A 57,671-nucleotide genomic window follows, 5' to 3' on the forward strand; every position below is an offset into this window, starting at 1 on the left:
GGTGTATCCGGCGGCGGGTAACCTGGGCGGGGGTGGCTTCATGACCCTGCAAATGGCCGATGGCCGCAAGACGTTCCTGGATTTCCGCGAAAAAGCGCCCCTGGCCGCCACGGCCAACATGTACCTGGACAAGGATGGCAACGTCGTCCCCGACCTCAGCACCCGCGGACACCTGGCCGTGGGCGTGCCCGGCACCGTCTCCGGCATGGAGTTGGCATTGAAGAAATACGGCAGTAAACCGCGGGCGGAATTGATCGCCCCGGCCATCAAGTTCGCCGAGGAAGGCTTTGCCCTGGAGCAGGGCGATGTCGATCTGCTGGAAACCGCCACCGATGTGTTCAAGAAGGACATGCGTGACTCCGGGGCGATCTTCCTGCACAACGGCGAGCCCATGCAGGTCGGCCAGAAACTGGTGCAAAAAGACCTCGCCAAGACCCTGCGGGAAATCTCCGCCAAGGGTGCCGACGGTTTCTACAAAGGCTGGGTCGCCGATGCCATGGTCACCTCCAGCCAGGCCAACAAAGGCATCATCACCCAGGCCGACCTGGACAAATACAAGACCCGCGAGCTGGCCCCGGTGGAGTGTGACTACCGCGGCTATCACATCATCTCGGCGCCGCCGCCCAGTTCCGGCGGGGTGGTGCTGTGCCAGATCATGAACATCCTCGACGGTTATCCGATGAAGGACCTGGGGTTCCATTCGGCCCAGGGCATGCACTATCAGATCGAAGCCATGCGCCACGCCTACGTGGACCGCAACAGTTATCTGGGGGACCCGGACTTCGTGAAGAACCCCATCGACCATCTGCTGGATAAAAACTACGCCGCCAAGCTGCGGGCCGCGATCGAACCGCAAAAGGCCGGCGACTCGCAGAAGATCAAGCCCGGCGTGGCGCCCCATGAGGGCAGCAACACCACCCATTACTCCATCGTCGACCAGTGGGGCAATGCCGTTTCGGTCACCTACACCCTGAACGACTGGTTCGGTGCCGGTGTCATGGCAAGCAAGACCGGGGTGATTCTCAACGATGAAATGGACGACTTCACCGCCAAGGTCGGCGTGCCCAACATGTATGGCCTGGTACAGGGCGAAGCCAACGCCATCGCGCCGGGCAAGGCGCCGTTGTCATCCATGAGCCCGACCATTGTCACCAAGGACGGCAAGACGGTCATGGTGGTCGGCACCCCGGGCGGCAGCCGGATCATCACCGCGACGTTGCTGACGATCCTCAATGTGATCGACTACGGCATGAACCTCCAGGAGGCTGTCGACGCCCCACGTTTCCACCAACAGTGGATGCCGGAGGAAACCAACCTGGAGACTTTTGCGGCCAGCCCGGATACCCGCAAGCTGCTGGAGAGCTGGGGGCACAAGTTTGCCGGCCCGCAGGACCCCAACCACATTGCCGCGATCCTGGTCGGTGCGCCGTCATTGGGTGGCAAACCGGTGGGCAAGAACCGCTTCTATGGCGCCAACGACCCCCGTCGCAACACTGGGTTGTCGCTGGGGTATTGAGTTATCGCGCGGCTGCGATATTGTTTGAAGAGGGAAGGTCATGAACACCGCATTGCTGATCATCGATGTCCAGAACGCGCTGTGCTCAGGCGAAGAGGAATGCTTCGACAGCCAGCGCATCATCCGGACCATCAACGAACTGGCGGCCAAAACCCGGGCCCTGGGCTTGACGGTGATCCTGATCCAGCACGAAGAGTTGGAAGGCTCGCTGACGTATGGTTCTGCCGCCTGGCAACTGGCCGACGACCTGCTGACCGCTGCCGATGACCTGCGGGTGCGCAAGACCACCCCCGATGCCTTCTACCAGACCGACCTGCAACCGTTGTTGCAGGCCCGAGGCATCGACCGCCTGGTGGTCTGCGGGTTGCAAACCGACTATTGCGTCAACGCTACCGTGCGCCAAGCCCATGCCCTGGGGTACGACGTGGTTTTGGCGGCCGATGCCCACTCCACGGTGGACAACGGCAGCATGGCGGCTGAGCAGATCATCGCCAATCACAACAACCGATTGGGGCGGCTGAGCAGTGCGGTATCGCGGATCGATGTGGTAGCGGCGGCTGACATTCGCTTGTAGCCGATACCCATTGCTTGGATTGGGCTGTAGGAGCTGGCGAAGCCTGCGATCTTTTGATCTTATCTTTCGCTCTCGACTCAATGAGCGCTGGAAAGATCGCAGCCTCGTTACACTCGTCAGCTCCTACAGCGTCCAGCGGGAGCAAGCTCCCTCGCCACCCAGGTCATCGTTCATGGATTACGAGGTCACCACGGCAGCGCGCGCACTGGCAGCGGGGGACCCCGTCGCCGCGCTCAATCGCATTGCCTTGCGCAACGATGCCCCGGCCCTAGCGCTTCGCGGCATCGCCATGGCGCAACTGGGCGATCTGGCCAAGGCCAGGGCCCTGATGCGTCGGGCGGGCGCGGCCTTCGGGCCCAAGGAGACCGTGGCACGGGCGCGTTGTGTGGTCGCCGAAGGCGAAATCGCCCTGGCGTCCCGTGACCTGGCTTGGCCGATGAAGCGCCTCGACGCCGCGCGGGCGGTGCTCGAAACCCACGACGACCGGGCGAACGTTGCGCACGCCCACACGATCGAAATCCGGCGGCTGCTGTTGATCGGTCGGCTCGACGAGGCCGAACGCAGGCTCGTTGACCTGGAGCTTGCCTGCCTGCCCTTGGCATCACGGGCGGCTTGCGAGTTAGTGGCTGCGGGAATCGCCATGCGACGGTTGCAAACACAGGCCGCCCGCGCCGCCCTCGAACGGGCCGGGCAAGCCGCAGGGCAAGCGGGAATCGGCGCGCTGAGCGCCGAAATTGAAAGCGCCTGGCGGCTACTGCGCACACCCGCCGCGCGGCTGATCGCCCGAGGCCAGGAGCGCTTGCTCCTGCTGGAAGAAGTGCAAGCGCTGTTGGCCGGGCCGGCGTTGGTGGTGGACGCGTGCCGCTATGGGATCAGCGGCGCCGGCATTCAGGTCAGCCTTGCCCGGCGTCCGGTATTGTTCGCCTTGGCGCGAGGGCTGGCTCAAGCCTGGCCTGGCGACGTGCCAAGGGAAACGCTCATGACCCAGGCCTTCGGCTTGAAACTGACGGATGAATCCCATCGCGCCCGGCTGCGGGTCGAGATGGGGCGGTTGCGTGCCACGCTTCGTCCGTTGGCTGACGTGAGGGCAACCCAGCGCGGTTTTACCCTGGTGCCGCGACATGCCGACGAGGTCGTGGTGCTGGCGCGAGTCGTCGAGGAGCCCTACGCAGCGGTGCTGGCATTGCTGGCCGACGGTGAAGCCTGGTCCAGTTCAGCCCTGGCGCTGGCGCTGGACATCAGTCAGCGTAGCGTGCAACGGGCCTTGGAGACACTGGCCGCCGCCGGTAAGGCGCAGTCGTTCGGGCGCGCCAGGGCCCGTCGCTGGTTGGCGCCACCGATGCCTGGATTCGCGACGGTATTGTTACTCACTGCGCTGCCATCGGAGGATTAGGCTGCAGTCACACCCCACTGATGAGGCGAGTGAGATGAAACGTTCAGAGGCACAGATCCTGCGTGAATACGGTCCTTTCCCGGGCGTCGATTGCGTGCATGGCGTGAGCCATGACGGCGAGCGCGTCTGGTTAGCTTCAGGCGACAAGTTGCATGCCCTCGATCCCGCCAGTGGCCAGACCGTGCATTCGCTCGATGTCCCGGCGAATGCGGGCACGGCGTTCGACGGTGAGTATTTATTCCAGATTGCCGGCGACAGCATCCGCAAGATCGATCCACGCACCGGTCAGGTATTGGCGACGATTCCGGCCCCCAACAGCGGTGATGATTCCGGCCTGGCGTGGGCCGAAGGATCGCTCTGGGTCGGTCAGTACAAGGCGCGCAAGATACTGCAGATCGATCCCGCCGACGGAAGGGTCCTGCGCACCATCGAATCCAACCGCTTTGTCACGGGCGTGACCTGGGTCGATGGAGAGCTTTGGCACGGCACCTGGGAAAACGACGAGAGCGACCTGCGACGTATCGATCCGCAAACGGCGCAAGTGCTGGAAAGCGTGACGATGCCACCCGGGACCGGTGTGTCGGGGCTGGAGTCCGACGGGGCCGACCGGTTTTTCTGTGGCGGCGGTAGCAGTGGCAAGGTGAGGGCGGTTCGTCGGCCGGCGTGAGAGGCGGCAGATTTGCCATAGCTCCCTGGCCACAAAGGTGTCCGTCACATCACGGCGCACCAAGCACCATCGTCCAGTACACCCCCGCATCACTGCGTGAGTCGCTGGCGGAAGCTGCGCCCATCTGGGTGAACATCGGGTTCATCAGGTTGGCGCAGTGCCCCGGGCTGTCCAGCCAGTCTTGCATGGCCTGGCTCGGCGAGCGTTGACCAGCGGCGATGTTCTCGCCCAGTTTATGTCCGCGAAAGCCGGCGCTCTTGGCGCGATCGGAAGAGGAGCGACCGTCCGGATCGCGATGGGCGAAATAGTTCTCGCGGGCCATCGACCGGCTGTGGCCTTGGGCGGCGGTTCCCAACGCGGCGTTCCAGCTCAGCGGCCGGGCCGCCGCAAAGCGCTGGCGCCCGCACATCCGTGGCTTGGCCCTGGCGGCGTTGACCTGGGCCAGCAGCGACTTGTCCGACGCACCCGCGTCGCTCATCCGTGTGCCAGCCATGGGCTGCGCCAGCACCACGCGCCATTCATCACCGACCCGATTGACACCGATGTCGGCGTACTGGTTGTCCAGCAGCGCTGCGCAATGTTCGTCGGCCAACATGTCGAAGGCTTCTTCGGCGTCCCGCGCATCGGTCAGGCGGATGCTGCGCACAGCCCGGGCTTGATAGCCGACGTCTTTCAAGGTTTCCCGCAGGCCACCGCGAAAGCCCATCGGCAAGCCCAGGCTCGAACGCAGTACCAGTGGCTGGGTGGCACGCACCGTGCGCCATTCACAGCGGCGCGACTGGCTGCGGAAATCGTTGATGGCGTCCACCAGCTGCCTTTCGCTGCGGGCATGGGCGGGGCTGGTAAATAAGGGAAACAGGGCAAGCAAGCACAGCGAAACGAAACGGCAAGAGCGAACAGGGTGGCGCATGGGGCGAACGGCTCAAGAAGGGGGAGGTGCTTTAGCGCCAGGCTTGGCGCCGATCAGCTGGAAAACCCGTCGCTGCAGATCGGCGGGGTTTTCACGGCTGGGGTAGGACTGTCGGTTTTGAAACAAGTTTCAGGAAGGCGAAGAGTATCTGCGGGCTGGCACAACTGTGTTCAGTGGGTTCAATTCGCCGTTTCAGCCACAGGCACCTTGACCCGTTCGACCTTGCGATAGGTCAGCAGCACGATGCCCGTCACCACAATCGCGCCACCCATCACCTGGCCCGGGTTGAGCATCTGGTCCAGCACCAGCCAGCCGATCAGCAGCGTGGCCAGCGGTTCGATGTTCATCACCGGGGCGTTGCGCGGCATGTCCAGGCGGGGCACGGAAATGAACAGCACAGTGAAGCCGGTGCCGTAGAGCACCACCAGGGTCGCCAGGGCGAACCAACCGGTGCTGCTGGCTGGCAGGTCGAAACCGCCGGGCAGGGCACCGGTCAGGCCGGCGAGGTTGACGCTGCTGAAGACGATGAAGATCGTCAGCAGGCTGCGAACCGAGCCGCGTACCTGGGACAACTTGTGATCGGTGATCCACAGTGCGCAGGCAAAGGCGCAAGCAGCGCAAAAGGCCAAACCCACCCCCAGCAGCCATTGCGGGCCGACGCCTTGCCCAGACGATAACCGCGCCGGCACTTCCAGCACGAACACCAGCCCCACCAGGATCATGCCCATCAACGCGGCGGTGCGCGCCGTCGGGCGTGGCCCGCCCAGGGCCCAGGTCAGCAAAGCCAGCAGGATCGGAAACACGTTGCCCACCAACAGCGCCAACGCCACCGGAACCCGCGCCACGGCGGAGTACAGGCACAGGCTCTGGGCGCCGATCAACAGCCCCAGTGCCAATTGCCAGCGCCACGCATCGGGCGGCAGGCGCAGGCTCTGTCGTTGCCAGAGCACCATCGCAGCCAGCACCAGCAGCGTCCCGCCCGAGCGCAGCAAGATCGCCAGCAGCACACCGGCACCGTCATCGAACGCGGCCCGCGCGGCGACGTGGTTCCCGGCGAAGGCACAGCCCATGCATAGCAGGACGAGCACCGCGAGGTGGCGGGGTAACGGCGTGGGGGTGTCAGGTGCAGCGATGGGGCGAGTCATGGCAGGTGTCTCTATGGCGGCCGCCAAGGCAAAAGGTCCTGGATCGGCTGTTTTTAGTTATAGGTTGTCGTACGACTGTAAGGTTTTTACCTCGTGGGGTGCAAGGGACAAGGTCGGCAGGGCTGTACGCTCGGTATTTAGTTGCTTTGGCGTGTATATCCGTTTCTGCGGTAACGGCTACTTAGGGTTCCGCCTTTACGGCGGGTCACTTTCGAAAAAGCCGGGAGCCCGTCGAAAGTGACCCGCCGTAAGGGCGGAACCGCCAGCCGCCGTTACCGCAGAAACGGATATACACCCCCCAAAAAAAACACAGCGGAATATCAAAATGAACAGCATTACGCACATTATCCGGTGCTTTGCTGTACAACAAACCTGGCCGCTGTGTCGTTTACAGCATCGCCCTTCTTGCGGAAAAACTCATGCGCCTGGCCGATTTCATTCTCGACAATATCGAGCCGATTCTTCAGGCGTGGGAAGACTTCGCCAAAACCATCACCCCCGCATCCATTGGCATGGATTCCGTGGCCCTGCGCGACCATGCCGAGCAGATGCTGCGCACCATCGCCGCTGACCTGCGCACCTCGCAAACGCGCAAGGAGGCAATTGCCAAGTCCCACGGGGAGGCCCCGACGGCGGATGCCGAAACCGCCGCCGAAACCCATGCGGTCATCCGCCAGTCCTCGGGTTTCACCGTGGAACAAATGGTCTCCGAATACCGGGCCCTGCGCACCAGCGTGCTCATGCTCTGGATGCCGCACACGCAGTTGGATCACAAACAGGTCATGGACGATCTGATTCGATTCAACGAGGCCGTGGACCAGGCCTTGGCCGAGTCCGTCGTCAGTTACTCGGGGGCGGTGGATGCGTCGCGCAACATCTTTCTCGGGATTCTGGGGCATGACCTGCGCAGCCCCTTGGGCGCGATCCTGCTGAGTTCCGAAGTGCTGCTGCGGGCGGGGGACCTGCCCGCCAAGGCCACCAAGATCACTTCGCGTATCTACACCAGCGTCAAGCGGGCCAACAAAATCGTCGGCGATCTGCTGGATTTCACCCGTACCCAACTCGGCTCGGGCATTCCGGTGCAGCGTTTCAACGGCGATCTGGTGGCCGCCTGCGAAGGCATGGTGGAGGAGGCGCGGGCCTATCACCCGGAAAGCGAAATCCGCTTTGAAACGACCGGTGCCCTGGAGGCGCGGTTTGATCCCGCCCGCATGGAGCAAGTATTTGCCAACCTGATTGGCAACGCCGTCCAGCATGGTGCCGAAGGCACGCCGGTGACTGTTTCGTTGAGCGTGGAAAAGGATATGGCCGTGATTGCGATCAACAACCAGGGCAAGCCTATCGAGAAAGAGGCCATTGCCAACATCTTCAACCCAATGGTCCGAAGTCTGTGCAGCGGTGAAATGCAGTACGGTTCCACGGCTGGGCTCGGACTTGGCCTGCACATCGCTTCGGCGATCGTATCGGCCCATCAGGGCACCATCAAGGTCCACTCGGAGGCGCAAGTCGGCACGACATTTACCGTTCGTATACCGCTGAACCCGGCCTGATCGACTGTCCGCAAGAGCAGATTCACATACTTGTACGATGTCTTATCACGTAGTAAAACTGTCGTCCCGTCCAATAATAATTAACGGAGACGCACCGATGGATGCTTCGCAATCTGCAACCGCCGCCGATCAGGGCCGCCGGGTATTCCTGAAAAAATCCCTGGTGGTCTCGGCCGCTGCCGCCGCCCTTGGCAATCTGCCAGGGCTCGCCCAGGCCGAACCCTTGAGCCAGCGTTACCCGGACCCGCTGATCAATATCCTTGACCCCAGCTTCATGGACTTGCGCATCTTCAACGCCAGCGTGGAGAAACTCGCCACCGGTCTGCGTTGGGCAGAAGGGCCGGTGTGGGTCGGTGACGGTCGTTACCTGCTGGTCAGCGACATTCCCAACAACCGCATCGTGCGCTGGGATGAAATCACCGGCAGCCTGTCGGTGTACCGCGAGAATTCCAACTTCTCCAACGGCATGTGCCGCGATCGCCAGGGCCGGCTGCTGGTGTGCGAAGGCTCCACCACCGCCAGCGAAGGCCGACGCATCACTCGCACCGAGCACAACGGCACTATCACCGTGCTGGCGGACAGTTTCGAAGGCAAGCCGCTGAACTCGCCCAACGACATCGTGTGCAAGCGTGATGGCTCGGTCTGGTTCACCGACCCGCCGTTCCAGACCGGCAACAACTACGAGGGACACAAAGTCACCCCCGCCCAGCCCCACGCGGTGTATCGCATCGACGGCGGAACCGGCAAGGTCAGCCGGGTGATCGACGACCTGGCGGGGCCGAACGGGTTGTGTTTTTCCCCGGACGAGAAAATCCTCTACGTGGTCGAAGGCCGGGCCAAGCCCAACCGCTTGATCTGGGCAATCACGGTCAAGGACGATGGCACGCTGGGGGAGCGGCGCAAGCACATCGAAGGCCTGGATTACGCGGCGATCGATGGAATCAAGTGCGACGAGAGCGGCAACCTCTGGTGCGGTTGGGGCGGCAATGGCGACCCCAAGGCCGACCTGGAAAAACTCGACGGTGTGCGAGTGTTCAACCCTGAAGGCAAAGCCATCGGGCACATCTCCCTGCCGGAGCGCTGCCCCAACGTCTGCTTCGGAGGGCGGGAAGGCAATCGGTTGTTCATGGCCGGCAGCCATTCGCTGTATTCGCTGTTCGTGAATACACGGGGGGCGACGTTTGCCTGATTGAGCGGTTCTCCATTGTGGCGAGGATACTGTGGGAGCAAAGCTTGCTCGCGATACAGGCGATGCGGTCTTTCAGAAATCGAGTCGCCTGTATCGCGGGCAAGCCTTGCTCCCACGGCCTAGTCACAAGGGTGTGTTCAGTGAGTATCCTCTGATGGGTTCAGGATTGTCCGCAACTCCATAGCTCCACGGTCGGCTGGCCCTCTGTCGGCGGCCCCAACCAATGGCTCATCGGCCGGCAAGTGCCATCGAAGCACACTTGATAATCGCCGGCCTGCGGCGTACGGCCCAGCCTCAGCGGTTGCAGCGGCGGCATCTGGCGTTGGTAGTGCCAACTGCCATTTTCCAGTCGGGCGTTTTCGGGAATCTCCATGCCCGCGCCATTGCCTCTGACCCTGGCTTCACCCAGGACCAACCCTTGTGCGGTCACGCGATAATCTTCCTCCCAGCGGATCTTTTCGATGGTGTGGTTCCATGCCAGCGTGAAATCGGCAACGGGAAGCTGGGCCCAGACCACGCCGGACAGGCCCAGACACAGCCCGATCACGCCAAGGCCCGTCCGGCACGCCGCGAGCGCCAGATGTGCTGGAAAATCAGCAGCCCACCCAGCACGAAGCCAATCTCGTCGGTCAGCGGCAGGGCCACCACCAGCAACGCGCCAGCCGCAAAACACAACAGGCGCTCCCAGACCGGCATCTTCTGTTGCAGATAGCCGGTGGACGCCATGCCCCAAAGCCCGACGGCCAACAACGTCTTGATCAGCATGTACGCGGTCATCCACAGGTTGTCGCCCTGGAGCATCAGTGCCGGGTTATAGACCGCCATGAACGGAATGACGAAACCGGCGAGGGCGATGCGCACCGCCCAGAAGCTGATCTTCAGGCCACTTTCCCGGGCAATGGGCGCGGCGGCGAAACAGGCCAGCGCCACCGGTGGGGTCAGGTCGGCGAGGATGCCGAAATAGAACACGAACATGTGCGATACGATCAGCGGCACGCCCAGTTCCAGCAGGGCGGGCGCGGCGATCGAGCTGGTGATGATGTAGTTGGGAATGGTCGGGATGCCCATGCCCAGCACCAGGCAAGTGAGCATGGTGAGGATCAGCGACAGCAACAGGTTGTCCCTGCCGATGGCGAGGATGTAGCCGGCAAAAGTGGAGGCCACGCCGGTCAGCGAGACCACGGCGATGATGCTGCCTACCAAGGCGCAGGCGATCCCCACTGGAACGGCATGACGCGCGCCATCTACCAACGCGTGCAGGCAGATGACCAGGGTTTCCCGCGTGCCTTGCATGAACCAGCAGACCACCACCAACACGCCGATCACCGCGAACACGACACCGATGCCCAACCGGAAAAAACCGACGCACAGCAGCCCCAAGGCGATCCAGAAGGCACAGCGCAAAGCATAGTTCGAGACCTTGAGAATGATCGCCGAGCCGAGAATCACGATGGCTGTCAAAGCCAGGCCCACCATGCCGGAAAACAGCGGTGTGCGTCCGGAAAACAGCAGGTAGACCAACACCCCGAGCGGGATCAGCAAGTACCAGTTTTCCTTGACCGCGCCCCAGGCGCTGGGGCATTGGTCCTTGGGCAGGCCCTTGAGGTCGGAGCGTTTGGCTTCCAGGTGAACCATCCAGAACACCGAGCCGAAGTACAAGCACGCGGGTATCAATGCGGCCTTGGCGATTTCCACGAACGGCACATTGATGGTTTCGGCCATGATGAAGGCCACCGCGCCCATTACCGGCGGCATGATCTGGCTGCCCATGCTGGAAGTCGCTTCCACACCGCCAGCAAACGCGGCCTTGTAGCCGAATCGCTTCATCAACGGGATGGTGAATTGCCCGGTGGTGACCACGTTGGCGATGCCTGAGCCGGTGATGGTGCCCATCAGCGCCGATGACACCACCGCCACTTTCGCCGGCCCGCCCAGTTTGTGGCCGAACAGGCCCATGGCGAAATCGGTGAACAGCTTTATCATGCCGGCCTTTTCCAGGAAGGCGCCAAACAGGATGAACAGGAAGATATAGGTGGCCGACACGTAGGTCGGCGTGCCGTACAAGCCTTCGGTGCCGAATGACAGTTGGTTGATGATTTGATCGACGCCATAGCCGCGATGGGCCAAATCCCCCGGCAGGTATTCGCCGAACAGGCCATAGGCCAGGAACAGGCCGCAGATGATCGGCAGCGCGATGCCCATCACCCGCCGGGCGGCTTCGAAGACCAGCACGATCAGGATCACGCCGATGATCATGTCGGCGGTGGTCAGGTCGCCAGAGCGCTGGATCAGGTCGGCTTCGAACACCCATTGATAGAGCGCCGTCGCCACGCTCCCCAGGCTCAGGACCCAGGCCAGGGGTTGCCAGGGACGCTGCTTGCCATAGGCCGGGTAGCTGAGGAACACCACCCACAGCAGGAAGCCGACATGCACCGCCCGCAGCACGATGCTGGAGACTGGAGAAAACGCGGCGGTGACGATCTGGAACACTGAAAACAGCAAGGCCACGTAAAACAGTGTCTTGGGCCAGTCCCGCGGGTCCGTGGCGATGCCGTGCTGGTCTTCACTCATGAGGTGCCTGCCTTCTGTTCACATTCAAGGGGCGAAAACACGATGCATCAACGGCGACGGGCGCCGTTGATGCGTAGGGTGTTACAGCGCGCCCACTTCCTTGTAGTAGCGCTCGGCACCGGGGTGGAGTGCGATCGGCAGGTTTTTCGCGGCGTTTTTCAAGGTGATGTCCTTGGCCGCCGAATGGGAAGTGCCCAGGCGAGTGAGGTTCTCGAAGAGCAGCTTGGTCATCTGGTACACCACCTCATCCGGCACGTCCTCGCGGGTGACCAGGATGTTGGTGATGGCCACGGTCGGTACGGCGTCGGTCTGGCCGTCGTAGGTGTTGGCCGGAATCATTGCGCTTTGATAGGCCGGGTTAGCGATTTTCTCCACCACATCGGTGGGCACCGATACATAGCTCAGCGCCATGGTCGAGGCCAGGTCACGAATGGCCGCCATCCCCAGGCCGGAGGACTGCAGTGTGGCATCCAGTTGGCGGTTCTTGATCAAGTCCACCGACTCGGCGAACGGCAAGTACTGGACCTTCATGTCTTGGTAGGTCAGCCCTGCGGCCTTGAAGATCGCCCGGGCATTGAGTTCGGTGCCGGATTTTGCCGCGCCGACGGAAACGGTCTTGCCCTTGAGGTCGGCCAATGTCTTGATGCCGGACTCCTGGCTGGCGACGATCTGGATGTAATTGGGATAGGCGCCAGCGATGGCGCGCAGTTTGGTCAACGGTGCCTTGAAACCGGCGTCTTCCACACCGTTCCTGGCATCCGCCACCGAGTCGCCCAGGGCCAGGGCCAGCTCGCCACGACCGGCTTGCAGCAGGTTGAGGTTTTCCACCGAGGCCTTGGTGGCTTGCACCGATGTCTTGGCGTCCTGGATACCACTGCTGTAGATCTGCGACAGCCCGACCCCGATCGGGTAATAAACCCCACTGGTGCCCCCCGTCAGGATGTTGATATACACCGGGGCTGCCTGGGCCGTGGTGCTGACCACCAGGGCTGCCGCGGCGGCCAGGAGGGTGAAGCGCTTGTTGACTCGCATGGGGACCTCTCCGTCTTGTTATGGCTGTATGCAGAGTCTTTCCACTGTAGTTCAAACGGGGCGGTGGCGAGTCGAGCCGTGGTCAGGAGGTTTTTGTGGTTATGCCAGGGGCGCCGTACTGCCTCGCACCGTCAACTCAAACGGCAACACCACATGCCGTTCGGCAATCGGCTTTTTCTCGATCAGGGCAATCAGCATCTCTACCGCTTTTTGACCAAACGCTTCGGCAGGTTGCGCAATGGTGGTCAGGGGCGGGTCGCAATAGGCGGCGAACGGGATGTCGTCAAACCCCACCAGGGAAATATCCTCGGGCACCCGCAGGCCCATTTGCTTGATGCGCCTGAGCGCGCCGATGGCCATCTCGTCGTTTTCACAGAACAGCGCGCTGGGCCGGTCGGCCAGCGCCAGCATCGCGCCGGCCCCGTCATCACCGGCCTTCAACGTGAAGTCGCCATGGCAGATCAGGCTTGGGTCGACGGCGATATCGGCCTGGTTCAGGGCATCCTGGTAACCGGCCACGCGGTCCAGGGTCAAGGGGCTGCTGCGTGGCCCCTTGATGATGCCGATGCGGCGATGGCCGAGGCCGATCAGGTGCTCGGTCATGGCCTGGGCGGCGGCGCGGTTGTCGAGGCTGATGGTCGGGTAGGGGGCGTGCTTGACCACTTCGCAGGCGTTGACCAGCGGCAGGCTTTCAGCGCCTGCGGGCATCGATTCGAAAGGATCGCTGGCGCGCAACTGGATCACCCCGTCGGCCTGGTGGGCGTAGACCAGCGCGGCGAATTCCCGCTCGATCTGCGCGCGGCCCTGGGTGTCGCACAGCAGCAATCGATAACCCGCCGCCTGCGCGGCCTGCTGCGCGCCGCTGATGACCCGGGCGAAAAACGTGTTGGCGATGGTCGGCACCAGGATCACCAGGTTGCCGGTGCGCCGGGAGCGAAATTGCACCGCCATCAGGTTGGGTCGATAGCCGGCCTGTTCCACCGCCGCGTTGACCTTGTCCCGCGTCTCGGGAAGCACCCGTTCGGGCGATTTCAGGGTTCTGGACACCGTGGCCACCGACACACCGGCCAGCCGGGCCACTTCACGAATGTTGGACAAAATCACCTCGGGGGGCAGGGGCTACGGTTGGGGAGCTTACCGCAGGTTGAGCGCCTCACAAATGTTCATGCGTGACCTCGTGGGGTTTGACACGCAGGAAAACTGAGCCTAGATTTCCGCCATGATGTAACCGGTTACATCATCATCCTCACAGGAAGACAATCGCGATGAATCCTGTAGCACCGAAAATAAGAATGGGCTTCGTCGGCGGTGGAGAGGGCGCGTTCATCGGCCAGGCCCACCGTCAGGCCGCGGGCCTGGACGGCGGTTTCGAACTGGTCTGCGGCGCATTCAGCCGCGATCCTCACAACACTCGGCAGACCGGCGCGGCCCTGGGCCTGCCAGCGTCCCGTTGCTACCACGACTGGCAGCAGATGCTCGACACCGAAGCGCTGCTGCCTCTGGATCAGCGCATGGAACTGCTGGTGATCGTCACGCCCAATCACCTCCATGCGCCTATCGCCAGCCAGGCCTTGAAAGCCGGTTTCCATGTGTTCAGCGAGAAACCCGCCGCGCTGGACCTCAACGAGTTGCTGGCCCTCAGGGACGTGCTGCAAGGCAGCCGTTGCCTCTACGGCCTGGCCCACACCTACCTGGGCTATCCCATGGTTTGGCAGGCCCGGGAGATGGTGCGTTCGGGCGAGATCGGTCAGGTGCGCAAAGTGCTGGTCGAGTACCCCCAAGGCTGGCTCAGCCAGGATGTCGCCGCTCAGGGCAATAAACAGGCGGAGTGGCGTGACGACCCCGGGCAGTCAGGCCTGGGCGGATGCATCGGCGACATCGGCACCCACGCGTTTTCCCTGGCCGAGTTCGTCGCAGACCAGCCTATCCAACAGCTATGCGCCGTCTTGGGTACGCACATCCCGGGCCGACAATTGGATGACGACGCCGCGATGCTGTTCAAGATGGCGAGCGGTGCCAGCGGCGCGTTGATCGCAAGCCAGGTCTGCACCGGTGAAGAGAACCCGCTGAAGATTCGCGTCTACGGCGACAAGGGCGCCTTGGAGTGGCGCCAGGAAGAACCGGCGAGCCTGATCCATCGCGCCTTTGACCAACCCCTGCGCATCTTGCGTAGCGGTGTCGGCCAGCCGTGGTTGTGCGCGGCGGCCACGCGGCGCATGCGCCTGCCGGCCGGGCATCCCGAGGGCTACCTGGAGGCCATGGCCAACCTCTACGGCGATTTCGCCCAGGCCATTCGCAACCATGTCGAAGGCCCTGACGTCCCTGGCGTACCCGGCATCGAGACCGGTTTGCGTGGCATGGCATTCATCGAGGCCGCCATCCTCAATCACCGTGGCGAGGCGAAATGGACCGCCGTGCAGACCGGAGCATCCCTGTTGTGAATACCCTCGACAAGACACCGAGCGGCCTGCGTGGCCCAGGCATTTTCCTGGCGCAATTCATGTCCGCCGAAGCGCCGTTCGACACCCTGGCCAACATCGCCCAGTGGGCGGCGTCGCAAGGCTACAAGGCCATTCAACTACCGACGTCGGGCCCGCAATACATCGACCTGGCCCGGGCCGCCGAGAGCCAGGATTATTGCGACGAGCTCAAGGCCACCTGTGCCCAGGCCGGTGTCGAGATCAGCGAGTTATCGACGCACCTGCAAGGCCAGTTGGTGGCGGTGCACCCGGCGTTCGACGCGCTGTTCGACGACTTCGCCCCGGCCCATCTGCGCGGCCAGCCCCAGGCACGTACCGAGTGGGCGATCGAACAACTCAAGCTGGCCGCCCGCGCCAGCCAGCGGTTGGGGCTGAAGGCTCATGCAACGTTTTCCGGCGCGCTGCTGTGGCCGTATCTCTACCCATGGCCGCAACGTCCGACAGGCCTGGTGGAGCAAGGGTTCGCCGAACTGGCCCGGCGCTGGTTGCCGATTCTCGACTGCTTCGACGCGGCGGGGGTGGACCTGTGCTACGAAATCCACCCCGGCGAAGACCTCCACGACGGGGCCTCGTTCGAGCGCTTCCTGGAGGCCGTCGATCATCACCCGCGGGCGGCGATCCTCTATGACCCCAGCCATCTGCTGCTGCAACAGATGGACTACCTGGGTTTCATCGATCGCTACCACGCGCGCATCCGCATGTTCCACGTCAAGGACGCCGAGTTCCGCCCCGACGCCCGTTCCGGGGTGTACGGCGGTTACCAGGGCTGGGTCGATCGGCCCGGGCGGTTCCGTTCGTTGGGCGATGGCCAGATCGATTTCAAATCGATCTTCAGCAAATTGACCCAATACGATTTCAGCGGTTGGGCGGTCTTGGAATGGGAGTGTTGCCTGAAGGATTCGCAACAGGGCGCCGCAGAAGGCGCTGCGTTCATCCAGCGGCACATGATCAGCAAGACGCGCAAGGCTTTCGACGATTTTGCTGGTGTAACGGCGGATGAAGACTCCAACCGGCGGTTGCTGGGCCTGTTGAGGTAGCCGGCCCAACCCAAAAACCTGTGGCGAGGAAACCCGGTGTGGGAGCAAGGCTTGCCCGCGATGAACGAAAACGCGGTTCAACGGTTAGACCGTGGCGCGGCCATCGCGGGCAAGCCTTGCTCCCACAGTGGAGGTAAATCCCTTTGCAACAAAAGCGGTGCGTTTTTTCTTTCTTCACAAGAACAACAATAAAACGGTGACTGTCATGACCACGATGAACGCACGCCTCAGCGTGATGATGTTCCTGCAGTTCTTTATCTGGGGGGGCTGGTTCGTCACCCTGGGGACTTTTCTCTCCAGCACGCTGGGCGCCAGCGGCGGGCAGATCGGCATGGCGTTTTCCACTCAGTCGTGGGGGGCGATCATTGCGCCGTTTGTCATCGGCCTGATCGCCGACCGCTACTTCAATGCCGAACGGATCCTGGCGGTGTTGCACCTGCTGGGCGCGGCGTTGCTGTATCAGCTGTATTCGGCGGCGGACTTCAGCGTGTTCTACCCGTATGTGCTGGCGTACATGGTGGTCTACATGCCGACGCTGGCCCTGGTCAATTCCGTGGCGTTCCGGCAAATGCGCGACCCGGCGCTGGAGTTCTCGCGCATCCGGGTGTGGGGCACGATTGGCTGGATCGTCGCGGGCGTGGTGATCAGTTTTGTGTTCGCCTGGGATTCGCGTGAAGCGATCTCTGCAGGCGGTTTGCGCAATACCTTCCTGATGGCGGCCATCGCTTCCCTGGTCCTGGGGCTCTACAGTTTCACGCTGCCGGCCACGGCGCCGTTCCAAGAGCAGGCGAGCGGTGGCGGCATCAAGCAGTTGTTGGGCTTGGATGCATTGGGTCTGTTGAAGGACCGCAGCTACCTGGTGTTCTTCATCGCCTCGATCCTGATCTGCATTCCCTTGGCCTTTTATTACCAGAATGCCAACCCGTTCCTGGCCGAAACCGGCATGACCAACCCGACGGCGAAGATGGCCATCGGGCAGGTCTCGGAAGTGTTGTTCATGTTGCTGTTGCCGCTGTTCATCCAACGCTTCGGCATCAAGCTGGCGCTGTTGGTGGGCATGTTGGCGTGGGCGCTGCGCTACCTGTTGTTCGCCTACGGCAATAACGGCGACCTGGCGTTCATGCTGTTCACCGGCATTGCCCTGCACGGCATCTGTTATGACTTCTTTTTTGTCTCGGGGCAGATCTACACCGATGCCAAGGCGCCGAAGCATTTGCGCAGTTCGGCCCAGGGCCTGATTACCCTGGCGACCTATGGTGTGGGGATGCTGATCGGCTTCTGGGTCGCGGGGCAGGTGACCGATCACTTTGTCCTGGAGGGCGGCCACGATTGGAAAAGCATCTGGCTGTTCCCGGCCGGTTTCGCGTTGCTGGTGTTCGCCTGTTTCCTGTTTTCCTTCAGCGGCCGGCAGGCGGTTAGCGCGCCATCAAAGGCCTGAAGCACAAGCAGGGCTGGGCGTCAGTCATTTGTGGCTGACGTCCAGTTTGGTGTAGGTCACTTTTCCGCCTTCGTTGGAATAGCCTTTGTTGTCCAAGGTGTAGACGCCGGCCTTGAAATAGAAGTCGTAGCCTTGCCAGGACTTGTCCAGCTTCACCTGTTTGCCACTGTTGCCGATCAGCACCGAGAGCTGGCCTTGCTTGTCCATTTGCAGCGTGTACGAGAAGGATTTGTTCAACGGCACCTTGGGCACGGTGTAGATCACCGGGCTCTTCTTGTCCTTGGGCTTGATCCGGTATTCCACGTCGATATTGCCGGTACCCTTTTCGTAGCGATATACCAGCTTCAACAACGGCGTCGGCGCGTCCTTGGCGTGAATCTGTGCCACTACCACGCGGCCTTCGGAAGGCACCTGGTTCACCGACAGCTCGCCCTTGAGGGTGTTGGTGCCGCTGTTGTAGCGCCAGTTGCGCAGCTTTCCGTCTTTGCCGGTTTCCCGCAGTTCCGAGCGCGGGTATTCGCTTTTACCGGTATGGGAGCCAGTGACCGGCGCCCAGAAGACGATCCGCTGGCCGTTGTTGTCGAAGTACTTGTTTTTCAGGGTCGGCATGGCTTTGGTCGCCACGACCTGCGCCGGCGTTTGCACGGGCAGGGTAATGTTCCAGACAGTCAGGTCAATCATGATAAAACCCTCCAACGGGACCGGCCGTTACCTATCGGCCGTCAAGGCAAGAACTGCCTTCCGTGGCGCAGTTTTCATGTTATCGACGAGGGCCTGCTTCGCTGGAGGCGCAACTGACGGATGGCTCTGCGATGAGCCTTCCAGGCGCTGAATAGGGCGGATTATCGTATGTCAATTTGTTGCTGATCGGTTAGAGTACGCGCCGCCCGAGAGACGGATCCCGGGCGTTTTCTCATGGAGTATTCAATGAATCACATCAGCAAAGTTGTCGCCTGCGCACTGTTCGGCCTGGCCCTGGCGGGTTGCACCGGCACCCCGATGAAAACCCAGCAATACGACAGCAGCCAATACACCGTTGTCGGCCACAGCGAAGCCAAGGCCACCGGCCTGCTGCTGTTCGGCGTGATCCCGATTCGCCAGAACAACCGTTTCGTACGTGCCCAGGACGCGGCGATCAAGGCCAAGGGCGGCGACGCCATGATCAACACCCAAGTCCAGGAAAACTGGTTCTGGGCCTGGGTCCTGACCGGCTACACCACCTCGGTGTCTGGTGATGTGGTCAAGCTGAAAAACGTTCAGTAACACCGTTGTTTTGATCGTTCCCACGCGGGAGCCTGGGAACGATCAATATTCCTGTTAGCGTCCTCCCACCACCATATGACTGAACGGCGCCACATACGCCTGCAACGTCACCAGCCCGCCCACCAGAATCGCTAGCACCACCGAGTGGAAAAACACGTAGCGCAGGATCTCGCCTTCGTGACCGTACCAACGGGTGGCGGTGGAGGCGACCACGATCGACTGGGCGTCGACCATCTTGCCCATGACCCCGCCGGAACTGTTGGCCGCAGCCATCAACACCGGGCTGATCCCCAACTGTTCCGCTGTCACCCGTTGCAAACCACCGAACAGCACATTGGACGCCGTGTCCGAACCGGTCAGCGCCACACCGAGCCAGCCCAGCAAGGTGCCGAACATGGGGTAGAAAATGCCCGTAGCGGCGAAGGCCAGGCCCATGGTCGCGTCCAGGCCTGAGTAGCGCGTGAGAAACCCCAGGGCCAACATCGCCACGATGGTAATCAGCGAATAGCGCACCACCCAGAGCGTTCGCAGGTAGTGGTGCAGCAGTTGCGGGATGGAATAGCCCATCAGCAAGCCACCGAGAATCGCCGCCAGGAAGATGCCGCTGCCGGTGGCGGTGAACCAGTTGAACTTGTAGACCGCTTCCTCGGTTTTAGGCTGGGGCACCACGGGCGGGACTTTTTCGATCTGCTGGTGGATGGTGCCGAAGGTCACCAGGGGCGAGAAGATCGGGTTGGCCTCACGCATCGGCTTGCCTTGGGGGTCGAGCTTGGCCGATTGGGTCTGCGGGTCCAGCGCCGGGCGGGTATCGAACAGGTTCTTGAAACTCTGGGTGCCCCAGGCGAACACGAAGACTGTAAGGATGATCCATGGCATCCAGGCCCGCAGCACAGCCGGTCGCGCATCACTGGAAAAGGTGGCGCTGGCCTGCGGTTTTTCATCTTCGCTGGCGTCGATTTTCGAATCATCGACCCGTCCCGACAACGCTGCGGACGTGTGCACCGTGGCCGGTTTCCAGACCTTTAGAAAACCGGTGAGGCAGGCCATGGAAATCAGCGCGGCAATCACATCCACCAGCATCGGCCCGTGGTAGTTCGACACCAGGAACTGCGGGATGGCGAAGCTGACACCGGCCACCAGAATCGCCGGCCAGATCTCCAGCATCTTGCGCCACCCGGCAAACGCCCAGATCAACCAGAACGGCACGATCACCGAAAAAAACGGTAACTGCCGACCGACCATCATCGACAACTCCATTTCATCCAGCCCGGTAACCTTGGCCAGGGTGATGATCGGCGTACCCAGGGCGCCGAACGCCACGGGCGCGGTGTTGGCGATCAGCGCCAGGCCCGAGGCGGCCAAGGGGGAGAAGCCCAGCCCGATCAGGATCGCCCCGGTCACCGCCACCGGCGTGCCGAAACCCGCCGCGCCTTCGAAGAACGCACCGAAGCAAAACGCGATCAGCAGCAATTGCAGGCGTCGGTCGTCGGTAATGCGTGCGAGGGAATCCTGCAAGACCTTGAACGAGCCATTCTCGGTGGTCAGCCGGTGCAGGAAAATGATGTTGAGGACGATCCAGCCAATGGGCAGCAGCCCGTTGGCCGCGCCGTAAAGTGCCGCCGAACCGGCCATGCCGGCGGGCATGCCGAAGGCGAAGATCGCGATCAGCAAGGCCGAGGCCAGGGCCATCAACGCCGCCAGGTGTGCCTTGACATGAAAGAACGCCAGGGACGCCAGCATCACCACCACGGGAACCGCCGCCAGGAGCGTCGACAGCACCGCATTACCGAAGGGATCGTAGACTTGTTGCCAGACCATGTTCCACCTCTGCTTTTTATTGTTGGAAGTGCAGGCCCCGGGGGGGATTGGCAAAGAAGTATAGGCGGGGATTGGGGGAGGGGATTGGTCCAGGGAATAGCCAGGCATACTCCAGTCGATCGTTCCCACGCTCCGCGTGGGAATGCCGCCAGGGACGCTCCGCGTTCCGATTCTGGGATGTGACGCAGAGCGTCACGGGATGCATTTCCACGCGGAGCGTGGGAACGATCAGGTTGCGGGAGCTGCGGAAGATCGTTCCTCACGCTCCGCGTTCCGCTTCTAGGCAGTGGGCTCGCTCAGCCCTTCGCCGCCATCGCTGTCACTTCCACTTTCATTCCTTCAACCGCCAGCGCCGCCACGCCCACGGCGGCGCGAACCGGCCAGGGTTTGGCGAAGAAGCGTTTGTAGACCTCGTTGAAAGCGGCGCGGTCAGCCATGTCGGTCAGGTAGATGGTCAGGTGCAGGACCCGATCCATGGAGCTGCCGGCTCCCTCCAGGGCGGTCTTGAGGGCTTGCAGCGTGCATTCGCTCTGCCGGGTGATGTCGCCCAGTTCCAGGCTGCCGTCGGCGTGGGTGGGGATTTGCGTGGAAACCAGCAGGCCGCCGAAACCGGCGACGTCGGAGGAAATGGAGTCCGCATCCGGATCTGGAATAAACGTAATGTCTGGGTTGCTCATGCAAAGCCTCATGCTGGAAAAGAAAAAGACCGCCGCAGTTTACCGTCCATTGCTGCGCCGTTCCTGCATTCCTTTATCCGTGCGCTCCCAGCCCGTTGTTTTGCACCAGCGCCTGGATGTAGGCCTCAAGCGTCGTGGTGCCGTGCAAGGCGTCGTCGCCCACGTCGAAGCCGCTGTCGAGGCTGACGGCGCTCATGCGCGCATAGGATTGCGCCGCAGCGAGGCTGAAGCCGAGGCTTTGGAAGGTGCTTTCCCATTGGTCCCTGGGTATCACGTGCACCTCGACCGGCCGGCCGAGCGCCTGGGAAAATGCCTGCGCCACATCGTTGGGCGAGTACAGGCGAGGTCCCTGCACGTTACGCACGCCAATGTCATCAACCGACGATAGCAACCGCGCGGCCGCCATTTCGCCCAGGTCCCGGGGCGCAACCATGGGGAAGGCCAGGTCGGCTGGAAACAGCGTGGGCAGCTTGCCGGTCTCGCGCACTGTATCGAGCAGGCTGTCCCAGTTGCTCATGTAATAAGCCCCGCGATTGATCGCCGCCGGGATCGACTGGCTGCTCAGCCCTTCTTCCAATTCCCACAAGACGCTGAGATCGCCGATACGCTCGCCAGGCTGGGCGCCGGCGGTGGATTGCACGACGATTTTCTCAAGGCCCGATCCGTCGAGGGCAGCCAGGATGTTGGCGACCGTGCGCCGTTCCACCGCATCGGTATCGGTACTGGGAGCCGCCGGCGGGTTGAGAATGAACGCCCTGCGCCCGAGCCGAAAGGCGGCGCGCAACGACTCGACGTTTTCGGCGTCCGCTTCGACGATTTGAGCGCCCCTGGCGTGCCATTCGGTGGCGTGGGTGGCGTTGCGGGTCAAGATAGTCACGGCATGCCCTGGCGCCAGCAAGGCTCGGGCCGTGGCCGAACCAACGTGGCCTGTGGCGCCCATGATCACGTACATGGCTTTATCTCCCAAAGTCAAAGTCCGCCCTGGGCCGGACGCTGGGTTGTCATTTCCGCTTCAAGGTGCGGTTGCGCGCTGTTCAGGCGTGCGGCCAACTGTTGTGCCTGTTCCCATCCCAGCGCGGGCTCCAGCCAGTCGAGCGCATCGTCGGCGCTGAAGGCCAGGACCCGCTGCTGCTGGTTGACGATGTCGCCATACGTCACCAGGGCCAGCCCGTCACAGCCAAACGGGGTCTCGCTGGCCTGGGCCAGGGCGGCCAGGAAGATTGGCGCCGATTGCCGCGAAGTGGTGTAGGTGAGGCGTTGCGCCTGGGAGGGCGAGGAGGGGGCTTGCGACTCATACCAACCCTCCACGGCGACCAGTACGCGGCCCTCGTGCTTGATGGGATCGAAGACCTTGGAGCGCATCACCAGATGCAAGGGCAGATGGGTCAGCGGCGGCATCGTTCCGACCGACCAGATCGGCGACCACCCCCAGCGAACCTTGATGCACTCCAGGTGCCCACCGCGACGACGAATGGCGCTGACCTGCATGTCTGGCTTGATCAGGCTCTGGCGGTCCTGGGCCTTGGGCGGCGTTGTCACGTGCAGGTCCAGGGGCGTCACGCTTGCATCGAAACGGCTGCCTGGCGTGTCTCGCTGGGCGAAATACGCCAGGGAGTCTTTTGAAGAAACGTGTTGAACAAGACTGTCACACATAACGAAAACTCCCGGCAGTGAAACGCAAAGCATTCCCGATGTGCCCGCCGTTCAGGCCGTGACGGTGGAAGCGCGTCATCGTGGCTTTCAGCGGTGTCATGTAGGTCCGAGCCGTGGCGAATGGCTTGGTTCGAAAATCCTTGCGGCGGGGAGACGAGCGGGCAAAGGGGTGAATGCATGACCGCCATCGCGAGCAGGCTCGCTCCCACAATGGATTTGTGGTGGGGCAGGATTTTTAGCTACGCAGCCGAACCCCTGTGGGAGCGAGCTTGCTCGCGATAGCGGTGTATCAGCTTGCGGGGAGGTTGGCTGTGCTGACGCCATCGCGAGCAGGCTCGCTCCCACGCTGTTGTGCATTGATGAAATCCACAAAAGCCCTCAGCGGCGAGGGCAGGTAGCGGCGGCCGGGGTAGTAGAGGAATGGCCCGGTAAAGCGCTGCCACCAGGGTTCGAGTACCGGCTCGAGGGCGCCGCTGTCCAGGTAGGGCCGCAACCAGTCCTCGAACAGATGGACAATGCCCAGCCCATCCACCGCAGCCTGTACCGCCAGGTCCATCGCGCCGCCGATGCGCACGATCAACGGGCCGCTCGGGTCGACGCTCATCGTTTCGCCGTCACGTTCATATTCCCACAGGGGCAGGGCGCCGCTGGGAAACTTGCCCGTCAGGCAGGCATGCCCAAGCAGGTCCCGCGGATGCTCGGGGCGGCCCCTGGCGTCGAGGTAGGCCGGTGAAGCGGCCGTTGCAAAGCGCTGGAACCGTGGGCCGATGGGGATGGCAATCATGTCCTGCTCCAGGCGCTCGTCGTAGCGAATGCCGGCGTCACAGCCGGCCGCGAGCATGTCGACGAAGCTCTCCTCGGTGACCACTTCCAGGCGGATGTCGGGGTAGCTTTTCAGGAACGGCGTGATGATCGCCGGCAACACCAGCCGGGCCGCGCTGACCGGCACGTTCAGCCTGAGGGTGCCCGAAGGCCGGTCGCGAAAGTCGTTGACCACGTCTATCGCCGCCTCGACCTCGCCCAGGGCCGGGACGATGCGTTCCATCAACCGGGCACCGGCCTCGGTCGGGACCACGCTGCGGGTGGTACGGTTGAGCAGGCGTACACCGAGCCGGCCTTCCATCCGGCGTACGGCATCGCTGAGGCTTGAGGCAGACTTGCCGCTCAGTCGCGCGCCTTCACGAAAGCCCTTCGCATTGACCACGGCCACAAAGGCCAGCAAATCTTGAATATCCGTCGCCATTGTTCTCTCCACCGTACAACCCGTGCTGATTGCACCTGATTATCAAGGGAATGGTCAACGCCTATAGTCGGCCCACTCACATTGATCCGAGGGCGACGAGATGAACATTGCAGGTAAGGCAGGCAGCTTCTTACTGGGCGATCGCACGGTCAAACGCATGGGCTACGGCGCGATGCAGTTGGCGGGGGCCCAGGTCTTCGGGCCGCCGAAAGATCCGGCGACCGCCATCGCCGTGCTGCGCGAAGCAGTGGCGAGCGGGGTCAACCACATCGACACCGCCGATTTCTACGGGCCCCATGTCACCAACCAGCTGATCCGCGAAGCGCTGCACCCTTACGCCCAGGACTTGGTCATCGTCACCAAGGTCGGCGCTGTTCGCGGTGCCGACGCGTCCTGGAACCCGGCCCACAGCCCAGCCGAGTTGACCCGTGCGGTCCACGACAATCTGCGCAACCTGGGCGTGGAGGTATTGGACGTGGTCAACCTCAGGGTGTGGGGCGACCTGCATTCGCCCACCGAAGACTCCATCGAAGAGTCGTTCACGACATTGGCCGAGCTGCAGCGCCAGGGCCTTATCCGTCACCTGGGCCTGAGCAACGTCACGGCCGCGCAGGTCAAGCAGGCCCAGGGCATTGCCCAGGTGATCTGTGTGCAGAACCACTACAACCTGACTCATCGCGACGACGAACAACTCATCGCTGACCTGGGCCGGCAGGGCATCGCCTACGTGCCGTTCTTCCCCCTGGGTGGCTTCACACCGCTGCAATCGGAAACCCTTTCCAGCGTGGCGACGCGCTTGCAGGCATCACCGCTGTGCGTGGCCCTGGCGTGGTTGCTGCAACGAGCGTCGAATATCCTGCTGATTCCCGGTACGTCGTCGGTGGCGCACCTGCGGGAAAATCTCACGGCGAGTGAACTGAAGATCCCTGCGCCGATGCTGGCCGAGTTGGACGGGTTGGTTGGGGCAGTCTAAAAGGCGCGGTCTAGCTGCAATGCCATTCACTGAGTACCTGCCATGAACCTCAGATGAACAGCATCAGCGTCTAGGCATCGCTTTTGTCCGTTTCGTTGCGATGGTGTTCCTGCCAGTTGTCGACGGGGCGGGCACGGTCTTCGTTGAACATGTCCGTGAGCAGCGCATTGGCGCGCCGGTAGGCATCGTGGCGGAGCTTGAGGTCATCTTCCGGCTGGGCGACGATTTCCTCCAGCATCTTGAGGTTCAGCCGTCGGAACTGGTCAGCCCGTTCGCGCGCTTCGTAAGCCCCGACGCCCATGTGCTCCAGCGCACTGCGACCCAATGACAGCGCGCTCTCGAAGGTCTCCCGCTCGGCCGCCTCCACGCCCATCTGCCGCAGGGTGATGAGGTGGCCCATGTCCCGCGCCCGCACGATCAACTGCAACGCAGGGAAGTGCTCCTGGGCCAGTCGGGTCAGTGCCAGGTTGTCTTCCCGATCGTCGATCGCATTGATCAACACCACCGCTTGGGCCGCGCCGGCTGCGTGCAGCAGATCGAGGCGCGTGGCATCGCCATAAAAGACTTTCACGCCGAATTTGCGCAGCGTCTCGATGTTGTCCGGGTCGTGATCCAATACCACCACCTCGACGCCGCAAGACATCAACAGACGTCCGGCGATCTGCCCGAAACGGCCGAACCCGGCGATGATCACCCGTGGATTCTGCTGGTCGACGAGGTCGGATTCGCGTTTGTTTTTCTTGGCAACGGACTCGAATCGATCCAGCAACACGATCAGCAAGGGCGTCAGGCACATGGACAAGGCCACCGCCAGGGTCAGGCTCTTGCCCCATTGATCGGTCAAGATGCCGGCCACGGTCGCCGCACCAAACACCACGAAGGCGAACTCGCTGCCTTGGCCCAGCAACACCGCCTGCCAGGAGCGCTGGCCGGCGGGGACGTTGAGGAACCGGCCCGCCATCTTGATCACCAGCAGCTTGATCAGAATGAAACCCAACGTCAGGGTGACGACCTTCAGCGGTGTGTTGATCAGGGTGCCGAAATCGATCGACATGCCGACACCGATGAAGAACAAGCCCAACAGCAGGCCTTTGAACGGCTCAATGTCGCTTTCCAGCGCATGGCGGTATTCGGAGCTGGCGAGCAGGACCCCGGCGAGGAACGCGCCCATGGCCATCGACAAACCGGCCTCTTCCAGCAGAAAGCCGAAGCCGAACACCAGGAACAGCGCGACGGCACTGAATATCTCGCGCAAGCCTGAGCGTGCCGCGAAGCGCAGCAGCGGCCGTGTCACGTAGCGTCCCAACAGCACGACGATGGCGATGGCGGCGACGATTTTGCCAATCGATAGCAACAACGCCGTGCCCGAAGGCGTGTCGCCGTGGGCTGACAACAGCGGAATCATCGCCACCAGCGGAATCGCCGCGATGTCCTGGAACAGCAGCACGGCAAAGCTGCTGCGGCCGACGGCGGTGGCGGTCAGGTTGCGTTCGCTCATCGCCTGCATGGCGATGGCCGTGGAGGAGAGGCTCAGGGTCAGGCCGACCAGCAGCGCTGCCGTCCAGTTCAGGCCAAGGGCCGTGCAGAACAAGCCAATGGCAGCGCCACAGGCGAGCATCTGCAGGGCGCCACCACCAAACACCATCTTGCGCAGGGCCCAGAGCCGTTTGGGGTCGAGCTCAAGGCCGATGATGAACAGCATCAGCACCACGCCGATTTCAGCGAATTCCAGAATGGCCTTTACGTCGGTAATCAGCTTCAGCCCCCATGGGCCGATGATGCACCCGGCCAGCAGGTAACCCAATACCGGACCCAGGCCAAACCGAACGGCAATCGGTACGATCAGCGTCGCCGAGGCCAGGTAGATCAGCATTTCAATCAGGCTGTGCGTCTCCATTTCAATCTTCCTTCCAGGCGGCCAGGCGTTCGCCGTAGTGTTCGATTTGTGCGTGTTGGGCCTCGGGGTCGGCGGCATAGGCGCCATGCACGACCACCGGCTCCAGCCAGCGCATGCCGCAGTAAATGGCCGTGGCGTGGAGCGGTTGGGCCAGCGCCGAAAAATCGGGGTAGTCGCCGATCGCAAAATGCGCGTGATCGCCACCGGTGGTAACGGCCCACAGCAAGCGCTTGCCTTTGAGGGCGATGGCGTCTTTACCGTAGGCCCAGCCGTGGGTGAATACCTTATCGATCCACAGTTTCAGCAGGGGCGGTGTGCTGTACCAGTACATCGGGTGCTGGAGGACGACAAGCTCTGCTTGTTCCACCGCTCGCTGTTCCGCCTCGACGTCGATGTCGAAGTTGGGGTAAAGCTCGTAGAGCGAACGTATGATCACGTCCGGGTTGGTCGACACTCGCTTGAGCATCTGCTGGTTGACCCGCGATTTGTCGGGGTAGGGGTGCGCATAAATGATAAGAATCATCGGTGAATTCCTTAGTTTGGCTCCGTCGATTCCTGTCTGTCGTGAGCGCGAACGATGGCATTGAGTCGGGCGATACAAACAAGAGCACCTTCCTGGAACAGGGTCCAGGCCGGGAAAACCGGACATCCTACCGAGGAAGGCGCTGATTGTTTAGAGCGGATCGGTACATCGGGCACTTCAGTCAAGCGGCAGCGAGACCCTGGCCTCCAACCCGCCGCCGCGTCGATTCCTCAGGGTCAGCGTGCCGCCATGCTCCAGCACTGTCGCCCGGGCCGCCGACAGGCCCAGCCCGACGCCGCCGGTGTGCTTGTTGCGAGAGCCTTCGATGCGAAAGAACGGCGTGAAGACCTGCTCAAGGTGTTGCGCGGCGATGCCTGGTCCGCGATCCAGAATGCAAATGTCCACACGATTGGCGTCGGCCTCGAGTCGAACAGTCGGCGCGTTGCCATATTTGATTGCGTTGTCGATCAGGTTGACCAAGGCGCGTTTGATGCCGATGGGGCGGCCGACATAAACCAAGCGGTGGGCGTCATCGAATGCGACCTCGGTGCCGGCGTCCTTGAGGTCATCGACGATGGTGTGCAGCAGCTCGGCCAGGTCGAACGCGGTGGCATGTTCCAGGCGGGCATCGTCGCGGAAGAATTCCAGGGCTGAGTTGATCATCGCCTGCATTTCGTCCACGTCCCTGAACAAGCGCGATTGCTGCTCGGCATCCTCGATGAATTCCCCGCGCAGGCGCATGCGCGTCAACGGTGCGCGCAAGTCATGGGAGATGGCGGCGAGCATCTGCGTGCGGTCTTGCAGAAAGTGCTTGAGCTGGGCCTGCATGGCATTGAAGGCGAGGATAGCCTGGCGGATTTCGTGGGGGCCGATGACCGGAATCGGTGGTGCCTGGTGGTCGACGCCGAAGCGCCGGGCGCCTTCGGCAAAGCGTTGCAAGGGTGCTGCCAGGTGTCGCGTGGCGATCAGCGCGACGATAATCGTCGACACCAGGATCAGCGCCAGCATGATCAGGCTGCGCTCCCATTCCTCCAGTCCCCAACTGCGCGCAGGCAGGGAAAACACGACCCACGAGTGGTCGGTCAATTCGATCATCGCGGCGTAGCGTGCGCCGGGCTGGCCGGCGTGCCAATCGCTTGGCTCATAGCCCTCGATCCTCGCATCGGGCCGGCCCAACAGTTGGCGCAACCGCAGTGCGCCATCGTTGTATTCGGGGTCGTCGATCACTGGCAGCTTGGCATCTTCATGGCGTTGGAGCCATTGCGCGTTGAAGCTCTGGTCACTGGCCGCCCTGGCAATGGTGGGCCGCTGTTCGGGCGCTGCCGAGTCGATGATGCGTGTGATGGCGGCGACCTTTTCAATCAGGCCGGTTTCCATCAGGGGCGGGCGGGCCCAGGCATCAGCCAGTTGGCTGAACAACGCGTTAAGGGCCAGCAATGTCAGCATGGCGACCAGGGTGGTCAGGGCGATCCACCGCGCCAGCGTATCCCTTGGCTGTCGAGTGTATTTCATCGCTTCACCACGTGGGGGCTGAAGAGGTAGCCGCTGTTGCGCACGGTACGGATCATCGATACGCCGCTGAGATCGGTCTCCAACTTGCGCCGCAATCGACTGACCTGGACATCGATGCTGCGGTCAAACGCATCGAAGGTTTCGCCGCGCGCCAGGTCCAGCAACTGCTGGCGGGTCAGCACCCGGCGCGGGTGTTCGGCAAACACCAGCAGCAGTTCGAACTCCCCGGTGGACAGCGGGATCATGACCTTGTCCGGTGAACGCAGTTCGCGCCGGGTGACGTCCAGTTGCCAGTTTTCGAACTCCAGGATTGGCCGGGAGGAGTCGTTCAGCGTGTCCCTGGCTTCACCGGTGCGCCGCAGCACGGCACGCACCCGGGCCAACAGCTCGCGGGCGTCGAACGGCTTGGTCAGGTAATCGTCCGCCCCCAGCTCCAGGCCGACGACGCGGTCACTCAATTCGCCCATGGCGGTGAGCATGATGATGCCGACCGTGTGCTCGGCCCGCAATCGTTGGCAGAGCACCAGGCCGTTGTCGCCCGGCAGCATGACGTCGAGGATGATGAGGTCCGGCACCCGCCGTTCCACCGCCTGCCACAAGGCGGTGCCGTCGGCGGCCACATCCACGCTGTAGCCATGTTGTTCGAGGAACTTGCGCAAGAGGGCGAGGACTTCGAGGTCATCGTCCACCAGTAATAAATGGCTCACGGTGGGCACGCAGGGTAATGAATACAGGAGGCGATACTAGGGTCAATCCAGGGCCTGCGTCATATATTTCAATCCGGCAATAAAGTTGCCGGCGGGCAATATTCTGGAAATCTCCAGGTAAAAAAACAGCGGCAGGATGGCCTCGATGTCAGTCAGTTAAAAAATAGTCAGTCCTACACAAAACTTGTGGCGAGGGGATTTAGCGAAACGTCGCCCCCGCTGTGGGAGCAAAGCTTGCTCGCGAAACAGGCGCCTCGATATCTGAAAGTCCGCGTCGCCTTCATCGCGGGCAAGCCTTGCTCCCACAGCAAACATCCTCCTCTTCACAAGAGCTGTGTCCGGCACCGTTTCTTAGCTGATCGGCAGCATCCCATTTCTCGCCGAGATCACCCTGTATGCCGATCACCAGACCCGCTCCGTTGTTTGTTCGATCCACCGTTGTGGTTGTATTGACGGCACTCGCCAGCGGTTGCTCCAGCACACCAGCTGCAAAACCAGGCTCCTGTGAACGCGCGGCCTATACCGTTCACGATCCCGCAGAACCGGTCAACCGCGGCATCTTCGTGTTCAATCGGACCGTGGATGACTATGCGCTGGCCCCGGTTGCCCGTGGTTATCTCAAGCTGCCGGAGATGTTCCAGGCCGGCGTCCACAACTTCGTGGAGAACTTCGGTGAGCCCAAGGTGTTCATCAACGACTTGCTGCAAGGCAATGCACAACGCTCGGTCAACACACTGGGGCGGTTCGTCATCAACACCACCGCGGGCATCGTCGGGCTGATCGATGTGTCGGGCAAGCTGGGCATCGAGCGCCACAAGGCCGATTTCGGCCAGACCTTCGGCGTCTGGAACGTCGCCCCCGGACCGATCGTGGAACTGCCGTTGCTGGGCAGCGCCAACCTGAGAGACGCGACGGGCAAAGTGCTGAGTTTTGCCGTCGACCCGTTTGGCGGCAACAGCAGCACCGTCGATACCCTGGGTACGATCAACACCGTCGGCGGTGTTGTCGATGGCCGCGCCGAGGCATTGCCGCTAACCGACCAGTTGCAGACCGAACCGGATTACTACGCGGCGCTTCGTGATGCAACGGCGCAGCGGCGTGCCGATCTTGTCGCCCAAGGCAAGTTGGGAGCGGTGGTGCAGGAAGACCCGCAATGCCAGGACGGAGCCGCTGCAGATGAATAACCAGGCGTTGGTCCTGCATCGGCGAATGCGCGCGCTCGATCCGGATGTGCTGCATTGCCGTGAGGTTGAACTGCGGTTGGCCGAGGATGGTCGCCACGTGCTGCTCAACCGATATGTCGAGATGTATCGCCATGAACACGTCAGTTGGTGCGCCATCCAGCAGCATCGGGTGCCGTTGGCGAGGATGGTGCGCTGGATGGTCGATAACGGCGAGCAGGTGAGGGGTTAGTGGCAATTTGCTCCTGGAATACAACGGTATCTTGGGAGCGGATGCCATGAAACATTTCTACATAATTACGCATTAATAATGGTTGTACGACGTCGTATCTAATATGTTCGACTGTGGCCGTTTCTCACAAAAAAAATAAACGGAGATTCCATCCATGACGAGCATTCCTTCCGCTGAAGGCCAGGCTGCGGCGTCCACGCAAGGCCGTTTCGTTCGCCTGCTCAAGCTTCTCGGTCCCGGCATCATTGCGGTCCTTTCCTGGCTGGGCGCCGGCGACTTGATCACTTCATCCGTGGCCGGCGCGAATTATGGCTACGCGATGATGTGGGTACTGGCGGTCTCTCTGCTGCTGCGTTACCTGATCGTCAACATCATCGCGCGCTTCCAGCTCTGCAATAACCAGGGCATGACCATCCTGCAAGGTTATGCCCAGCTCAATCCGTTTTTCGCCTGGTTCCTGTTGGTGTATGCGTTGCTCATGGGGCACCTGATGAACGCCTACATGATCAAGGGGGCTGGCGAAGCCTTGGCCATGTTGCTCAAGATCGACTATCCAATGCTGTGTTCGGTGGCTGTGGTGTTGGCGGTGTGGATGCTCGTCGGGCGTAATATCTATTCGATGATCGAAGGCGTGATGAAAGGGCTGCTGGCGATCATGACGCTGGCGTTCCTGGCCCTGGCGGTGATGTCCGGCCCGGATGTCGCCGGCATCGTCAGAGGCACCATCGGCTTCAGTATCCCGCCCGATGAAGGGGTTCACGGCGCGTTGCTGGTAGCCGTCTCGGTGATCGGTGCGGTGGCCGGTTCGATCGCCAACTTCGTTCATCCGTATGTCATGCGCCAGAAGGGCTGGGTAGGGCCTGAACACAAGCGTATCCAGCGTAACGACCTGCTGTTTGCGGTGTTTGTCGGGATCATCATCAACCTGGCCATCTGGATCGTCGGCGCGGAAATCCTGCGGCCCAACGGCATCGAGGTCAATACCCTGGGCGATTTGGGCAAGGCCCTGGAAATGTTCTTCGGTTCGATCGGTTGGTACGTGTTCTTTATCGGTGTGTTTGCCACGCTGTTCGCCAGCATCTCCGGCAAGACCACGGCGTTCCCGATGCTCATCACCGACGCCTTCCAGCACGTACGGCCCGAGCGCCGGGAACGTTACGGCAAAGAGTTCCACCGTGACCCGATGCACAAATGGTTCATGCTGTTCATTCTCGTGACGCCACTGATCTGGTCGCTCCCCGGCATGCCGGACTTCGTCACGCTGACCATCGGCGTCAACGCGCTGAACATCATCGGCTTGCCGGTGATTTCCCTGGGCCTGCTGATCATGTCCAACCAGAAGTCCCTGCTGGGCAAGGAATACCGCAACAACCTGTTCGAGAATATTGCGCTGGTGTTTGCCACCGGCCTGGCGTTGTGGGTTGCGTTTCAGTTGGGCGTCGATCTGTTCACCTGAGGCCCGGTAACCTGCAACTTTCGGGGGGACTGCTAGACTTTATCGTCCAGTCCCATTCGGAGAGCCGGCATGAACAATAAAAACAGGATATGCCTCTGGTACGACGGTACCGCACAGGAAGCTGCGGAGTTCTACGCCAAGACGTTTCCCGACAGTGCGGTGAACGCTATCCATCTTGCCCCGGGCGATTATCCGTCGGGCAAGCAAGGCGATGTGATCACCGTGGATTTCACGGTGATCGGCATCCCTTGCATCGGCCTCAACGGCGGGCCGACGTTCAAGCACAACGAGGCTTTTTCATTTCAGATCGCAACCGATGACCAGGCCGAAACGGACCGCTTGTGGAACGCGATCATCGACAACGGCGGCCAGGCGAGCGCCTGCGGCTGGTGCAAGGACAAGTGGGGGCTGTCGTGGCAGATCAGCCCTCGCGTGTTGGTTGACGCGGTCACCAGTTCCGATAAAGCGGTCGCCAAGCGTGCCTTCGAGGCCATGATGACGATGACCAAAATCGACATTGCCGCGATTGAAGCCGCGGTGAAAGGCTAGCCGACGAATCACCACCATCATTCCCCCTGTGGGAGCGAGCTTGCTCGCGATAGCGCCGGCACAGCCAACATTGATGCAAACTGACCCACCGCTATCGCGAGCAAGCTCGCTCCCACATTGGTGGGTGGTGACTTCTATTTTTCGACCAGCACAGATCCCCCTGTGGGAGCGAGCCTGCTCGCGATGGCGCCGGTACAGCCATCTTGATGCAGCGGACCTATAGAGTGGTTTCAGGCAACCTGGCAATAACCTTGATCTCGAACTGAAACCCATACAGCCACGTCACGCCCACCGCCGTCAGCGTCGGATGCGGCGCGCTGCCCCAGAACTCGGGCACGACGCTCCAGACCCGCTCGAAGGTTGATTCGGGGTCGACCATGAAGACCGTGACGTCCACCACATCGTCAAAGCTGCAATCGGCCGCGGCGAGTATCGCCTTCAGGTTGTTGAACGCCAGCCGAACCTGAGCTTCCAGGTCGGGCTCCGGCGAACCTTCTTCGGTGCTACCAACCTGTCCCGAGACGAACAGAAAACCATTGGACCGAATCGCCGGCGAATAGCGATTACGCTCATAGAGTGCCTGGCGTCCAGGCGGGAAAACCACGTAGCGCTGTGTCATGAATACCTCCATCAAAGAGTGGGTTCCAAACGATGAACTCACTCTAGGGGCTTGTGTCCAGGCGATAAACGAGCAACCTTGGCGATCACTGTTTGTAGAAACCAAACAATCGGATCGACACCCGAGGCACAAATGGATCGTTTTGATGCGATGCAAGCGTTCGTTCGAGTCGTGGAGGCGGGCAGCTTCACCAAGGCGGCTGAAACCCTGCACATGAGCAAGACCACCGTGACCCAATTGGTGCAGCAGCTCGAGGCACGGTTGCGGGTCAAGTTGCTCAACCGCACCACGCGCAAGGTCAACGTCACCGCCGATGGCGCGGTCTATTACGAGCGGGTGATCCGGCTGCTGGCCGACATGGACGATGCCGAGACCAGCGTTTCCGGCGCCCAGGCGTTACCTCGCGGGCGACTGCGGGTGGACGTGCCGAGCCCGCTGGCGGCGATGATCCTGATACCGGCCTTGCCAACGTTCTACGGGCGATACCCGGACATCCAGATCGACATGGGCGTCAGCGATCGCATCGTCGATATGCTCGATGAGAATGTCGATTGCGTGGTGCGCGGTGGTGAGTTGAGGGATCAGTCGCTGATCGCCCGGCGTGTCGGCGACCTTGCCCTTGGTGTCTTTGCCGCGCCGAGTTACCTGGCACGGTTCGGCATGCCCGCGCATCCGCGCGAACTGGAAGATTCGCACCACCGCACCGTGGGTTTCCTGTGGGCACGCACCGGCAAATCCTTGCCCTACGCCATGCGTCGTGACGGTGAGCTGCTTCACGTCAAAGGGCGCTACGCGCTGGCCATCGACGACGGCAACGCTTACCTCGCGGCCGGTTTGGCAGGGCTGGGTGTGCTCTGGCTGCCCAAGTACATGTCCGGGCCTCATGAAGCGCAGGGCGGGTTGGTGCCGCTGTTCGAAGACTGGCACCTCGAGCCGATGCCGCTGTATCTGGCCTATCCACCGAACCGGCACATCAGCGCCAAGTTGCGGGTGTTCATCGAATGGGTCGTGGAATTGATGGCGCAACATGCGCCGGTTGACGCCAAGGGAAGGGCGCAATGATCGCCGAAGGACTCGTTGTACTGCTGGACTACACCCTGTATCTGCTGCCGGGCCTGGCGCTCTTCGGCCTCTGGTTCGCGTTGACGCCCAAGACCCAGACAGCGTTGCGCATCGTGATTTTGCTATTGGCATTCGTGTTGATGCGCGATGCGATGACGCCCTTGGGCATGTGGTCCCTGAATGGCGATCTGCAGATTGGTTTTCTGGCCAACCCGTTTGTGCTGGCGATGTTGGGCGTTTCGTCGCTGCTGTTGGTCGCGTTGAGCGCGCGCCTGTTGCCGGACTTGTGGCAACTGGTGGTTCTATTCAAAGGCAATCGACTGGCTGGCCTGGTCTTGGGCATCGCCGTGGGTTGCCTGATCGGTTTGCCGCTGCGGCTTTATCAAGGGGCTGAAACGGCGATTCCGGGTTATGGGGCCTGGCTGCTCGGCATGGCGGTGCTGGCCTATGGCGCCAACGCGCTGGAAGAGGTGCTGTTTCGTGGCTTCTTGCAGGGCTACCTCGAGCTGCACGTCAGCGCCCTGCGCGCGGCGCTGATCAGTGCCCTGGCGTTTTCCGCGCTGCATGCCTTTCTCGCCTTGAGCGTCACCCAACTCGGTTGGCCGGTTTTGCTTTTTACGTTGATTGAAGGCCTGGCCTGCGGGCTCATTCGCATGCGCTACGGCGTCGTTGCATCGACCGCTACTCATGGGACGGCGATATTGCTGATTGCGGTGCCGATGGTGGGTAATCAGTGAGTTAAACCAGTCATGATTAATCAAAGGGACGACCTGAAAAACGCCTGGCGCAGAAAAAACCGGCGTTATGCTTGAACGCTTGACCTCTTCCCCCAACTGCCTTATTTTCGGCGCCCCATCGGGGCGGCTGCCGATTTTTCGCTGCTTTCGCGTCATTCAAAAGGATTTGTTCATGAGCCGCGCTCAACGCGTTTTGTTGTTCGCCTGCCTGTTCCCTTCGTTCGTTTTTTCCGCGCCGACCGCTGAGCGGGCCGAGCTGATGGCGGTCTATCGTCAGGCTGTTTCGCATAACTCCGACCTGGCGGCAGCCCGTGCCGATTACGCCGCTCAACAGGAATTGGTGCCGCAGGCACGGGCCAATCTATTACCCGTGATCAGCACGGGGGCCACGTTTGAAGCCACTCGCCTGTCGCGAGATGAGCCAGCGCTTGAACGGGGGCGCAGCGGCAATACGATCCAGGCCAACCTGAAACAACCCTTGGTCAACGCTGCATTCTGGTATGAATTCAAGGCTGCCAAGGCTAGCGCTGTACAAGCGGCCCTGGAGCTGTCGGCCAAGGAGCAAGCGCTCATTCTGCAAACGGCGCAGGCCTATTTTGAAACGCTGCGCGCCACGGACGAGCTGGCGGCATCGGAGGCTGAGGAGACCGCGCTCAAGCAGCAAATGGATCAGGCGCAAGCACGTTTGAAGGGTGGACTGTCGAGCATCACGGATGTCCTGGATGCTGAGTCTGCTTTCGATAATGCCCAAGCCAATCGCCAACTGGCGCAGCGCAAGGTTGAAGACGCTTTCGAGCAACTGGTGCATTTGACCAATCAGCAATACACCAGTATCGAGGGCATGCAACATCAATTGCCGGTGTTGGCGCCGATTCCCAATGATACGAAGTCGTGGGTAGAAGGTGCTGTCGAGCAGAACCTGATGCTGTTGGCGAGCAACTACGCCGTCGAGGCCGCCGAAGAACGCTTGCGTCAGCGTCAATCCGGGCATGCGCCAACGGTCGATGCGGTGGCTTCCTATCGCAAGGGCGATAACGACAGTTTTGGCTACAGCAACCCGACTGATTTTGGTCGCGATGGTTACCGTGGAAACGTCGCCCAGAGCAGTGTCGCTGTGGAAGTGACCGTCCCGCTCTACAGCGGGGGGCGCGTCAGCTCCCAGGCCCATGAGGCTTATCAGCGGTTGACGCAAAGCGAGGAGTTGAGGGAAAGCCAGCGCCGGGAAGTGGTCCTGGATACCCGTAACTATTTGCGCGCCGTCAACTCCGACATCCAGCAGATAAAAGCCCGGCGGCAGACGATCCTGTCTAGCCAGAAATCCTTGAAGGCGTCCAAGGTCGGCGCGGATATCGGGACCCGCAACACCGTCGACGTGCTCAATGCCCAACGTCAACTCTTCAAGTCCGTGCGTGACTATAACGACGCGCGTTATGACTACATTCTCAATAACCTGCGTTTGAAACAGGCTGCCGGTACGCTTAGTGCCAACGACCTGCAACAGCTTGCCGTGTATCTGAAGGCAGACTACCAGCCGCAGCGTGATTTTCTTCCCCCTGAGCTAATGTAAGGCTCTGGCACAGGCGTTAGAAGACGGTTCCTGATCGACAGAGACCGAAAAATCGAATAATGTTTTTTTGATATCGTTCTTGACTCGGACCTTGGCGCCAAGCGGAACACCGTGCCCCCCCAAGGATGTCATGGGGACTCGCTAATGAATTTTCCGCATGGAAGCGTTTATGCAAGAACAAGGTACTTCTCCAGGGCCATCGGCGGCGCTGGACACGGGGCTGGCCTGTCTGGCCATGTTGGCGCGTTTTCACAACGTTGCCGTTTCCACAGAACAGCTTACCCACGAATACGTGGCTGAAGGGCAGTTGTTCGGCAAAGCCGAAATACTGCTGGCCACGCGTCAGCTTGACCTCAAGGCCAAGGCTATCCGCACCACATTCGAACGGCTCGGGCAAACGCCTTTGCCTGCGATTGCCTGTGCCAGTGACGGCGGGTTTTTCATCATTGCCCGTATGGACCAGGAAAAAATCCTGATCCATGACCCCAGGTCCCAACGCCCCGAGATGATCAGCGCCGAACAGCTTCAGGCACGCTGGGGCGGTGAATTGATTCTCATACGGTCCCAGTCGTCGTTGGCGGGCGAGCTGTCCAAGTTCGATTTCACCTGGTTTATCCCGGCCATCGTCAAATATCGAAAGCTATTGGGTGAAGTACTGCTGGTTTCTTTCGTCCTGCAGATATTCTCGTTATTGACCCCGCTTTTCTTCCAGGTCGTCATGGACAAGGTGCTGGTGCACCACGGGCTCACCACGCTGGATGTGATCGCCATTGGGCTGCTGGGCATCATGTTGTTCGAGACAGTCTTGAGCGGGTTGCGCAGCTATGTGTTCGCGCACACGGCCAGTCGCATCGATGTTGAATTGGGCTCCAGGTTATTCCGGCACCTGGTGACGCTCCCTCTCTCGTATTTCCAGGCACGGCGGGTCGGTGACTCCATCGCTCGGGTCCGCGAGCTTGAAAATATTCGCAGCTTTCTTACCGGCAACACCATTACGTTGGTGCTGGATGTGCTGTTTTCGGTGGTGTTCATCGCCGTGATGTTTTTCTACAGCGGCTGGTTGACGCTGGTGGTGCTGCTGTCACTGCCGTTGTACGTCGTGGTTTCCCTGTTGATTACACCGGTGCTGCGCGCCCGCTTGAACGAAAGCTTCGCCCGGGGTGCCGAGAACCAGGCCTTTCTGGTGGAGACGGTCAACGGCATCGACACGTTGAAATCCATGGCGGTCGAACCCCAGATCACCCGCAAATGGGACAACCAACTGGCGGCCTACGTCAGCGCCGGTTTCAAGACCCAGACCTTGTCGACTATCGCCAATGAAAGCGTCTCTCTGATCGGCAAGCTGGTGACTGTTGCAACCCTATGGCTTGGTGCCCGGCTGGTGATCGACGGGCAACTGTCGGTGGGCCAGTTGATTGCCTTCAACATGCTCGCAGGCCGGGTCGCGCAACCGATCATGCGCCTGGCTCAACTGTGGACCAATTTCCAGCAGACCGGTGTTTCGGTGCAGCGTCTGGGGGATATTCTCAACACGCGGACCGAGATGTCCCAGGCGACCCGCAGTGCATTGCCCGCATTGAAGGGCCGGATCGAATTCGACCAGGTGCATTTCCGTTATCGCCCTGATGGCTCCGAGGTGCTGCGCAGCGTAAGCCTGGAAATAGGCGCTGGAGAGGTGATCGGCATCGTCGGACGCTCCGGCTCCGGCAAAAGCACGCTGACCCGCCTGTTGCAGCGCCTCTTCGTCCCTGAGCGCGGCCGCGTCTTGGTGGATGGCATGGACCTGGCGCTGGCCGACGTTTCTTCGCTGCGCCGTCAAATCGGCGTTGTGTTGCAGGACAACATGCTGTTCGCCCGCAGCATCCGCGAGAACATCGCATTGACTGATCCCGGAGCGCCGCTGGAGGCGGTCATGCAGGCGGCGAAAATGGCCGGGGCCCATGACTTCATTCTTGAGTTGCCCGAGGGCTACGACACGGTGGTCGGCGAGCACGGCGCTTCGCTGTCTGGCGGGCAACGTCAGCGCGTGGCGATTGCCCGAGCCTTGATCGGCAACCCGCGAATCCTGATTTTCGATGAAGCGACCAGTGCGCTGGACTATGAGTCGGAGCGGATCATCCAGCAGAACATGCAGGCCATTTGTAAAGGGCGAACGGTGATCATCATCGCCCACCGGCTTTCGGCGGTGCGCGATGCCAACCGGATTGTCGTCATGGATCGCGGACAGATCGTCGAACAGGGCACCCATCAGGAGCTCCTGGCCCATCAAGCGGGACACTATTCTCGCTTGCACCGTTTGCAACAAGGATAGTTGGCATGAGCGAACCCTCAGCAACACGTGCGTTGTTGCGACGCTATCGGACTGCCTGGCGCCAGGCATGGCGCCACCGCAAACAGTTGGACACGCCGAATCGGCTTGCCCATGAAGTGCAGTTCCTGCCGGCCGCGCTCGCCTTGCAGGATCAACCTGCTCACCCTGCGCCACGCTACATCCAATGGACCATCATGGGCTTCGCCGCGCTGGCGCTTGTGTGGGCCTGCGTCGGTGAAATCGAAGTGGTCGCCACGGCGCGCGGCAAGGTCGTGGCAAGCGGCAAGAGCAAGACCATCCAACCGAGCGAAGTGGCGGTGGTGAAAGCCATCCGGGTCTACGATGGGCAATGGGTCAAGGCCGGGGATGTCCTGGTGGAGTTGGACACCAGTGCCACCAGTGCTGACGTCAGTCGCTTCAAGAGTGACTTGCTGGCGGCCGAGGTCGATAGCGCCAGGGCCACGGCGTTGCTGGAGGCGATTCAAAGTGGCAAGGAACCCGGTTCTCTTGCCACTTACCTGCTTCAGGCCGATCCGCCGCAAGTGATGGCCGCACAACGCTGGCTTCAGGGGCAATATCTGGAGCTACGCAGCTCCCTGGATCAGGTCGATGCCGAAGTCGAGCAGCGCACGGCGGAAATCCAATCGGCCAAGGCGATGGTGGCCTCGCTGCAACAAACGCTGCCGATCACCCGCCGTTTGGCCCAAGACTATCGAGAGCTGCTCGATCAGCAATATGTGCCACGCCACGCCTACCTCGAAAAACAGCAGGCCCTGTTGGACCAGGAGCGGGACATGGCCGTGCAGCAGGCGCGCGTGATCGAACTCAATGCCAGCCGCAAGGAAGCCGAGCGCCGACGCCAGGGCATCCTCGCCCAGACCCGCCGGGCAATGCTCGATTTGCAGCAGCAATCGGAACAGAAAGCGGCTGCACTGGCACAAGAACTCAAGAAGGCCGAACAACGCGACCACCTGATGAGCCTGACCGCGCCGGTGGATGGCACGGTACAGCAACTGGCAATTCATACCGTGGGCGGTGTGGTGACGGCGGCCCAGCCGCTGATGGTGGTCGTGCCTAATGACCAGCCGATGGAAGTCGAGGCCATGCTGGAAAACAAGGACGTCGGTTTCGTCCGCCAGGGCCAGCCAGCCACGGTAAAAGTCGAAACCTTTACCTTCACCAAATTCGGCACGGTTGAAGGTGAAATTGTCAGCGTTTCCAACGACGCGATCGAAGACGAGAAGCGTGGCTTGATCTACAGCAGCCGCATTCGCTTGTTGCAGGATTCCATTCTGGTACACGGGAAAAAAGTGCCTTTGTCTCCCGGGATGTCGGTCACGGTGGAAGTGAAGACGGATCGCCGGAAGGTGATTGATTATTTCCTGAGTCCGTTGCAGCAGTATGCAGGTGAGAGTTTGCGGGAAAGATAGGCTGCACCAAAGTTACGCTTATCTTGCGTGCAAGTCTGCTGGACAGCCATGGGGGCGAGCGGTGTGGGATGTTAACGACGGAATTGAAGGCATTTTCTTTGATACTGGAAGGCAGTCTGGTTTATCTGGGGTTGCTGTTGGGGGGGGGGTTGACGATAAGGCCCGCGAACGCCGCTTCGCTATTTATATGGGGTTGCAGCGTTCCGCTTACTGTCGTTTCTCATGCTGTTTGGATTTTTTCCAGTGGGGGTGATAAATGGAGTCCGGCGATACTTTTTATTGAAGTTTTTTTTGCTCGCGCAGCTCGGTTGGTTTGGGGGCGGGCTAGCTGTTATGGGTGTGGTTATTAAAACGAAAGCAACTGTTTTGAAGGCAGTGGCGTTGTGGACTTCCATTGTCTCGGTATCTTGTCATGGCCTGTTTTTGGCGCTGATTTTTGTTTTTGGGTATGGCTCTTCATAAACAGTTTTTGGTTGTTGCAGGATTAATAGGGATGACCCTTTGGTGCGCTGTGAATCTCATCAGGTGACGTTTGTGAGGAGGTGTTTATGCTTGTCAAGGCTTTGTCGGTAATAACAAGGATTCTTGTTGTATCCGTTTGTGTTTTTTTTGCGGGATGTTCGAATAAGATTCTGATAGTCAAGCCGATTGACGTCTCCCGCGCGGGTCAATTAGCCAACGCACAGTTTACGGTTGACCAGGCGGGCGGATACAGAATCGCTTTGTTGTTCGTCTGGAGTAAAAACATATCCGAAAGAGAAGCGCAGGGAAAGCTGTGGGGTGGCGGATTGTACAGAGAGGCAGGGGTGCCGATACCGATCGGTTTGCGCGTTCTGAAGAATGGCAAGTTGTTTGTTGAAGAGCAGATAATGACGGAGGGTGTTAATTCTGGTCAGGCCTTTGAGTATGAAGGGGATCACAAGTCTGCGCAGGTTAGGGATATCAAGTATTTGACTCTTACCCCTGGCGAGTACTCGGTTGAGATTGTAACTCTGGATGAAATTGAAGTGCTTAAGGGTACTGAAAGTTATGTAGAGTTTTCTTATTATGATCCGAAAATTTAATTTTTTGAGCTGGTGAGCGAAGGGATTCACGAATGGAAAAAAACTATAGTGTTACATATAAGGTCGCAGGGGTTGGTGCGGATTATATCTATCAGCAGGACAAAAATGCCCATAAGGCGGGAGACCTGCACGACTCCCCCGGTGGGCATATGTGGTACAGCGTCAGTGATGGAGTGGCGAAGCAGAGTTACGGTTTTGCTTCAAGGCTTGATGAGATGTTTGGACCAGGACAAGTAACAAACGAAGATGATGGTGGCTATCAGGAAACAATTTATGAGGTCACCTTGAAGTTGACCGAGGCGCAATACAACGCGCTGATGACGTTTTCCAATGGGCCCGATAGTGGCGGTTTTGACGCCTCGACATACGATCTGTTAAAAAACAGTTGTGTGGATTTTGTATATGCTTCGCTGAAGACTATTGGTTATAACGAAAGCGGATTTGAGGGCGACCTTTTTCCAGGTAATAATCCGGATAATCTGAAGGCACTTCTTCATGGCTTCGGCGCACAAATTATCCGTGACGATCTGACGCGACACGGTGCTTATTATGACGATGGCGAGAGCTGCCTGTGGCTCGATCCTACTGACCGTGTCAATGCTGCCCCAGTAAAGAACGAATTTGCCCTGAATACCGACCTCGTCTCAGGTATTAAATACAAGGATTCGATCGACCACGACGCTGCGGCCCAACAAGTCAGCAATGGTCTGATCACCAGCGGTGGCGGTTGGAACCTGAGCTCCGATCCCAATAAGCTCAACCTGAATCAATACCAAGGTAACTGGATCAACAACACCTTTACCGCCGCAGCTACCCAGATCTTGGCTGATGGTTATCGTCCCGGCAACGTCAATACCGTCAAGGAAGTTTTCGATTTCAGCCTGCGCAATTCCAGCCAGGGCCTTTCCTATGGCAGCACCTTGGGTGCCTTGCTGAACTCCGGTGATGCGAGGGCACGGGTGACACTGCCCACCGACCCACTGGTATTGGATCTCAACGGCGATGGTGTACGCCTAACCAACTATCTGACATCCCCTGTGTTCTTCGATACTGACAATGATGGCGGCAGCCTTGAAGAAACCGGTTGGGTCAGCCCCGAGGATGGCATCGTAGTCGTTGACGCCAATGCCAACGGTAGAATCGACAATATCAGCGAGACACTTTCGGAATATTTTGGCGGGACGGCAGGTACCGGTGGCGAAGCGGGGCAAAAGCGTTTCGCTAATGGTTTTGCCGCGCTAGCCAGCCTGGATAGCAATGCCGATGGCGTTTTCGATAGGCAGGATGCTTCCTGGTCGAGCGTCAAGGTCTGGGTAGACTCGAATCACGATGGTAAGAGCTGGAACGATCTCAACGGCAACGGCGCGATTGATGCAGGTGAAGGCAGTGAACTCAAATCATTCTCGGATCTGGGAATTACCCAGATCAACCTGAACAATCAAGTACAAAGTGGCGAGGTACGTGACGGCAACGAAGTCTTGGCACGTGGCACTTTCATGCAGAACGGTACAAGCAAGGAAGCCATTGCCGCCAATTTCCTGGCCAACCCCAACGGTCATGTCTTCACCGCAAGTGGAGCGGGCACCGTAATCTCGACCCAAGGCTCGGGAGAAGTCTCGGCCGTGAAAGGGTATGTTTCATTGTCGCCCACAGGCGAAACTATCGATGTCGCTCAGAAGGGCGTCAATAACGCCACCGGAGGATCGGGCAATGATGTGTTGCTGGGGGATGCCCAGACCAACTGGCTCGCTGGCGGCCAAGGCAGCGATACCTTCAACGGCGGCGCAGGTGACGATGTTCTGCTGATTGATGGGGACGACCTATCCGCGAATATTCACGGTGGAGAAGGCACTGATATCGTACAGGTGCTTGGCGACAAAGGCGTCTATCTGAACTTGACCGAGGCAAGCGTGGAAGTTGCCCAAGGTGGACGCGGCAATGACATATTCATTGGTGGTGGGAACAGTACGGTCTACATGCGAGGTGGGGACGGCGACGATGTATTGGTCGGCGGATTGGCCAACGATGCGCTGTCAGGTGAAAACGGCAACGACACCGTTCTGGGCGGGGCAGGCAACGACGTGCTGCGCGGTCACCGTGGTAATGACCAGCTTCAGGGTGGTTCCGGCAATGATCTGATCGACGGCGGCCAGGATGACGACAACCTGAGTGGTGGTGTCGGCGATGATGTCCTTACCGGCGGGGCCGGCGACGATCACATTGATGGTGGTAGCGGTCTGGACGTTGTCGAATTGTCAGGTGACTTCGCCGATTACCGCATTACCCGAACCGCCGAAGGCGTCTGGATCAGCGATACCGTGGCGGGCCGCGATGGTACGGATTTCCTGCAGAACGTCGAGAAAGCCAACTTCAAGAACCTGAAGCTGGTGGAGATCCCGACCGCGACCAGCGAGGGCATGGAAAACGCGCTGCTGGTCAAGGATGTCCTGGGCAAGGACAAGAACGGTGTGGCGTTCGAGCGCACCAGCGCGCACTTGATCGGCAAGGAACAACTGCTGCAGAACGACATCGATTGGCAGCATGACGCGCTGCACATCACCGGCTTGTTCGATGTGGTGGGCGGAACGGCGGTCGTGACCCAGGCCGGTGACGTCTTGTTCACGCCGGACGCGACCTTCACCGGCATCATGGGCTTCAAGTACACCGTCGCCGATGCCAAAGGTAACGAGGCCAGTACGATCGTCAACATGGGCACCGGCGAAAGCGCGACGATGCGTGCCGCTGTCTATCTGAAGACTTCCGACCTGCCCGACGATCCACTGGTGACCGATCAGTGGTACCTGTCCCAGGCCAATATCCTGCCGGTCTGGAAGGACTACACCGGCAAAGGCGTCAGGATCGCCGAGATCGAGACCAACAGTCCGTTCGGCACCACCAAGGAAATCCTGGATTACCGGCACGCCGACCTGAAGGACAACATCGACCAGAACTGGCTGGCCAATACCACGCCAGGGCAAATGGCGGGCGAGGGCAGCGGTGGCAAGTTCAGCGACCACGCGACCCTGGTCGCCGGGGTGATGGTCGCCGCTCGCAATGGCGAGGGCAGTGTCGGTGTCGCTTACGACGCCACGGTGGCCGGTTACTGGGTCAATAAAGACGACTTCAGCAACATGTCCCACATGTATGAATACGATGTGGTGAACCACAGCTGGGGCAGCAACTTTCACTTCGACCTGAAGTTCAGCCCCACCGAGCTGGGAACGTTGCCGACGGCCTATTACCAGGCCATCGACGAAGGACGCCACGGTTTGGGCACGGTGATTGTCACGGCGGGCGGCAACGACCGCGAGAAGGGCGGTAACACCAACTACTCGAACGTCTCCAACACCCGCAGCAGCATCGTGGTCGGCGCGATCAACGCCACCACCGACCTGGGTGCGTTGCAGCTGGGCGGCAAGCCATTTTCCAGCCCTGGCGCCAGCATCCTGGTCAGCGCACCAGGCTCGAACGTCACGTCGACCTCACGCCTGGTACAGAACGACAACGGGTCCACGTTCGGTGGCGACACCAGCGTTTCCCAAGGCACCAGCTTTGCGGCCCCCATCGTCTCCGGCATCGTGGCCTTGATGCTGGAAGCCAATCCGGAGCTGGGTTATCGCGATGTGCAGCAGATCCTGGCGATTTCGGCCCGCAAGGTGAACGACCCCACGACCTCGTGGCAGACCAACGGTAGCCAGAACTGGAACGGCGGCGGCATGCACGTCAGCCACGACTACGGTTATGGTGAAGTCGATGCCCGGGCCGCCGTGCGTTTGGCGGAAACCTGGAACATCCAGCAGACGTTGGGTAATGAGTTGCGCCTGACAAACCCGCTGGAATCCGGCGTGCTCAATCGCGCGATTACCGACGGACAGGGCGCCGGCATCAGTCATTCGCTGACGATGGGAGCGGTCGACATTTTGGCCGAGCATGTCGAGGTCAAGGTCAACCTGAGCCATGCGCGGCCAGGGGACCTGATTCTCAAGTTGATCTCGCCGTCGGGCACCGAATCCATCCTGATGAATCGTCCGGGCAAAGCCCCGGGCAGCGCGGCGACGGATCGGGGGAATGCCGATTTTGACGGTCAGAACACCTTGAACTACGTCTTTGGCACGGCTCTGCTGCGTGGCGAAGCGGTGCAAGGGAACTGGACGCTGCAAGTGATCGACAGTGTGACCGGCGATACCGGGACGCTCAACAGCTGGAGCCTGAACGTCTATGGCAAGGGCGATACGATTGACGACCAGTATGTGTACACCAACGAGTACGCCCAACTGGCCGCTTCGGGCGGGCGCAATGCGCTTAACGACACCGACAATGGTCAGGACACGATCAACGCGGCGGCGATCTCCAGTGCCAGTGTGATCGATTTGTCTAAAGGCGAGGCCACCCTGGCCGGCGCTCGCTTGGCGATCACCAATGCCGCGCAGATCGAGCACCTGATCGGGGGTGAATTCGCCGACACGCTGATTGGTAACGCTGCGGACAACCATCTCTCCGGTGGTCGTGGCGATGATGTGTTGTCGGGTGGTGCCGGCGTCGATACGCTCATCGGCGGCAAGGGCAACGACACCTTGACCGGCGGCGCTGACACGGATTATTTCGTGATCGACAAGGCCGCGGGCGACATCGACACCGTCACTGATTTTGTGATCGGTACTGACCGAATCGTTCTGTCCGGCTTTGATGACGAGGTCTATACGGCGGCGACCATTACCCAACAAGGCGCCGACACTCGGTTGAGCCTGGCGGATGGGCAAGTCCTGCTACTCAAGAACGTTCAGTCCGAAGGCCTGACGCTAAAGAACTTCGTTCACATCCCGGAAGGTGTGCGCCTGAGTCGGTTGGAGCAGGCTTCTGGCTACGGTTTCGGGCTCAGCGGTGCCAATACCGAGCGCAATCTGCCGGACGTGACCGGTAGTTTCCTGTATTGGGCCCACGATGGTGGCGAGCGCGTATTTGGCGGCACCGGTGCCGATACGATCGTAGGTGGCCAGGGTGACGATGTACTGGTTGGAGAGTCTTCGACGGCCTCGACCGTGGGTGGCAATGACATTATCAGCGGAGGCGAAGGCTACGATGTCATCCGTGGCGGTGCTGGCGATGATGTATTGCGTGGCGACGTCGGGCTGGATTACCTGGGCGGTGACGCCGGCAACGATGTCCTCTACCTCGAAGGTGACCAGGCCATCGAGGACCATGCCTTCACCACCGTGCTGTCACCGAACATCAACCTGAGTGGCGCCGCGACGCACACCGGTGCCTCCGTCGCGGGCGGTGCCGGTAATGATCGTTTTGTGCTGGTCGAAGACCTTCTGGGTAGTGCCTCGCAGGGGATCATGGGTAACCTGATCGATGACTTCGAAGTCGTCAATCCCAACGAGAAGATCGATCTTTCGCAGATTCGCGCGGTACACAGCTTTGCTGAATTGAACTTCAGTACCGTGACGGTCGATGGCGAGCAATATCTCAGGGTCTGGCTGGGCACGATGGCCAGCGGTACTCAGTACATCACGCTTAAAGGCGTAACTGCCGGCCAGCTCTCGGCAGCCAATTTCATTTTCGGCCAAGCGGTAACACAACCCAAGGTGTTGCTGAGCGGTACAGGCGCAAATGATCTGTTGGTTGGCGACGCCGGAGGCAACACGCTTGACGGTGGCGCCGGCGCCGATGTCCTTGAAGGGCGGTTGGGGGACGATACCTACATCGTCGATAACGCAGGGGATGTCATCAAGGAAGTCGTGGGCGGTGGCTATGACGTGGTCAAGTCCAGTGTCAGCCATGTCCTGGCCAGTGAGGTGGAGTCTTTGCAATTGCAGGGCAGTGCCGCCATCAATGGGACCGGTAACGAGCTCTCCAACCGTCTGGTTGGCAATAGCGCAAACAACATTCTGGATGGCGCCGGCGGCTCTGATGTGATGATCGGCGGCCTGGGCGACGATACCTATGGCGTGGATGACGGTTCCGACCGGATCGTCGAATCCGAAGGTGCGGGCACCGATACCGTCAATTCCTCGGTCTCCTTTACGCTCGCCAACCACTTGGAAAACCTGAGCCTGACCGGTAACGCGGCGATCAATGCCACGGGCAACGCGGCCAACAATGTCCTGCGTGGCAACGTTGCCGATAACCGTCTCGACGGCGCCCAAGGCGCTGACCGGATGATCGGTGGCCTGGGCAACGACACCTACTTCGTGGATAGCGCCGGTGACGCCGTCGTGGAAGACCTCTACGGCGGCAATGACAAGGTGATTTCCACCCTCGACTACACCTTGGCGGCCAATGTCGAGGCATTGACCTTGTCCGGTCCGGCCTTGAATGCCACTGGTAATGAGCTGAGCAACGAACTGATCGGCAACGAGCGCAATAACCGCTTGTATGGGGCTGCGGGCGATGACTTCCTGCAAGGTGGCAGGGGCGACGACCGCTACGTATTCGGCGTCGGCCAGGGCCAGGATCACATCAGTGAAGACCTGGAAGCGGCTGGCGGCATTGACACCATCGTGTTCGAAGCGGGTATCAAGGAAAGCGATGTCGCTGTCGACCATTCGGCCCGGGGCATGGTGCTGCGCCTGAATGACGGCCAGCAAATCATCTCCGGCTGGACGGCCGCTCGCGGTCATAGCGTCGAGCGTATCGAATTCGCCAACGGGACGGTCTGGAACACCGCAACGCTGTCGACCCAGGCCAATCGGGCGCCAACCGTATCGACCGCGATTGTCGACCAGAAGGTCGCCGAGGACAGCGCTTTCGTCCTGACCCTTGCGGCCAATGCTTTTGTCGACGCGGATACGGGCGACGCTCTCCAACTGAGCGCAACCCTTGCCGACGGCAAGCCGTTGCCCACCTGGTTGAGTTTTGACGCCAAGACTCGCACGTTCAGTGGTACGCCCGGTAATGACGCGGTGGGTAATGTGGCGATCCGGGTCACGGCAACCGACAAGGCGGGGCTGTCTGTCAGCGATAGCTTTGAAGTCCAGGTCAGCAATACCAACGATGCACCGGTCCTGGTCAAGGCCATTGCCGACCAGTCCGTCGTCGAGGGAGCGCCTTTGACGTTCGCGCTGCCGGCAACCACGTTCACGGATATCGATGCCGGGGACCGGCTGAGCTACCAGGCGACGTTGGCCAACGGTTCGGCGCTTCCTGCGTGGCTGGTATTCGATGCGGCCACTCGCACCTTCAGCGGCACGCCTTCGCAGGCTGGAACCGTCTCGGTCAAGGTTTCAGCAGTGGACCTGTCTGCGGCCGTGGCCAGTGACCTGTTCGACATCGTGGTCAATGCCCAAGCCGTCACCAACGGCACCGCGGCTGCCGATAGCCTCAACGGCGATGCCTCGGGCAACGTCATCAACGGGCTGGGCGGTGATGACTCGATTTACGGTCGGGAAGGTAACGATGTGCTGAACGGCGGTGATGGCGCCGACTGGATCTCCGGTGGCGACGGCAACGATACCTTGGACGGTGGCGCCGGCAATGACAGCCTGCGTGGCGATTTTGGTAATGACACCTATCGGTTCTACCGAGGCATGGGCCAGGACAGCGTCATCGATTATGACTGGACGGTCGGCAACGTCGACACCATCAAGGTCGCGGCTGATATTGCCCCGGCCGATGTCATCGTCAGCCGGGACCAGACTTACCTCACGCTGGCGATCAAAGGCACGACCGATAAATTGTCGATCACCTTCTTCAATAGTTCGAATTACATCGTGGAGCGCGTCGAGTTCGCCGATGGAACAGTCTGGGGAGTTGACGCCCTCAAGCAAATGACCAAAGGCGTCGCCAGCAGTGCTGCCGATACGTTGTTTGGCGACATCGGGGCCGATGTACTCGATGGGCTTGAGGGGGATGACAAGGTCTACGGTGAGGCAGGTGACGACCGACTGGAAGGCGGCGCCGGTAACGACTCGCTGGGCGGGGGGGATGGCAATGACATCCTCAACGGTGGCGCGGGTAACGATTATCTGAATGGCGATAACGGTAACGACCGCCTCGATGGCGGTATCGGTAGCGATCGATTGTCGGGGGGCGCCGGCAACGATACCTATCTGTTCTACAGGGGCATGGGTCAGGACACTGTCCAGGAGTTCGATTCGACCACTGGAAACAGCGATACGATCAAGGTCGCCGCCGACATCAATCCAGGCGATGTCATCGTCAAGCGTGAGGGGAGCGATGTTTACCTCGCCATCAAGAACACCACTGACCGGATGACCATCTACAGCTACACCGACGCCAACTATCAGGTTGAACGCGTCGAGTTCGTAGACGGCACCGTCTGGTCCGTCAGCGATCTCAAGCGCCTGTCGGTAGAGGTCGCCACCAATGGCGCCGATACGTTGATCGGTGACGAAGCCAACGATCGGTTGGACGGGCTTGACGGTGATGACAAATTGTCTGGCCTGGCCGGCAACGATGTGCTCAACGGTGGAGCGGGTCGGGATACGCTTGACGGTGGGATGGGGCTGGATACGCTGGACGGTGGGGCGGGCAATGACTCGCTGTACGGCGGTTCCGGCAACGACACCTATCTCTTCCAGCGTGGTGGTGGCCAGGACCTGATTTCCGATCGCGACTGGACCAGGGGCAATCTTGACGTGATCAAGTTGGCCCAAGGGATCAGCCCAGGCGACATAAAGGTTGCTCGCGTGGGCTACAACCTGGAACTGACGATCCTCGGTACCACCGACAAGCTGACCGTCAACGAATGGTTCCTTTCCACGGACTCGCAGGTTGAACAGGTTCAGTTCGCCGACGGCACGCTCTGGGACGCCGCAACCCTGACGACCCTGTCCAAGGGCGTGGCGAGTGAGGGCAATGATGTCCTGCAAGGCGACGAGTCCAGCGCCGATATCCTCAATGGACTGGGTGGTGATGACTCGCTCTACGGATTGTCGGGCAATGACACACTGAACGGTGGCGCCGGCAGCGACAAGCTCTTTGGTGGCGCGGGCATGGACACGCTCGATGGTGGCGCCGGCATTGATTTCCTTTATGGGGATGCCGGCAACGATACCTACCAGTTTTACCGCGGGGTCGGGCAGGATTGGATAAGTGACTACGACTCTTCGGTGGGTAACCTGGATACGATCAAGGTAGGGGCAGGCCTCAAGCCGTCCGATATCCAACTCAGTCGTGATACCTACGACCTTTTCGTGGGCATTGCAGGAACGACCGACAAGCTGACCGCTTCCAGCTGGTTCTCGAGCAGCGCGTATCGGATCGAACAGATCCAGTTCGACGACGGAACCCTCTGGAGTGCCGACACCATCAAGAGCATGACCAAGGGCACGGCAACTTCCGGTAACGATGCACTGTTCGGCGAGGATGCGCTGGCTGACTCATTAAGTGGCCTTGACGGTGATGACAAACTTTACGGGTTGGGTGGTAACGACACGCTGTCGGGTGGCAACGGGGCCGATGAACTGAGCGGTGGCGAAGGCTCCGACACCTTGCTGGGTGGGGCGGGTGATGATTGGTTGTCTGGTGATACAGGTTCCGACACCTTGCAGGGTGGGGCAGGTGATGACCGGTTGTCTGGTGATACAGGCTCCGACACCCTGATAGGTGGAACAGGCAACGATCAGTTGAGTGGGGATCGTGGTAATGATCTTTATCGATTCGAGCGTGGGGATGGTCAGGATGATATTGACGATTTCGACCCGGACGCCAACACCGATGTGCTGCAGTTCGGTGCCGGTATTTCCGCCAATCAACTCTGGTTCAGTAAGAACGGCTGGGACCTGGAAGTGAGTGTCATTGGCACCACCGATAAAGTGACGATCTCCAAATGGTCGTTCTGGGGGCCGGGTAACTGGGAGAAAGCCCAGAACATCGAGCAGTTCCGTACCGCCGATGGCAAGGTCCTGTTGGACAACCAGGTCGATCAATTGGTTGGCGCCATGGCCGCTTTCGCGCCACCGGCTCCCGGTGAGACTTCACTGCCGCAGAACTACCAGGCCTCGTTGAACGCTGTGATTGCCAGCAACTGGCAATAGTGCCCCAAGCTGCCGCGCCTCAAGGCGCGGCAGTCACATTGGCGGTACGGTTGCCCTGATGCTAGACAAAAACGCCCGTCAGGGCGTTTTCTGATTAATACGACCTTTTTTCAACGTGATTAGCCGCTACGCTGATCTCTAATGATAACGGTCGCTCGCGGGTTCTCGACGGCCTATTAAACGGTTGTAAGGGAGGCCCTCCATGGACCGATTCACCGGCGGTTGCCTGTGCGGCAACGTTCGTATCCAAGCCTCGGGCCGTCCGTATCGGGTTGGCCTCTGTCACTGCCTCGACTGTCGCAAGCATCACGGCGCGCTCTTCTACGCTGCCGCTGTGTTTCCACAGGATGCCGTGACGATCGAAGGTGAAACACGGGATTACGCCGGGCGCTTTTTCTGCCCCCGCTGCGGCTCGTCGCTGTTCGCCCGCTCGGGTGACGAAATAGAAGTGCACCTTGGGACGCTGGACGCCCCCGATCAACTGATGCCCACCTACGAAAGCTGGACCGTGCGCCGCGAGTCATGGCTGCCGGCGTTTCCGCTCACCCGACATTACGCGCACGACCGTGAGGGCACCGGGCGGGCTGAGGAGTAGGGCGGTCATTCGAAGCCGACAATCGCCTTGATCTCCAGATACTCCTCGAACCCGTGAACCCCATACTCACGGCCATTGCCCGAACGCTTGTAGCCACCGAACGGTGCCATCGGGTTCCACGCCGGGTAGTTCAACAGCACTTGCCCTGAGCGGATACGCGATGCAACGGCGCGGGCAAGATCAAGGTCCTGGCCCTGGACATGCGCGCCCAGCCCATAGACGGTGTCGTTGGCGATGGCGACGGCTTCATCCACCGTGTCATAGGCAATGATGCACAGCACCGGACCGAAGATTTCTTCCTGGGCGATGCGCATGGCGCTGTCGACCTGCGAGAAAACCGTGGGGCGGGTGTAGAAGCCTTGTTCGAGACCCTCCGGGCGTCCTGGGCCGCCGCAGACAAGCTTGGCACCTTCATTCATGCCCACTTCGATCATGGCTTGCACGCGATTGAACTGGGCCTCGTTGGCGATGGGACCGAGCACGGTTGCTTCCAATTGTGGATCGCCCACGATGATCGCGTCGGCGGTGGCAGCAGCCAACGCCTCGACTTCCGCCAGGCGGTTCCTTGGCACGATCATTCGGGTCGGTGCGCTGCACGATTGGCCGACGTTGCGAAATGCCGACATCACGCCCGGCGGCACGGCCTTGGCGAAGTCGGCGTCGGGCAACAGCACGTTCGGGGACTTGCCGCCCAACTCTTGGGTAACGCGCTTGACCGTAGGGGCGGCGGCCTGGGCCACCAGTGCGCCCGCGCGGTTCGAGCCGGTGATGGAGATCAGGTCGATGTCGGGATGCGCCGCCATGGCCGCACCGACCTCGGCACCGCTGCCGTTCACCAGGTTGAAGACGCCGGCAGGCAGGCCTGCGTCATGTACCAATTGTGCGAAGAGAAGGGCGCTCAGGGGCGACAGTTCGCTGGGTTTCAACACCACCGTGCAACCGGCGGCAATCGCCGGGGCGACTTTGGCGGTGATTTGATACAGCGGCCAGTTCCACGGCGTGATGAGGCCGCAGACGCCAATGGGTTCGCGTTGAATGGCCGTGCCATGCTCAATCTTCTGGAAGTTGTAAGTGGACAGCACATCGCGGGCCACCCGAACGTGTTCGGCGGCCAGCGGCACTTGCATGGCCCGTGCGAAGCCGATGGCCGCGCCCATTTCCAGCGAGAGCACCTGGGCCAGTTCTTCTTTGCGTTCAAGGATCAGCCCATGGATCTTTCCCAGGATTGCCACGCGGGTATCCACCGGAGTCGAAGACCAGCCGGGAAATGCTGCGCGAGCCGCCGCTACGGCGCGGTCAACGTCTTCGCCGGACCCTCGGGCGACCTCGGCAATGACTTGCTCGGTAGCGGGATTGACCACGGGCAGCGTGGCCGGGTATGCCGGAGACTGCCAGTCACCATTGATATAAAACTGCTGGGACGTGCGCGGGGTGTTCAAAAAGGGGGTGGTCATCCAACGGGCTCCCATAGAGCGGTGATAGCACTGCCGGCGACAGATCCTGAGGCCGTTTTTCTTCTCGATAAACTAACAAAGCGGCCCGGATGGGATATGCCGTTCTCAAGCCTGGCAAAGAAGAATCTGCTGTATCTGCCGGGCTAACTTGGCAAAAAAAGTGGCAGCGTCCGTCCGGGGCAAAAAGGGCGCCCAGTCGCTTGTGTCATATGAGTCTGCCGGTGCCAGGCGTGCTCATCTGAGGCATTGTCAGGGCGGTCGGTTCGGTGAACCGGCGAATATCAAAGGGGCTGATCAGGGTGCGGGTGCTGCCGGTGCTGATCAGCTCGGCCATGACGTCGCCGACGCCGGGGCCGAGCTGGAAGCCATGCCCGCAGAACCCAAAGGCATAGAACAACCCCTTGATCTTGCCGCTTGGCCCCATGATCGGCAGCGAGTCTGGCGTATAGCTTTCGATGCCGCTCCACACCCGGATAATGTTGAGGTTCGCCACCCCGGGCAGCAGGCGGCTCATCTGATGCATCTGGTTGAGCAGGCTCTCGGGCTTGAAGTAGGCGCGACGGTTGATCATGTCCGGTTTGCAGCGGTTACCGCCGCCGATGATGAGGTTGCCTCGGGGGATCTGCCGGAAATAAATCACCTCCTCCTTTATCTTGGTGAACACGCCGATCACGGTCGGCAAGGCATAGGGCACCGGCTCGGTGACCGACATCTGTGGGCCATTGGCTTCCAACGGCACCGCTTCGCCGAATTGTTCGGACAGCTTCGCCCCCCACGCGCCCGCCGTGATCAGCAGTTGCTCGGCGATGAATAGCTGGCCGTCGGTGGTGGTCACGTGGAATTGGTCATTCACCTTTTGCACCGTGGCGACTTCTGTTCGCTCGCGGATGCTGGCCCCGGCCCGTGTCGCCGCGCGGGCAAATGCCGGGGCGGCCAGGCGCGGGTTGGCGTGGCCGTCGTGAGGGGCGTACGAGCCGCCCTTGACCTGCGCGCCGAGGAACGGGAAACGTGCGTGCAAGGCCTTGCCGGTGATGATCTGCAAGTCCAGTTCGCGGGCTTCGGGGGCGGCGGCGTAGGCTTCAAGCTCGGCGATTTCGTCCTCGCGATAACAGACGCGCATATGGCCGCTGGGGATGAACTCCAGGTCATCGCCAATCAACTCGGGGAGCCGTTTCCACAACCCGTACGAGCGATTCGACAGTTCCAGCTGGCCGAGGAATCGCCCTTGGCGTCGCACGTTGCCGAAATTCACGCCACTGGCGTATTGGCCGATCAGGTCGCGTTCCAGCAGGGTCACCGAGTGCCCACGCTGGCGCAGGAAAAACGTCGACGCCGACCCCATGATGCCGCCGCCGATAATCAGTACATCGCTTTTTTCTGGCTTCATGATGTTCTCTCACTCCCTGCCAGCGCTTCGATTTCGATCAGGTACCCATGGTGCAAGGCGGGGACGGGCACCACCGCGCGCGCAGGCCGGTGTTCGCCGAGATAGCGGGCGTAGATCCGGTCGAAAGCCGGCCAGTGTTCGATGCCGGCGACATAGACCGTCACTTTCAGCAGGTCGCTGGGGCTGCGGCCTGCTGCGCCGAGAATCGCCATCAGGTTGTCCAGGGCGATGGCGGCTTGCACTTCGAACGGTTGGTCGACGCTGTGGCTGCCATCGGTGCGTATCGGCAGTTGCCCGGACACGTACAAGACGCCCTGGTGCAAGACCGCTTGGGCGTAATGTCCGCCCGCAGCGGCCGCCTGGGTTGTGTGAATCAACTCGATTTCACCAGCCATGCAGACGACTCCAGGTGTGCACCGCGCCCGAGGCATCGCAGGCGCGGTAATCAGGGAATTGCGCACCGGTGGCGCAGGCGTGGTTGGGCAGGATGCGCAGGCGACTGCCGATGGGAAACCGCTCGGTGATATCGATGTCCGCGGGACTGGAAAGGGTGACGATGCCGTGCTCCTGGTTGGCGCTGGTGAGCAGGGCGCCTTCGATCCAGTCGCCAGCTTCGCTGCACACTTGCCCATACCCGAAATCCCGTTGCTGGCGCTGCGTACCCCGATCACGACTCATGGCCATCCAGCCGGCATCGGTGATGATCCAGCCTTTGTCCGGCTGGTGACCGATGACTGTGGTCAGTACGCTCAGGGCCAGCTCATCCGCCTGGCAAACACCGATGTTGTGCATCACCAGGTCGAAGAATACATAGACGCCGGCGCGCACTTCAGTAACGCCTTCCAGGCTTTGCGCCGAGAGTGCCGTGGGTGTGGAGCCGATGCTGACCTCGGGGCAGGCCAGCCCGGCTGCGCGGATGCGTTGGGCGGCGCTGACGCAGAGGTGGCGTTCTTGTTCGGCCAAGGCTTGCAGCGCTTGGGGCGTATCGAGCTCGTAGCTGGACCCGGCGTGGGTCATGACGCCGCAAAGCTGCATGCCGCCTTCGCTGAGTCGCCGCGCGATGTCGACAAGTGCATCGTCTTCAACGCGCACGCCGGACCGATGACCGTCGCAATCGATCTCGATCCAGACCTCGAAACGTTCGTCGTGCTGCCTGCCGAACTCGACGATGGCCTGCGTCGCCGCCAGGCTATCGGTCAAGATGCTCAATCGACAGCCCTTGCGCCGCAGCGTCAGGGCCTGGGCCAGTTTGCCGGGTGCCATGGACACGGCATAAAAGATGTCGCGGATGCCTTCGGCGAAGCAATGCTCGGCTTCCTTAAGGGTCGACACGGTGATGGCGCTGGCGCCTGCTGCAAGCTGCGCCCGAACCACCGGCAGGCATTTGCTGGTCTTGATGTGCGGGCGCAAACGCACGCCCAAGGCGTCCATGCGTTGTTGCATGCGCTGGATATTGCGCTGCATTCGCGGCACATCGATGAGCGCGACCGGGGTATCGAGGGAAGAAATTGAGACTGGCATGAACGAGACTCGCGGGTGAAAGACAGGCTCGACTCTACTCAGTCGTCGTAAAGCCGTGGTTCAATGCGCTGTCATCAATCATTAAGTTGAACTGAATGATCAGCCTCGAAGACCTGCGCATGGCCGTGACGCTGGCACGCTGCGAATCGTTGAGCGCCGCTGCCAGGGCCCTCAATGTTTCGCCGCCGGCGCTGTCCATGCGCCTACGCAAACTGGAGACGCTCCTGGGCCTGACCCTGGCCAATCGCGACGCCCGGCGGCTGAGCCTGACCGCCGACGGCGAGCGTTTCTCGCGCCAGAGTGCGCTATTGCTGGAACAGCTGGAGGCGCTTCCCGAATCGTTCAGGCAGCAAGACGATCAACTGGCCGGCACTCTCAGGCTGGCGGCACCGTTCGGCTATGGACGCCAACGCCTCGCGCCGCTGCTGGCCCGTTTTGCCAGGTTGCACCCGCAGCTATGCCTGCATCTGGATCTTCGGGAAACGCCCTGGCCTGACCGTCATGACAGCGATGCGGTGATTCACATCGGTCACCTGAGCGACAGCCAGTGGGTCGCCCGACCCCTCACGCAAAATGACCGATGGCTGTGCGCCAGTCCCGCTTACCTGGAGCAGAACGGCACACCGCTAGCGCCGGAGCAACTCGCCGAGCATCGCTGCATCTGTATTCGTGAGAACGATGAAGATGTCACCCTGTGGCACTTGCGCAATGCGCACGGGCGCAAGACCCTGCGGATC

The 57,671-nt window shown here is 60.9% G+C and carries 45 protein-coding genes (1 of these 45 running past the window's edge); 24 read left to right on the forward strand and 21 right to left on the reverse strand.

The window, feature by feature from the left end; translation table 11 throughout:
* From ggt to KGA89_RS11920, 4 genes are all read left to right on the forward strand, one after another.
* The coding region (gene ggt, locus KGA89_RS11905) for a gamma-glutamyltransferase (protein WP_223471638.1) at positions 1 to 1,516 on the forward strand (1,516 nt) is incomplete at its 5' end.
* Between the two features lie 40 nt (positions 1,517 to 1,556).
* Positions 1,557 to 2,090 carry a cysteine hydrolase family protein gene (locus KGA89_RS11910; RefSeq protein WP_223471639.1) on the forward strand — a complete coding sequence of 178 codons (534 nt, stop codon included), beginning with the start codon at positions 1,557 to 1,559 and terminating at the stop codon, positions 2,088 to 2,090.
* A 172-nt stretch (positions 2,091 to 2,262) separates the two neighbouring features.
* Positions 2,263 to 3,483, forward strand: coding sequence for a helix-turn-helix domain-containing protein (locus tag KGA89_RS11915; RefSeq protein ID WP_223471640.1), 1,221 nt, complete (start codon positions 2,263 to 2,265; stop codon positions 3,481 to 3,483).
* A gap of 34 nt (positions 3,484 to 3,517) precedes the next feature.
* Complete coding sequence (locus KGA89_RS11920) at positions 3,518 to 4,150, forward strand: glutaminyl-peptide cyclotransferase (protein WP_223471641.1); 633 nt, start codon at positions 3,518 to 3,520, stop codon at positions 4,148 to 4,150.
* A gap of 49 nt (positions 4,151 to 4,199) precedes the next feature.
* On the opposite strand, the gene KGA89_RS11925 is transcribed toward KGA89_RS11920, so the two are convergent.
* Together KGA89_RS11925 and KGA89_RS11930 are read right to left on the reverse strand one after the other, a co-directional pair.
* A complete protein-coding gene (locus tag KGA89_RS11925; RefSeq protein WP_223471642.1) occupies positions 4,200 to 5,060 on the reverse strand; it encodes a CAP domain-containing protein in 861 nt (286 codons plus the stop codon).
* A gap of 179 nt (positions 5,061 to 5,239) precedes the next feature.
* Positions 5,240 to 6,205, reverse strand: coding sequence for an EamA family transporter (locus KGA89_RS11930; protein ID WP_223471643.1), 966 nt, complete (start codon positions 6,203 to 6,205; stop codon positions 5,240 to 5,242).
* 419 nt (positions 6,206 to 6,624) lie between these two features.
* Here KGA89_RS11930 and KGA89_RS11935 point away from each other — a divergent pair, with 419 nt between their 5' ends.
* Together KGA89_RS11935 and KGA89_RS11940 are read left to right on the forward strand one after the other, a co-directional pair.
* Positions 6,625 to 7,755, forward strand: coding sequence for a sensor histidine kinase (locus KGA89_RS11935; protein ID WP_003203281.1), 1,131 nt, complete (start codon positions 6,625 to 6,627; stop codon positions 7,753 to 7,755).
* Between the two features lie 97 nt (positions 7,756 to 7,852).
* Positions 7,853 to 8,944 (forward strand): SMP-30/gluconolactonase/LRE family protein, encoded by a 1,092-nt coding sequence (locus KGA89_RS11940; protein WP_003203277.1) that lies wholly within the window; start codon positions 7,853 to 7,855, stop codon positions 8,942 to 8,944.
* 160 nt (positions 8,945 to 9,104) lie between these two features.
* Here the strand turns inward: KGA89_RS11940 and KGA89_RS11945 are convergent, their stop codons facing one another.
* From KGA89_RS11945 to KGA89_RS11960, 4 genes are all read right to left on the reverse strand, one after another.
* Positions 9,105 to 9,491 (reverse strand): DUF1850 domain-containing protein, encoded by a 387-nt coding sequence (locus tag KGA89_RS11945; protein WP_027912007.1) that lies wholly within the window; start codon positions 9,489 to 9,491, stop codon positions 9,105 to 9,107.
* Positions 9,488 to 11,515, reverse strand: coding sequence for a TRAP transporter permease (locus KGA89_RS11950; RefSeq protein ID WP_003203272.1), 2,028 nt, complete (start codon positions 11,513 to 11,515; stop codon positions 9,488 to 9,490). Before KGA89_RS11950 ends, KGA89_RS11945 begins: the two co-directional genes overlap by 4 nt.
* 81 nt (positions 11,516 to 11,596) lie before the next feature.
* Positions 11,597 to 12,547 carry a TAXI family TRAP transporter solute-binding subunit gene (locus tag KGA89_RS11955; RefSeq protein WP_223471644.1) on the reverse strand — a complete coding sequence of 317 codons (951 nt, stop codon included), beginning with the start codon at positions 12,545 to 12,547 and terminating at the stop codon, positions 11,597 to 11,599.
* Between the two features lie 99 nt (positions 12,548 to 12,646).
* On the reverse strand, positions 12,647 to 13,645 hold the full coding sequence (locus tag KGA89_RS11960) for a LacI family DNA-binding transcriptional regulator (RefSeq protein ID WP_223471645.1): 999 nt from the start codon (positions 13,643 to 13,645) through the stop codon (positions 12,647 to 12,649).
* A 167-nt stretch (positions 13,646 to 13,812) separates the two neighbouring features.
* On the opposite strand from KGA89_RS11960, the gene KGA89_RS11965 reads away from it, so the two are divergent.
* The 3 genes from KGA89_RS11965 to KGA89_RS11975 all read left to right on the forward strand — a co-directional run bounded on the left by KGA89_RS11965 (position 13,813) and on the right by KGA89_RS11975 (position 17,502).
* Positions 13,813 to 14,988: a Gfo/Idh/MocA family protein gene (locus KGA89_RS11965; RefSeq protein WP_223471646.1), complete on the forward strand. Its 1,176-nt coding sequence runs from the start codon at positions 13,813 to 13,815 to the stop codon at positions 14,986 to 14,988.
* Complete coding sequence (locus KGA89_RS11970; RefSeq protein WP_223471647.1) at positions 14,952 to 16,064, forward strand: sugar phosphate isomerase/epimerase family protein; 1,113 nt, start codon at positions 14,952 to 14,954, stop codon at positions 16,062 to 16,064. The genes KGA89_RS11965 and KGA89_RS11970 overlap by 37 nt, the downstream gene beginning before the upstream one ends.
* A gap of 205 nt (positions 16,065 to 16,269) precedes the next feature.
* On the forward strand, positions 16,270 to 17,502 hold the full coding sequence (locus KGA89_RS11975) for a nucleoside permease (protein WP_013693690.1): 1,233 nt from the start codon (positions 16,270 to 16,272) through the stop codon (positions 17,500 to 17,502).
* Positions 17,503 to 17,526: 24 nt separating this feature from the next.
* On the opposite strand, the gene KGA89_RS11980 is transcribed toward KGA89_RS11975, so the two are convergent.
* Positions 17,527 to 18,183 (reverse strand): polysaccharide lyase family 7 protein, encoded by a 657-nt coding sequence (locus KGA89_RS11980; RefSeq protein ID WP_027912009.1) that lies wholly within the window; start codon positions 18,181 to 18,183, stop codon positions 17,527 to 17,529.
* Positions 18,184 to 18,429: 246 nt separating this feature from the next.
* Here KGA89_RS11980 and KGA89_RS11985 point away from each other — a divergent pair, with 246 nt between their 5' ends.
* Positions 18,430 to 18,765: a hypothetical protein gene (locus KGA89_RS11985; protein WP_003203257.1), complete on the forward strand. Its 336-nt coding sequence runs from the start codon at positions 18,430 to 18,432 to the stop codon at positions 18,763 to 18,765.
* A gap of 54 nt (positions 18,766 to 18,819) precedes the next feature.
* Here KGA89_RS11985 and KGA89_RS11990 read toward each other — a convergent pair whose 3' ends face one another.
* From KGA89_RS11990 to KGA89_RS12010, 5 genes are all read right to left on the reverse strand, one after another.
* Complete coding sequence (locus tag KGA89_RS11990) at positions 18,820 to 20,583, reverse strand: L-lactate permease (RefSeq protein ID WP_003203255.1); 1,764 nt, start codon at positions 20,581 to 20,583, stop codon at positions 18,820 to 18,822.
* Positions 20,584 to 20,879: 296 nt separating this feature from the next.
* Complete coding sequence (locus KGA89_RS11995; RefSeq protein ID WP_013693688.1) at positions 20,880 to 21,260, reverse strand: RidA family protein; 381 nt, start codon at positions 21,258 to 21,260, stop codon at positions 20,880 to 20,882.
* A gap of 73 nt (positions 21,261 to 21,333) precedes the next feature.
* Positions 21,334 to 22,212, reverse strand: a complete 879-nt coding sequence (locus KGA89_RS12000) for an NmrA family NAD(P)-binding protein (protein ID WP_223471648.1) — start codon at positions 22,210 to 22,212, stop codon at positions 21,334 to 21,336.
* 17 nt (positions 22,213 to 22,229) lie between these two features.
* On the reverse strand, positions 22,230 to 22,913 hold the full coding sequence (locus tag KGA89_RS12005) for an SOS response-associated peptidase family protein (RefSeq protein WP_223471649.1): 684 nt from the start codon (positions 22,911 to 22,913) through the stop codon (positions 22,230 to 22,232).
* A gap of 289 nt (positions 22,914 to 23,202) precedes the next feature.
* Positions 23,203 to 24,156, reverse strand: coding sequence for a LysR family transcriptional regulator (locus tag KGA89_RS12010; protein WP_223471650.1), 954 nt, complete (start codon positions 24,154 to 24,156; stop codon positions 23,203 to 23,205).
* Positions 24,157 to 24,256: 100 nt separating this feature from the next.
* Here KGA89_RS12010 and KGA89_RS12015 point away from each other — a divergent pair, with 100 nt between their 5' ends.
* Entirely contained in the window at positions 24,257 to 25,129 is an 873-nt protein-coding gene (locus tag KGA89_RS12015) for an aldo/keto reductase family oxidoreductase (protein ID WP_223471651.1), read from the forward strand.
* Between the two features lie 70 nt (positions 25,130 to 25,199).
* Here the strand turns inward: KGA89_RS12015 and kefC are convergent, their stop codons facing one another.
* From kefC to KGA89_RS12035, 4 genes are all read right to left on the reverse strand, one after another.
* On the reverse strand, positions 25,200 to 27,026 hold the full coding sequence (gene kefC, locus KGA89_RS12020) for a glutathione-regulated potassium-efflux system protein KefC (RefSeq protein ID WP_223471652.1): 1,827 nt from the start codon (positions 27,024 to 27,026) through the stop codon (positions 25,200 to 25,202).
* A 1-nt stretch (position 27,027) separates the two neighbouring features.
* Positions 27,028 to 27,549, reverse strand: a complete 522-nt coding sequence (kefF, locus tag KGA89_RS12025) for a glutathione-regulated potassium-efflux system oxidoreductase KefF (RefSeq protein WP_039012409.1) — start codon at positions 27,547 to 27,549, stop codon at positions 27,028 to 27,030.
* Positions 27,550 to 27,726: 177 nt separating this feature from the next.
* Entirely contained in the window at positions 27,727 to 29,061 is a 1,335-nt protein-coding gene (locus KGA89_RS12030) for an ATP-binding protein (RefSeq protein WP_039012408.1), read from the reverse strand.
* On the reverse strand, positions 29,058 to 29,768 hold the full coding sequence (locus KGA89_RS12035; RefSeq protein ID WP_223471653.1) for a response regulator: 711 nt from the start codon (positions 29,766 to 29,768) through the stop codon (positions 29,058 to 29,060). Before KGA89_RS12035 ends, KGA89_RS12030 begins: the two co-directional genes overlap by 4 nt.
* A gap of 395 nt (positions 29,769 to 30,163) precedes the next feature.
* On the opposite strand from KGA89_RS12035, the gene KGA89_RS12040 reads away from it, so the two are divergent.
* The 4 genes from KGA89_RS12040 to KGA89_RS12055 all read left to right on the forward strand — a co-directional run bounded on the left by KGA89_RS12040 (position 30,164) and on the right by KGA89_RS12055 (position 33,186).
* Complete coding sequence (locus tag KGA89_RS12040; protein WP_223471654.1) at positions 30,164 to 30,952, forward strand: VacJ family lipoprotein; 789 nt, start codon at positions 30,164 to 30,166, stop codon at positions 30,950 to 30,952.
* Positions 30,945 to 31,181, forward strand: a complete 237-nt coding sequence (locus KGA89_RS12045) for a hypothetical protein (protein ID WP_027912012.1) — start codon at positions 30,945 to 30,947, stop codon at positions 31,179 to 31,181. Before KGA89_RS12040 ends, KGA89_RS12045 begins: the two co-directional genes overlap by 8 nt.
* A gap of 154 nt (positions 31,182 to 31,335) precedes the next feature.
* On the forward strand, positions 31,336 to 32,637 hold the full coding sequence (locus KGA89_RS12050) for an Nramp family divalent metal transporter (protein ID WP_003203225.1): 1,302 nt from the start codon (positions 31,336 to 31,338) through the stop codon (positions 32,635 to 32,637).
* 69 nt (positions 32,638 to 32,706) lie between these two features.
* Entirely contained in the window at positions 32,707 to 33,186 is a 480-nt protein-coding gene (locus tag KGA89_RS12055; protein ID WP_013693684.1) for a VOC family protein, read from the forward strand.
* A 217-nt stretch (positions 33,187 to 33,403) separates the two neighbouring features.
* Here the strand turns inward: KGA89_RS12055 and KGA89_RS12060 are convergent, their stop codons facing one another.
* Positions 33,404 to 33,805, reverse strand: a complete 402-nt coding sequence (locus KGA89_RS12060) for a RidA family protein (protein WP_223471655.1) — start codon at positions 33,803 to 33,805, stop codon at positions 33,404 to 33,406.
* Between the two features lie 132 nt (positions 33,806 to 33,937).
* Here KGA89_RS12060 and KGA89_RS12065 point away from each other — a divergent pair, with 132 nt between their 5' ends.
* The 8 genes from KGA89_RS12065 (at position 33,938) to KGA89_RS12100 (ending at position 52,572) form a co-directional block, all read left to right on the forward strand.
* A complete protein-coding gene (locus KGA89_RS12065; protein WP_013693682.1) occupies positions 33,938 to 34,867 on the forward strand; it encodes a LysR family transcriptional regulator in 930 nt (309 codons plus the stop codon).
* Positions 34,864 to 35,604, forward strand: coding sequence for a CPBP family intramembrane glutamic endopeptidase (locus tag KGA89_RS12070; RefSeq protein ID WP_057449076.1), 741 nt, complete (start codon positions 34,864 to 34,866; stop codon positions 35,602 to 35,604). The genes KGA89_RS12065 and KGA89_RS12070 overlap by 4 nt, the downstream gene beginning before the upstream one ends.
* Positions 35,605 to 35,776: 172 nt before the next feature.
* The gene (locus KGA89_RS12075) at positions 35,777 to 37,171 is read left to right on the forward strand and encodes a TolC family outer membrane protein (protein ID WP_223471656.1); all 1,395 of its coding nucleotides are present in this window, start codon (positions 35,777 to 35,779) and stop codon (positions 37,169 to 37,171) included.
* A 169-nt stretch (positions 37,172 to 37,340) separates the two neighbouring features.
* Positions 37,341 to 39,482: a type I secretion system permease/ATPase gene (locus KGA89_RS12080; RefSeq protein WP_223471657.1), complete on the forward strand. Its 2,142-nt coding sequence runs from the start codon at positions 37,341 to 37,343 to the stop codon at positions 39,480 to 39,482.
* A gap of 5 nt (positions 39,483 to 39,487) precedes the next feature.
* The gene (locus KGA89_RS12085; protein WP_223471658.1) at positions 39,488 to 40,912 is read left to right on the forward strand and encodes an HlyD family type I secretion periplasmic adaptor subunit; all 1,425 of its coding nucleotides are present in this window, start codon (positions 39,488 to 39,490) and stop codon (positions 40,910 to 40,912) included.
* A gap of 548 nt (positions 40,913 to 41,460) precedes the next feature.
* A complete protein-coding gene (locus KGA89_RS12090) occupies positions 41,461 to 41,976 on the forward strand; it encodes a DUF5625 family protein (protein ID WP_223471659.1) in 516 nt (171 codons plus the stop codon).
* A gap of 389 nt (positions 41,977 to 42,365) precedes the next feature.
* Positions 42,366 to 51,977: a calcium-binding protein gene (locus tag KGA89_RS12095; protein WP_223471660.1), complete on the forward strand. Its 9,612-nt coding sequence runs from the start codon at positions 42,366 to 42,368 to the stop codon at positions 51,975 to 51,977.
* A gap of 202 nt (positions 51,978 to 52,179) precedes the next feature.
* The gene (locus KGA89_RS12100; protein WP_223471661.1) at positions 52,180 to 52,572 is read left to right on the forward strand and encodes a GFA family protein; all 393 of its coding nucleotides are present in this window, start codon (positions 52,180 to 52,182) and stop codon (positions 52,570 to 52,572) included.
* 5 nt (positions 52,573 to 52,577) lie between these two features.
* On the opposite strand, the gene KGA89_RS12105 is transcribed toward KGA89_RS12100, so the two are convergent.
* The 4 genes from KGA89_RS12105 to KGA89_RS12120 form a co-directional block, all read right to left on the reverse strand.
* On the reverse strand, positions 52,578 to 54,026 hold the full coding sequence (locus KGA89_RS12105; RefSeq protein ID WP_223471662.1) for an aldehyde dehydrogenase family protein: 1,449 nt from the start codon (positions 54,024 to 54,026) through the stop codon (positions 52,578 to 52,580).
* 205 nt (positions 54,027 to 54,231) lie between these two features.
* The gene (locus KGA89_RS12110; protein ID WP_223471663.1) at positions 54,232 to 55,413 is read right to left on the reverse strand and encodes an NAD(P)/FAD-dependent oxidoreductase; all 1,182 of its coding nucleotides are present in this window, start codon (positions 55,411 to 55,413) and stop codon (positions 54,232 to 54,234) included.
* Entirely contained in the window at positions 55,410 to 55,808 is a 399-nt protein-coding gene (locus KGA89_RS12115) for a RidA family protein (protein ID WP_003203211.1), read from the reverse strand. Before KGA89_RS12115 ends, KGA89_RS12110 begins: the two co-directional genes overlap by 4 nt.
* A complete protein-coding gene (locus tag KGA89_RS12120) occupies positions 55,798 to 56,934 on the reverse strand; it encodes a DSD1 family PLP-dependent enzyme (protein ID WP_223471664.1) in 1,137 nt (378 codons plus the stop codon). Before KGA89_RS12120 ends, KGA89_RS12115 begins: the two co-directional genes overlap by 11 nt.
* 95 nt (positions 56,935 to 57,029) lie before the next feature.
* Here KGA89_RS12120 and KGA89_RS12125 point away from each other — a divergent pair, with 95 nt between their 5' ends.
* Positions 57,030 to 57,671, forward strand: the 5' portion of a protein-coding gene (locus tag KGA89_RS12125; RefSeq protein WP_003203208.1) for a LysR family transcriptional regulator. It continues 243 nt past the right edge of the window; only the first 642 of its 885 coding nucleotides appear in the window; the start codon lies at positions 57,030 to 57,032; the stop codon falls past the right edge of the window.

Source organism: Pseudomonas sp. A-RE-22, assembly GCF_019956035.1.
In the GTDB taxonomy this organism is placed as follows: Bacteria; Pseudomonadota; Gammaproteobacteria; order Pseudomonadales; family Pseudomonadaceae; genus Aquipseudomonas; species Aquipseudomonas brassicacearum.

Excerpts from the sequence above, each read along its gene's own strand:
- KGA89_RS12085 (WP_223471658.1), top strand. The coding sequence starts at position 39,488 with ATGAGCGAACCCTCAGCAACACGTGCGTTGTTGCGACGCTATCGGACT.
- KGA89_RS11965 (WP_223471646.1), top strand. The coding sequence starts at position 13,813 with ATGAATCCTGTAGCACCGAAAATAAGAATGGGCTTCGTCGGCGGTGGA.
- KGA89_RS12005 (WP_223471649.1), bottom strand. The coding sequence starts at position 22,913 with ATGTGTGACAGTCTTGTTCAACACGTTTCTTCAAAAGACTCCCTGGCG.
- KGA89_RS12075 (WP_223471656.1), top strand. The coding sequence starts at position 35,777 with ATGAGCCGCGCTCAACGCGTTTTGTTGTTCGCCTGCCTGTTCCCTTCG.
- KGA89_RS12045 (WP_027912012.1), top strand. The coding sequence starts at position 30,945 with ATGAATAACCAGGCGTTGGTCCTGCATCGGCGAATGCGCGCGCTCGAT.
- KGA89_RS12120 (WP_223471664.1), bottom strand. The coding sequence starts at position 56,934 with ATGCCAGTCTCAATTTCTTCCCTCGATACCCCGGTCGCGCTCATCGAT.
- KGA89_RS12115 (WP_003203211.1), bottom strand. The coding sequence starts at position 55,808 with ATGGCTGGTGAAATCGAGTTGATTCACACAACCCAGGCGGCCGCTGCG.
- KGA89_RS12100 (WP_223471661.1), top strand. The coding sequence starts at position 52,180 with ATGGACCGATTCACCGGCGGTTGCCTGTGCGGCAACGTTCGTATCCAA.
- KGA89_RS12080 (WP_223471657.1), top strand. The coding sequence starts at position 37,341 with ATGCAAGAACAAGGTACTTCTCCAGGGCCATCGGCGGCGCTGGACACG.
- KGA89_RS12090 (WP_223471659.1), top strand. The coding sequence starts at position 41,461 with ATGCTTGTCAAGGCTTTGTCGGTAATAACAAGGATTCTTGTTGTATCC.
- KGA89_RS11940 (WP_003203277.1), top strand. The coding sequence starts at position 7,853 with ATGGATGCTTCGCAATCTGCAACCGCCGCCGATCAGGGCCGCCGGGTA.
- kefC (WP_223471652.1), bottom strand. The coding sequence starts at position 27,026 with ATGGAGACGCACAGCCTGATTGAAATGCTGATCTACCTGGCCTCGGCG.
- KGA89_RS11980 (WP_027912009.1), bottom strand. The coding sequence starts at position 18,183 with ATGATTGACCTGACTGTCTGGAACATTACCCTGCCCGTGCAAACGCCG.
- KGA89_RS12055 (WP_013693684.1), top strand. The coding sequence starts at position 32,707 with ATGAACAATAAAAACAGGATATGCCTCTGGTACGACGGTACCGCACAG.
- KGA89_RS11995 (WP_013693688.1), bottom strand. The coding sequence starts at position 21,260 with ATGAGCAACCCAGACATTACGTTTATTCCAGATCCGGATGCGGACTCC.
- KGA89_RS11935 (WP_003203281.1), top strand. The coding sequence starts at position 6,625 with ATGCGCCTGGCCGATTTCATTCTCGACAATATCGAGCCGATTCTTCAG.
- KGA89_RS11925 (WP_223471642.1), bottom strand. The coding sequence starts at position 5,060 with ATGCGCCACCCTGTTCGCTCTTGCCGTTTCGTTTCGCTGTGCTTGCTT.
- KGA89_RS12110 (WP_223471663.1), bottom strand. The coding sequence starts at position 55,413 with ATGAAGCCAGAAAAAAGCGATGTACTGATTATCGGCGGCGGCATCATG.
- KGA89_RS11930 (WP_223471643.1), bottom strand. The coding sequence starts at position 6,205 with ATGACTCGCCCCATCGCTGCACCTGACACCCCCACGCCGTTACCCCGC.
- KGA89_RS11990 (WP_003203255.1), bottom strand. The coding sequence starts at position 20,583 with ATGGTCTGGCAACAAGTCTACGATCCCTTCGGTAATGCGGTGCTGTCG.
- KGA89_RS12070 (WP_057449076.1), top strand. The coding sequence starts at position 34,864 with ATGATCGCCGAAGGACTCGTTGTACTGCTGGACTACACCCTGTATCTG.
- KGA89_RS11920 (WP_223471641.1), top strand. The coding sequence starts at position 3,518 with ATGAAACGTTCAGAGGCACAGATCCTGCGTGAATACGGTCCTTTCCCG.
- KGA89_RS12015 (WP_223471651.1), top strand. The coding sequence starts at position 24,257 with ATGAACATTGCAGGTAAGGCAGGCAGCTTCTTACTGGGCGATCGCACG.
- KGA89_RS11910 (WP_223471639.1), top strand. The coding sequence starts at position 1,557 with ATGAACACCGCATTGCTGATCATCGATGTCCAGAACGCGCTGTGCTCA.
- KGA89_RS11970 (WP_223471647.1), top strand. The coding sequence starts at position 14,952 with ATGGACCGCCGTGCAGACCGGAGCATCCCTGTTGTGAATACCCTCGAC.
- KGA89_RS12030 (WP_039012408.1), bottom strand. The coding sequence starts at position 29,061 with ATGAAATACACTCGACAGCCAAGGGATACGCTGGCGCGGTGGATCGCC.
- KGA89_RS12105 (WP_223471662.1), bottom strand. The coding sequence starts at position 54,026 with ATGACCACCCCCTTTTTGAACACCCCGCGCACGTCCCAGCAGTTTTAT.
- KGA89_RS12010 (WP_223471650.1), bottom strand. The coding sequence starts at position 24,156 with ATGGCGACGGATATTCAAGATTTGCTGGCCTTTGTGGCCGTGGTCAAT.
- KGA89_RS12065 (WP_013693682.1), top strand. The coding sequence starts at position 33,938 with ATGGATCGTTTTGATGCGATGCAAGCGTTCGTTCGAGTCGTGGAGGCG.
- KGA89_RS12000 (WP_223471648.1), bottom strand. The coding sequence starts at position 22,212 with ATGTACGTGATCATGGGCGCCACAGGCCACGTTGGTTCGGCCACGGCC.
- KGA89_RS11955 (WP_223471644.1), bottom strand. The coding sequence starts at position 12,547 with ATGCGAGTCAACAAGCGCTTCACCCTCCTGGCCGCCGCGGCAGCCCTG.
- KGA89_RS12040 (WP_223471654.1), top strand. The coding sequence starts at position 30,164 with ATGCCGATCACCAGACCCGCTCCGTTGTTTGTTCGATCCACCGTTGTG.
- KGA89_RS12050 (WP_003203225.1), top strand. The coding sequence starts at position 31,336 with ATGACGAGCATTCCTTCCGCTGAAGGCCAGGCTGCGGCGTCCACGCAA.
- kefF (WP_039012409.1), bottom strand. The coding sequence starts at position 27,549 with ATGATTCTTATCATTTATGCGCACCCCTACCCCGACAAATCGCGGGTC.
- KGA89_RS12060 (WP_223471655.1), bottom strand. The coding sequence starts at position 33,805 with ATGACACAGCGCTACGTGGTTTTCCCGCCTGGACGCCAGGCACTCTAT.
- KGA89_RS11950 (WP_003203272.1), bottom strand. The coding sequence starts at position 11,515 with ATGAGTGAAGACCAGCACGGCATCGCCACGGACCCGCGGGACTGGCCC.
- KGA89_RS11985 (WP_003203257.1), top strand. The coding sequence starts at position 18,430 with ATGAATCACATCAGCAAAGTTGTCGCCTGCGCACTGTTCGGCCTGGCC.
- KGA89_RS11915 (WP_223471640.1), top strand. The coding sequence starts at position 2,263 with ATGGATTACGAGGTCACCACGGCAGCGCGCGCACTGGCAGCGGGGGAC.
- KGA89_RS11975 (WP_013693690.1), top strand. The coding sequence starts at position 16,270 with ATGACCACGATGAACGCACGCCTCAGCGTGATGATGTTCCTGCAGTTC.